The sequence below is a fragment of the Haemophilus haemolyticus genome (assembly GCF_003493685.1).
Lineage (GTDB): Bacteria > Pseudomonadota > Gammaproteobacteria > Enterobacterales > Pasteurellaceae > Haemophilus > Haemophilus haemolyticus_O.
The window spans coordinates 1-57671 of sequence record NZ_QQJW01000001.1 but is presented as its reverse complement, the minus strand read 5'-3'; the positions used below and the strand labels follow the sequence as shown (position 1 = coordinate 57671).

Here is a 57671-nt window from a genome sequence, read left to right as displayed (position 1 = left end):
CGTAAAGTTTTCCTGAAAACCTATAAAAACCATTGTTTTATAATTTTCAACTGGTTATTTTGGCAAATCTCGTTATAATGGCGCGGAATTTTTCTGTTCTTTAAAATCTGGTGGAAATATGAATCCAATGTTAAATATTGCAATTCGTGCGGCACGAAAAGCGGGCAATGTGATTGCTAAAAATTATGAACGCCGTGATGCTATTGAAAGCACCCAAAAAGGTATCAATGATTATGTGACAAACGTTGATAAAGCGTCTGAAGCAGAAATCATTGAAATTATTCGTAAATCTTATCCTGACCACACAATTATTACGGAAGAAACAGGCGCAATTGAAGGCAAAGATAGCGATGTGCAATGGGTGATTGATCCACTAGATGGTACCCGTAATTTTATGACGGGCCTTCCTCATTTTGCCGTGTCTATCGCAATTCGTGTAAAAAATCGCACTGAAGTTGGTGTTGTTTACGATCCAATCCGCAATGAATTATTTACCGCTGTGCGTGGTGAAGGCGCAAAATTAAACGAAGTACGTTTGCGTGTAGATAGTAAACGCGAAATTCAAGGTTCAATTTTAGCGACTGGTTTCCCATTCAAACAACCAAAATTAATGCCAACTCAATTTGCAATGATGAATGCCTTAATTGAAGATGCTGCGGATTTCCGTCGTACTGGTTCTGCCGCATTGGATTTATGCTATGTGGCGTCAAATCGTATTGATGGTTATTTTGAAATGGGCTTAAAAGCATGGGATTGCGCAGCTGGCGATTTAATCGTGCGTGAAGCGGGTGGTTTAGTCTGTGATTTTGATGCTGGTAATGGCTACTTACGCAGCGGCAATATTATCGCCGCACCATCACGCGTAATTAAAGAAATGTTAAATAAAATCCGCCCTTGTTTAGGTGCTGAATTTAATCATTAATTTTTATAAGTACAATAGCACCTATTAAGGTGCTATTTTTAATTTTATTAATGAAAAATACTTGATTAGCGACTTTATTTGCGCATCAACGAAAAAAACGACGACATTATGCTTCCAGAACTTGGCTTTTTCCTTCTTTTACTCGCAACAGCTAGCGCGTTTTTTCTTGCGTTAGTGCCTCAATTTGGATTATTCAAAAAAAATCCTACTTTAATTAATGCCGCTTGGCCGCTTAGTTATATTTTTACCCTTGCGACGACGTTCTCAATTGGTTTGCTTGCTTATTCTTTTGCGGTGGATGATTTCACCCTTGAATATGTAGCAGCACATTCTAATTCCCAATTACCTACATTTTTTAAAGTGGCTGCCACTTGGGGCGGACATGAAGGTTCAATGTTGTTTTGGTTATTTTCATTGAGTTTATGGCTTGCCGCTTTTGCTTTTTTTAATCGAAAAAATGACCGCACTTTTTCAGCTCAATCTTTATCTTTATTGGGATTGATTTGTTTTGGCTTTGCGGTGTTTATCTTATTTTATTCCAATCCTTTTGGACGTATTTTCCCTGCACCAGCAGAAGGTCGTGATCTCAATCCAATGTTGCAAGATGTGGGACTTATTTTCCATCCGCCGTTGTTATATGTTGGTTATGTGGGCTTTGCAGTGAATTTTGCCATGAGTTTGAGTGCGTTGATTTATAACCAATCAGCACGACAAATTGCACGTTCAATGCGTGGCTGGGTGTTGTTTTCTTGGTTATTTTTAACCATTGGCATTGTGCTTGGTGCGTGGTGGGCATATTACGAGCTCGGCTGGGGCGGTTGGTGGTTCTGGGATCCCGTAGAAAATGCCTCTTTAATGCCTTGGTTGCTTGGTTTGGCGTTATTACACAGTTTAATGGCGACGGAAAAACAAGGCGTATTTAGTTATTGGACAACGCTTTTTTCTCTGCTTGCTTTTGCCTTTAGCGTATTAGGTACGTTTATTGTTCGTTCTGGCGCACTCACTTCTGTGCACGCTTTTGCATTGGATAACACGCGCGGTTATGTGTTGTTATTAATTTTCTTTGTTTTGACGGTGTTAGCCTTTGGATTATTCGCTTTGCGTGCGGGCAGTTCATCAGAAAGTGCGGTGAAATTTCAGTTCGTTTCTAAATTGGGTGGCATTTTATTACTGAATATTTTGCTGACCATTGCAACTGTTTCTACCTTTTTAGGCACCTTTTACCCGATGTTATTCCAAGCGATGAATTGGGGATCAATTTCGGTGGGAAGTCCTTATTTTAATAGTATTTTCTTCCCAATTATTACGGTGATTTTAATCCTAATGGTGGTTTCCCTTACCATCCGTCGGACGCAATTTGAACGCAGGTTATTGATACGTTGTGTATGGTTGCTTATCCCGTCTTTAATTCTTGCTGGCTTGATGATTTGGCAACAGCTACGAAATAATTCTGCATTACATTTCCATGCTTTCGCCTTTGTGTTATTAACTCTTGCGATTTGGCTTTTGTTCGTCACGTTATGGCAAAATTGGCGGCAAATTCGTTTGTCTCAATTTGGTATGATTTTAGCGCACTGTGGCGTGGCGATTGTTACCATTGGCGCAGTCATGAGCGGTTATTTTGGCAGTGAAGTTGGTGTGCGTTTAGCGCCGCAACAAAGTCAAAAATTGGGGCAATATGAATTTCACTATCGTCAATTTTCTAATGAAATCGGTCCGAACTTTACGGCAGAAGTTGCCTTTTTTGACGTAACTGAAAACGGCAAGCCTTATGCAGAAATTATACCAGAGCGCCGTTATTACGATGTGCGAACAATGACAATGAGTGAAGTGGGGCTTGATGGCGGTTTCTGGGGGGATTTGTATATTGTGATGGGCGATTCTCTCGGCAAAGGAGAATTTACTTTCCGCTTACATTATAAACCACTGATTCGTTGGCTTTGGGCTGGCGGTATTTTAATGGCCTTTGGCGCACTTTGTAGCGTTTTCGGATTACGCAGAAAACAGGAAAAATAATGAACAAAAAACTTATCTTTTTTGCACCGCTCTTTGTGCTTTTAGGCGTGTGTATATTATTAATTGCTGGGTTAAATCAAGATCCGAAAAAAATTGCGTCAGCTTTAATTGATAAACCTGTGCCAGAGTTTTATCAGGCTAATTTACATGAGCCATCACAAATCGTAAGCCCGAAAGATTTTCCTAAACAGCCATTTTTATTAAATGTGTGGGGCAGTTGGTGTGGTTATTGCAAGGAAGAACATCCCCTGTTGATTGAGATTGCAAAAACGTTGCCTATTGTGGGCGTGGATTATCGCGATAATCCGCAAAATGGCATTGAAATGCTTAAGCGAATGGGCAATCCGTTCGTCTTGACCATTGATGATAGTCATGGTGAATTGGGATTAAAATTGGGCGTGGATGGCGCACCAGAAACTTATCTTGTGGATGAAAATGGTGTAATTCGTTATCGCCATTCTGGTTTACTGGATAAAGAAACTTGGCAAACGGTATTTTTGCCAAAAATTGAAGCATTGAAGAACAAATGAAAAGCCTATTAGATATTTTTACTCGGGTACAAAAAACAGTCTTTTTTGCGACCGCACTTTTATTCGCATTTTCCTTATTTGCCCAAGCGGAAATGGTGGATACTTATCAATTCCAAAATCAAGATGATCGTACTCGCGCCGTAGAGTTGGCAAAATCTTTGCGCTGCCCACAATGTCAAAACCAAAATTTGGTGGAATCTAATTCTCCTATCGCTTATGACTTGCGTCTTGAAGTGTACAAAATGGTAGATGAGGGCAAAAGTAATCAGCAAATTATCGATCAAATGACGGCTAGATTTGGTGATTTTGTGAATTATAAACCGCCATTCAAATGGAATACGGCGTTGTTATGGCTATTGCCAATGGCTCTTTTAATTTTAGCGGCCGCATTGCTTTATTTCTCAAATAGAAAAAAACAGTTTTCAGAAAAAGTGGTTGCACAACAACTAGAGAATGATGAAATAATTTTCCCCCCCTCAGCCTTTGGCAGCTCCCCCCGCAAGCAAGGGGAGCCAAGTAAACTTTCTAGGGGAAAAGTGAATAGCAAAATTTATTTTGTGCTTTTTACTTTACTCATCGCTATTCCAACCGCTTATTATTTTTCTCTTGATCGTTTTAGTCGTGTTCAACAAGGCGAGCAATCGATGATTGAGCAACATAATCAAAATGTTGAAATGAATGATGAACACAAAAATGAAAATGTGATTGAGAAAATCCAAAATAAACTGCGTACTGATCCGAATAATGCGGAAACTTGGCTTCAACTTGGGGAAGCCTATGTACAGAATAATGAATTTGATAGTGCGCTTGTGGCTTATTCTAATGCAGAAAAAATATCAGGCAGTAAACCTAATATTTTAGGCTTGGCAGCCACCGCACTTTATTATCAAGCAGGCCAGCAAGTGACTCCAAAAGTAGAACAACTTTTGAATGAAGCGTTGGCAAAAGATAAAAATGAAGTATCGAGCCTTTCTTTGTTAGCGACAATTGCTTTAGAAAATCGCCAATATCCACAAGCCAGTGCCTATTTACAGAAATTATTAGATTCAGGTAATGCGGCAGTGGATCGTCGTTCAGTTATTCAACGAATGAAGATGTTGGATTTTTTACAACGTGGTGAAAAAGGGCAAAATCCGTGAGCCAATATTCTGAAAACATTATTATTGGTGCAGGTGCGGCAGGATTATTTTGTGCGGCACAGTTGGCTAAGTTAGGGAAGTCGGTGACAGTTTTCGACAACGGCAAAAAAATCGGACGTAAGATTTTGATGTCGGGCGGTGGGTTTTGTAATTTCACCAATTTAGAGGTTACGCCCGCTCATTATCTTTCACAAAATCCTCATTTCGTCAAATCGGCACTAGCTCGTTATACCAATTGGGATTTTATTTCTTTAGTGGCGGAGCAGGGGATTGCTTATCACGAAAAGGAATTAGGGCAATTATTTTGCAATGAGGGCGCAGAACAAATCGTTGAAATGCTGAAATCTGAATGTGATAAATATGGTGCTAAGATTTTATTGCGTAGCGAAGTTTCTCAAGTTGAACAGATTCAAAATGATGAAAAAGTGCGGTTTGTTTTACAGGTAAATTCAACCCAATGGCAATGTAAAAATTTGATTGTCGCCACAGGCGGGCTTTCTATGCCAGGGCTTGGCGCAACGCCATTTGGCTATCAAATCGCGGAACAATTTGGCATTCCAGTTATTCCTCCGCGCGCGAGTTTGGTACCTTTTACGTATCGAGAAACAGATAAATTTTTAACCGCACTTTCAGGTATTAGTTTGCCAGTCACGATCACAGCACAGTGCGGAAAATCTTTTCACAACCAGCTTTTGTTTACTCATCGTGGTATTTCAGGCCCTGCGGTGTTGCAAATTTCCAATTATTGGCAGCCTACTGAGTCAGTAGAAATCGATTTATTACCGACCCACAATGTGGAAGAGGAAATTAATCAAGCAAAACAATCTTCGCCAAAACAAATGTTGAAAACCATCTTGGTTCGATTACTTCCGAAAAAATTGGTTGAACTTTGGATTGAACAAGGCCTTGTGCAAGATGAAGTTATCGCTAACATCAGCAAAGTGCGGGTAAAAAATTTGGTGGATTTTATTCATCACTGGGAATTTACCCCAAATGGCACAGAGGGCTACCGTACAGCAGAAGTGACAATGGGTGGGGTGGATACCAAAGTGATCTCTTCTAAAACGATGGAAAGCAACCAAGTAAGCGGTTTATATTTTATTGGTGAAGTATTGGATGTGACAGGCTGGCTCGGTGGTTATAACTTCCAGTGGGCTTGGAGCTCGGCTTATGCTTGTTCACAAGGAATTAGTGAAAAATAGAAGGGGTGTAGAAAATACGTTAGAATTCTTTTAATTAAATCATAAAATAAGGAAGTAAAATATCAAAAAAACTCCCATTACATGCAGCCACAGTAGGCTTTTATTTACGCTCACAAGCATTAAAAGAGGCTCGTTTAAAATTTGGATAAGGTGAGCTCTCTCGTGAATAATTAACTGAGATTGAAGATCAAGCAATTACAAAGTTAGTCCAAGCTCAGTTAGATGTAGGTATTCAAATCATCTATTTATTGAGCATTTTAAGAAATTGAATGCTATTGTTGGTGATCGTGGCATAGTTAAATACACTTCCCTAGTCCCAATCAATTAATGTATCCTATCCAGTGGGATACGGGCATTTATGCTACACGCGAAGAAATCGCTAAAGAGGTTTGGGGCGAAGATTAATTTGATTTTATTGGTAGATAATAAATGGCTCCTTACGGAGCCATTTATTAACGCTGAATTAAGTAACGCAATTTTGTTCCATCTTGCTCTACACTTAGCAGTGTATAGCCATGATTTTTAGTATCAATAGGAATGTTGTTGATAGATTGTGCGCAATCGCTTAATAGTTCTAAAATTTCACCTTTTTGTAATTGTGGCATGGTTTCTAACATTACAATAGCGGGGTAAGGGCAGGGTTCGCCTAACGTATCTAATGTATAATCGGGTGAAATGTCTTTTGGATCTTTATCTAATTTTTGAACAATAGTAAATGCCATGATTATGCTCCTTTTGGTTAATTACATCCACAGCCAGTTTGTGCGGTTATTTGAGATTTTGCTTTGGCTAAGAAACGACGTTCCCACCAGACAACGGCAATTAAACATAAAATTAATAAACCGTAATTCACAAGTAAGCCACCTACGGGACCGAAAGATTTTAGTAAATTAAGTTTTTCGTAATCAAGTGCTAAAACAGGAGCGATATCATCCCAAACATAGGCGAGATAAGTTGATCCGACTACGTTACCTAAGCCAACCCACATAAAGTGTACTTGACCTTCCATTGAGCGATACATCCAACCTGTTTCACAACCACCAGCGAGTACAATACCAAAGCCGAATAATAAACCGCCAATAATAGCATTGGGGCCAGCCCACATAATTTTAGGCGAGACGCCAAGTTGAATGTAGCTAAATACACCAATTGTGCCCACTAATATTCCAAAAATAATAGCTTTTGCCATATAAGCACGCCCAGTTACCCATAAGTCACGGAAAGCTGAGGTAAAACAAATTTGAGCTCGTTCAATTAATAACCCGAAAGCCAAACCACAAAGCATAGCAAAACCAAGCTTAATAGATTGAGTCATTACATAAAGTGAAGCAATAAGATAAGCAAAAAATACAATCATACCAATCCAGAAACGGCGTTGTGCTTGTTTAGGATCTGTTTCTTTTATTTTTGCTGCGCCTTTTTTCAGTTCTAATTTAACGCGAAATATTGGTAGTAATGTGACTTTTACACCAGCATAAGTACCTATTGCTGTTGCGATAGTGAAGAACCAAGCGTGTACCGAAAATTGTGGGATACCTGTAAAAAGTGAAGCTAAATTACATCCCATTGCTAAACGTGCACCAAATCCTGCTAATGCACCTCCAATTAAAGCCTGAACAATCCGGCGTTTATGTGGTTGGTTGCGCCATTTTACATTATTTGCCCAAAGTGCCGCAGAAATACAACCTGCAAACATGCCTAAGATCATGACACCATCAACACGTGAGAAGATATTACCTTGCATTCCTATGATTTTGTAGTAACTCCATTCAGATACATCAACGCCTAATGCTTGTAATGCATGTCCTCCCCACCGAGTAAATTCCCCTGTCACAGCCCAATAAGTGCCTGTTACCCCAAAGTAATAAGCGGAAAGCAAACCCGCTGCAGTCACTGCGACAATCGGATTCCAGTATTTAATTAAGTAATTTTGTTTAAATTGTAGCCAAATCTCTTTCATAAGATAACCTAAATTTATTGAAAAGAAAGATTTGCAAGAAAGGTATAAATAATGAATGCAGTGAAAAAAGAAGTGCCCATTTTCCTATACACAAAACTTGCGATATAAGACAAATGAAATTTGTCGGACAAAATAATAACATTATTTTAACAATAAAGGCAAAACCTTTATGACTTTGCCTTTATTGGTATCGTATTTTTCGATTAAAGAATATCTAATAATTCCACTTCAAATACGAGTGTTGAGAATGGCGGAATTGATGCGCCAGCCCCACGTTCACCGTAAGCAAGTTCGTGTGGAATAGTGAGTTTCCATTTAGAACCAACTGGCATCATTTGTAATGCTTCAACCCAACCACGAATTACGCCGTTTACAGGAAATTCAGCTGGTGTGCCACGAGCCACAGAGCTGTCGAATACGGTGCCATCTGGTAATGTACCTGTGTAGTGTACTCGCACTTTATCTGTTGCAGCTGGTTTTGCGCCATTGCCTTCAGTCATGATTTCGTATTGCAAACCGCTGTCGGTTACGTTTACGCCCGCTTTTTTCGCATTTTCTTCTAAGAATTTTTTGCCTTCTTCTTCAATTGCTTTAAATTGTGCTTGTTGTGCTTCAGCGGCTTGTTGTTGAAGTGCCTGAACTGAATGCATTAACTCATTGATGTCTAATGCAGGTTGATTATGGTTTAACGCGTCAAAAATGCCTTTTGCCACAGCTTCAACAGTGATCTCCATTTGGCTATCGGCTAATTGTTGGCCAATTTGCAAACCAATCCCGTAGCTACCTTTTTCAGAAATGCTTGCTAATTTTACTTGTTCAAAATTCATTTGATGTTTTCCTTTCGTTAAAAATTATTTTTTATATGCCAAGATTTCGCCCATGCGAACAGGTTCGTTGACGCTTAAATGATCAGCCAAACGCACTTGATTTGCTTGGAATAAATTAATTACTGTCGAACCAAGTTGGAACCAACCCATTTCTTGACCTTTCAATAATTTGACCGCACTTTCGCCTTCATAAGTCCAAGTTTTCACTTCCCAAGTTTTCACTTCATTGTGGCGTGGTGGATTAATCACGCCCGCCCAAGTTGTGCCAATACTTGCCGTGATGGTTGCGCCGACTAAAATTTGTATCATCGTGCCAAATTCAGTATCAAATACACAAATCACGCGTTCATTACGCGCAAATAAATTGGGTACATGTTGGGCTAAAAATGGATTCACAGAGAATAAATCACCCGGCACATAAATCATCTTACGTAGCGTGCCATCGCACGGCATATGCACTCGGTGGTAATCACGAGGAGAAAGATAAGTAGTGGCAAATTCACCATTTTTAAAGGTTTCCACTAATTCTTTATCTTCTGCCAGTAAGTCTTCTAGGCTGAAAAAATGCCCCTTAGCTTGTAATAAAAGATTATCGTCAATATGACCGCACTCGCTAATGCGACCGTCTGCGGGTAAACAAAGTGCGGTAGGATTTTGATTAATTGGACGCGCGTTTTCTTTTAACGGGCGAATAAAAAATTCATTAAAACTTGCGTAATCAGAAAATTGTTCTTTTTGCGCAATGCTCATATCAATGTTGTATTTTTTCGCAAAAGCTTTAATTACAACATGGGTTAGCACACCCCATTTTTGTTTAGCAAACCAGCCTGCAATTTGAGTTAAATAAATTTGCGGCATGACATATTGAAATGCCACTTTCAAGCGTTGCCAATAAGAATTTGAAGTCATTATTATCTTTCCTTGTTAAAAAAGAGGCGTGATTATAGCAATTTTTATCAATGTGCCAACTTTTTTGGTGGTTTTGGGGCGTTATTTTAATAGCCTAGGTAAAAAATTGGCACACGTTGAAAGCGTGTGCCACAGTAAAATATTAGTTAGAACAAGTATCTTATGCCAATATGAGCTTGCCAATTTTGTTTGAAGCGGTGAATTGTTGAGCTTTGTGCTTCAAAATAAACTTGGGTATTTTTAGCTTTATTCATATAAGACACGCCTAATCCATATTCTAGCCAATTACCTTTATTTAATATTTTCTCAACGGCCACTTTATTAAACGTATATTTCATTTCACCAAGAAATTCTCGTCTATACATGAGTTTAATATAAGGGTGAATCTCTTTTTCGTTGAAATAATCTAATCCGGCTCTAAAGCCAATTCGTCCTACTAAACTTCTTACTTTTTCCGTTTCAACCATTAGCTTGTTTGATACTGTGAAATCATATCCTTTTGTAGCATGATAGGATAATTGAGCCTCTGGTTGTAAATAGATTACACGTTCAGCTGTTTCACTTAAGTTAATCCGTTTCCCTGTTTCTGCGGAAAGTATATAAGTAAAAGTGCGTATTGTCGGGGATTTAACCGATTTTTTTGACGGGCTAACTAAGTCATAACCGCCACTATAACTTATTGCTTTCGTAAAGAAATCAAAATACCAGTCGTTTTCCTTGTTTAACCAAGAAGAATATAAGCCTAATTCTGTGCCATTAAGTTTAATTTTGCCTGGATATGTTTGTGATTTTGCAGCGGAACTGATATATCCAAATGAGAGACCATTATAATTTATCCAATTTCCTCTTGCGTTTATCCAATCATAGCCAATTTTTAAGCCTAGGTAGTTATTGGTATATCCGCTAACTTTAATACTTCCTTTACTAACGTATTGGCCATCAATATTTTTTGCCCAAATCTGACTTTGTTTGGTGATATTTTTATTGAAATGAATTTCGCCTAAGCGTTGATGTAAACTTTCAGTTAAAGTCAAATTAGATTGATAAATAATATCGCCTAAAATTACCGCACCTTGTGCACCAGTGCTTAAACGACCTGTAGGATTTAGGTAAAAGTCATCACGAACTACTTCGTTTTCATCTTTACCTTCAATTTTAACAAGTTTAGAATCATTTGGACGCGTCAATGTAAATTCATAGGCCCCTTGATCAGTGGTGCCATTAATTAACTTGAAATGCCCTTTAATATCGTCTTTATTTTTTGTGACATATTCTACGAGCTTTATATATTCATTTCCTTTCGTAGGCGCAGTTCCATCATCTTTATAGATTATTTTATGATCGCCCTCGCTAGATTTACGAACGATTAATTTATCAGCTATACCTTGACCTTTATTCTCACTAGTAAAATCAGCAATCTTTCCATGCATATTGAAAGTACCACCATCACCTTTCAAATTTTCCACGGAGATATTAATATTCCGCTTAGGATTGACGAAGTTGACCGTTGCACCATTGGAAATATTAAAATTATTAATTTTCGATGTGTTCGTCGCATCCCATCGTGCTCCATTAGTCATAGTAAAATTAAATTTAGTATTAGCTTTATCAGGATCTGGACCATCACGGTTTTCTAGAAACAGAGGTTGTCCATGAGGCGGATTATTAGGATTATCAGGATCTCCACTATATTTTTGTTTACCAATATGAGCTTCTCCGTGGAAGTAAGAATCTTTATTTTTTAAGTTTAACTCCATTTCACCACCATTTAGGGCGTGAATATCTCCGTCGATTTGTACCTTTCCATCTCCTTTAATTTCAACTTTACTGTTTTTACTATCTATATTTATCGCATCCCCGATAGATTTTTGTTTTCCGTTTTCATCAAGTACAGGTTGCACATCTATTTTCACATCACCATAGAAAGTAACACGATCATAAGATTCCTCAGGCTCCTCATCACTACTAGCAGCTCTTTCCGGTAACCCCCCTGTATAAACACCGTAATTTTCTGCATTCATCATGTTACCACGGTCTACCTTGATATTTACAGCCCCATAAAAATCCATTTCCGTTTGATTAATAACAGTTGTCCTAGTCCCCGTATTTTTTATATTTACATTTTTATAATGGGTGGTACCAATCCCACGCGCTTTTGTCGTACCAGATACTGTATAAATATTAAGGGTAGAATCCTTCTCTAATTTGATATGGGTATGGCTATATTGTTTTCCATTAAACAGAGTGTTATCGTTTTTTAAAAACTCAATACCATTTATTTCGTCCTTATTAGTCACCTTAGATGCATCTGTAAAGAGATAGTTCGTCCCTTTAAAAGTAATTGTCGTGTCAGACATTCCCCTACCACTTGTGCTCGATGTTTGGTTTCCAAAGATAGAATGCCTAGAATTTATAGTTTTAATCGATACATTTTCTAAGGTAATATCATTATGCCCCTTATAGCTTTCATCGGCTAATAGAAGACCTGCATTTTCAGCAGAACTTTGTAACTTATATCTATTTGCGCTCACATAGCCTATAGGTTTTTCTTTGACTATCGTCCAGTGTTCTGGTGCTTTCACTTCCGTTCCATCAAAATTTTTCCATTTTGATGCTGCTACATCAGTTTGGTTAGCAATAGTATCACTGATTGTTCCATTTCCCTTAACAGTGACTTCATTTTTCCCTTCATAAGCTGCAACAACCAAGGCATTAATTGGTTCATCCTTTGCACTATAATCTAATACTTTTCCTTTATTTTCTTGATTTTTTGTGGCTACTACCGCTGTGAACCTTTGTTTTTCAAGAACTTGTCCATCCACAGCAGCAGATTCACCAGTTGTCGCTTGAACGAGAAGTAAAATAACAAAGAGAAACGACGATTTTTTATATTTCATAGTTATTTTGTTCCTTTTGATTTTCTTACTTGAGATGTATTGATAGGCTATTCATTGATAACCGTTCTCAGTAGGATATTTTTTGGGGTATTATTTTATGCGCTAAAAAAAGTTTTGTTATGTTAGATCATTTTTATGTTTGCGGTGTATGTTTTTTATCCTATTTTAGTTTGATTGTTTTTTTTTTGAGCTGTTTGCGGTGTTTTTTTAATCGCGTTAATCGCGTTGCTTCTGGATGTTCCTGTAAATGAAATCGATGTGAACTAAGATGAAAATTATAAAATTGAGTCAAAAGTGCGGTTGCTACAGCGTAAATTTTAGAAAATCCACGATTTCTCTTTGACTATCTTCGAAACAACAGGTAATATTCACGCCCTATGCAAAAGGTAAAACTACCCCGCACTGTTGATCCCATAAAAGATGCTCAAAGACGGCTTGATTATGTTGGCTATTATGCTGCAAATCAGCTTGAGCGTTTGGCGGAATCAGTAGTAAATGTGCTCAGCAATGCACAGGTAACATTATCGTTTTATGTTGATCCACAAAAATTAGTGGTGATGAAAGGTAAAGTACAGGTTGATGTCGAGCTTGAATGTCAGCGTTGTAATTTGCCTTACAAACAAACATTGGAGTGTGAGTTTATTTATAGTCCAGTGGCTAATTGGGATCAGGCTGATGACTTGCCCGAAATTTATGAACCAATCGAATTTAATGCGTTTGGCGAAATAGATTTAATTGGTACAGTGGAAGACGAACTTATTTTAGCTCTACCGCTTATCCCAATGCATTCATCTGAACACTGTGAAGTGTCCGCGCAGGAACAGGTTTTTGGCGAATTGCCTGAAGAATTGGCAAAAAAACCGAACCCGTTCGCTGTATTAGCTAATTTAAAGCAAAAGTAAATTAAATTTAGGAGTATAGCCAATGGCTGTTCAACAAAACAAAAAATCTCGTTCACGTCGTGATATGCGTCGTTCACACGATGCTTTAACAACTGCTGCTGTATCAGTAGATAAAGCAAGCGGTGAAACTCACTTACGCCACCACGTAACTGCAGACGGTTACTATCGTGGTCGTAAAGTGATCAATAAGTAATTTTTACTTATAGGTGTTCACTTGAACCGTCTAACCTTGGCGTTAGATGTGATGGGCGGGGACGTTGGTCCCCGTATTACTATCCCCGCATCCCTTTTGGCGTTGGAACGAGATCCAATGCTTTTTCTTATTCTGTTTGGCGATAAGCAACAAATTTCCCCTTTACTTGAAAACTGCCCTCAATCACTTTTAGATCGTCTTCATATTCAACATTGTTCTCACAAAATTGATAATAACCAAGCTATTTCTTATGCATTGCGCCATAGCAAGGGAACTTCTATGCGTTTAGCACTAGAAAGCGTGCAACGTGGTGAAGCGCAAGGTTGTGTGAGTGCTGGCAATACAGGGGCGTTAATGGGATTATCAAAAATTTTGTTACAACCTTTACAAGGGATTGCTCGACCTGCATTAATTTCATTTATTCCTACGATAAATGGTGAAAAATCGGTGATGTTAGATTTAGGCGCAAATGTGGAATGTGATGCGCAAAATCTTTATCAATTTGCACAAATGGGCGCGATTTTTGCAGAAAATCATCTTCATCTTGTTTATCCGCGCATTGGGTTATTAAATATTGGTGTAGAAGCCATTAAGGGACATCAATCTATTCGCGAAGCCGCAAATTTGTTAGAAAAATCTACCGCACTTAATTATGTTGGTTTTATTGAGGGCGATGCTTTGTTGAATGGTCGCGTGGATGTTATTGTTAGTGAGGGATTTGCTGGCAATATCGCGTTAAAAACCCTTGAGGGGGCAGCAAAAAATTTGTTGTCTTTATTTAAAAATCAATCTAAGGTATCGCGTTTAAAACCGATTTTGGCGTGGATAATGCGATATTTTTTCAAACAAAGTTATCAACGCTTGAAACGCATTAACCCTGATGAATATAATGGCGCATCACTTATTGGCTTAAAAGCTGTGGTGGTAAAAAGTCACGGTAGCGCAAATGTGAATGCTTTTGCGCACGCCATTGCCGATGCTGCCTTACAAGCCCGCCTGCAACTTCCAGAAAAAATTTTGGCAGGGCTTGCTCGTTATTAATGACTTAATTTTTATTTATTATGAATAGCAGAATTTTATCTACTGGTAGTTATTTACCAAGCTACATCCGCACCAATGCGGAATTGGAAAAAATGGTTGATACATCAGATGAATGGATTGTCACTCGTTCCGGTATTCGTGAACGTCGTATCGCAGCGGCAGATGAAACTGTTGCAACAATGGGATTTGAAGCGGCAAAAAATGCGATCGAAGCTGCCCAGATTAATCCTCAAGATATTGAATTGATTATTGTTGCCACTACAAGTAACTCGCACGCTTATCCAAGTGCGGCTTGCCAAGTGCAAGGTTTATTAAATATCGATGATGCGATTTCTTTTGATTTAGCTGCAGCTTGTACTGGTTTTGTCTATGCCTTGAGCGTAGCCGATCAATTTATTCGTGCCGGCAAGGTGAAAAAAGCCTTAGTGATAGGCTCAGATCTTAATTCTCGAAAATTAGATGAAACTGATCGCAGCACTGTTGTGCTATTTGGTGATGGTGCGGGAGCGGTCATTCTTGAAGCGAGTGAACAAGAAGGGATTATTTCTACTCATTTACATGCTTCAGCAGATAAACATAATGCCCTTGTTTTAGCTCAACCTGAACGTGGTGTAGAAAAATCAGGTTATATCGAAATGCAAGGTAACGAAACGTTCAAACTGGCAGTTCGTGAACTTTCAAATGTGGTGGAAGAAACACTTTTAGCAAATAATTTAGATAAAAAAGATTTAGACTGGCTTGTGCCACACCAAGCAAATTTACGTATTATTACAGCGACAGCGAAAAAATTAGAAATGGATATGTCGCAAGTGGTGGTAACGCTAGATAAATACGCTAACAACAGTGCAGCTACTGTGCCTGTTGCTTTAGATGAGGCTGTTAGAGATGGCCGTATTCAACGTGGGCAGTTATTGTTATTAGAAGCCTTTGGCGGTGGTTGGACTTGGGGGTCAGCATTAGTGAGATTTTAGTTGATTTGATATAATTATTGATAATTTTAAAGTGCGGTAAAAATTGACCGCACTTTTTGTGTTAAGTGTCAGGGGTTCGCCTGACGGCGACTTACTTTTTCTTTGCTTTGCCAAAGAAAAAGTAAGCAAAAAGAAAAGCAACCCTGCTTTGCCTTGTTTCCTGAAAAAATAGAAATTTGTTTCACGGAAATTTGCTGAACTCGCTACGCTCAAACAGACGCAAATTTCCTACAAATTTCTATTTTTTCAGGCGGCAAAGAAGGGAACCCGATTTGTTCTTTCTTCGATGTAAAGTGCGGTGAAAATTCAAAATGTTTTTCACTCTAAAAATGAACTCAAAATCAACTGCATTTTTTAAATAATGCTCTGATTAAATTTTGGCCCCATATAAATCGCCTTTGTGACTTTCAATTTTTAGGCAATTTGCGTCTGTTTGAGCGTAGCGAGTTCAGCAAATTGCCGTGAAGAAAATTGAAACAAAGCAAAGATCAGCGATTTAATTGGGGTGTGTTTCTTTTGCCTACTTTGCTTTGCACAAGCAAAGAAAAGTAGGTCGCCGTCAGGCGAAATCCTGACTTCAATTAACGAAAAATATTTTTAATTAAAACATAGGATAACAACATAATGAAAAAATTCGCAATGGTCTTCCCAGGTCAAGGCTCTCAAACTGTCGGTATGCTTGCTGATCTTGCCACTGAATATCCAATCGTTACCGAAACATTTAAACAAGCATCTGATGAACTTGGTTATGATTTATGGCATCTTGTTCAACAAGGCCCTGCTGAAGAACTCAATAAAACATGGCAAACTCAGCCCGCACTTTTAGCGGCATCGGTAGCCATTTATCGCGTATGGCAAGAAAAGTTTCCTCAATTAAAACCAGAAGTAATGGCAGGTCATAGCTTAGGTGAGTATTCTGCCTTGGTTTGTGCTGGGGTGTTGGATTTCCAAGATGCGATTAAATTAGTGGAATTGCGCGGAAAATTAATGCAACAAGCTGTGCCTGAAGGCACTGGCGCAATGTATGCGATTATTGGTTTAGATAATGATGCGATTATCAATGCATGTAAACAAGCAGAGGAAGGCGAAGTCGTATCTGCTGTGAACTTTAACTCACCAGGCCAAGTAGTTATTGCAGGTGCGAAAGCTGCAGTTGAGCGTGCGGCTGCATTATGTAAAGAAGCGGGCGCTAAGCGTGCATTGCCATTAGCCGTGAGCGTACCTTCTCACTGTGCATTAATGAAACCTGCAGCCGAGCAATTAGCGGTAACACTTGAGAATATTCAAATTAATACACCAACAACATCGGTATTAAATAACGTTGATGTGAAAGCGGAAACTGAAGGTGCAGAAATTCGTACCGCACTTGTTCGTCAGTTATATAGCCCTGTTCGTTGGACTGAAACAGTTGAAAAAATGGCGCAAGATGGCGTTCAAGCGCTTGTTGAAGTGGGACCTGGTAAAGTATTAAATGGTTTAACCAAACGCATTGTGGGTGATTTACAAGCAATATCTGTAAATGATGTTGTCTCATTTAATGCCGTAGAAGAATTTTTAGCGTAAAAGGAAGAAAAAATGCAAGGTAAAATTGCTTTAGTGACAGGGGCTACCCGTGGTATTGGCCGTGCGATTGCAGAAGAACTTAGTTCAAAAGGTGCGTTTGTAATTGGTACTGCAACATCTGAAAAAGGTGCAGAGGCAATTTCTGCATATTTAGGAGATAAAGGTAAAGGTTTAGTTTTAAACGTCACAGATAAAGAATCTATCGAAACTTTACTTGAGCAAATTAAAAATGATTTTGGCGATATTGATATTCTCGTGAATAACGCAGGTATTACTCGCGATAACTTATTGATGCGTATGAAAGATGATGAGTGGTTTGATATTATGCAAACTAACTTAACTTCGGTGTATCATCTTTCTAAAGCCATGTTACGTTCAATGATGAAAAAACGTTTTGGTCGTATCATCAATATTGGTTCAGTGGTGGGTTCAATGGGTAATCCAGGACAAGCTAACTATTGTGCGGCAAAAGCGGGTGTGATTGGTTTTTCTAAATCTTTAGCGAAAGAAGTCGCTGCACGTGGTATTACAGTAAATGTGGTTGCACCTGGTTTTATTGCAACGGATATGACAGAAGTGCTTACTGATGAACAAAAAGCGGGTATTTTATCTAATGTTCCAGCTGGTCGTTTAGGCGAAGCCAAAGATATTGCTAAAGCCGTTGCTTTCTTAGCTTCTGATGATGCGGCTTACATTACAGGCACAACCTTGCATGTAAATGGTGGTTTATATATGAGTTAATGCTGAAAATCAGCATTTCTCTTTATTTAGACTTGAGTGGCGTTCTAAACACAAAATCATAGCCAAAGATTTTAGATAATGTTAGAATCCCATTCGCAGTGTAGCTTGGTTACGCCTTGAGCGTATGCAAAGGTACGTAACTATTTTTAATGTGTGTATTCAGATTGCCCATTTTGTGGTGCGACCAGCCTATAAAATAGTTGCAAGTTGATAAAAAATACATACACTAACCGCTCTTTTATGAGTTAAAACCAACAAAATAGGAAAAACAAATGAGTATTGAAGAACGCGTGAAAAAAATCATCGTTGAACAATTAGGTGTTAAAGAAGAAGATGTTAAATCTGAAGCTTCTTTCGTTGAAGATTTAGGTGCGGACTCTTTAGACACAGTTGAATTAGTAATGGCTTTAGAAGAAGAATTCGATATTGAAATTCCAGATGAAGAAGCTGAAAAGATCACAACTGTTCAATCTGCGATTGACTACGTGCAAAACAATCAATAATTTCAAGTTGGGCGACTTTTTAAGTCGCCTAATTTTTTTCAAAAATTTCTTTCTCAAATCACCGCACTTTTCTCTTATTCCTACGTTGTAAAATTGATCTGAATTACCTTTTCATTAAATTCTTGCTCTAAATTTTAAAAAATATTTAGTTTTATGCCTCAAAAAGGGTATTATTTTTACAGTTTTTTTATTTTTGAGGTACTTATGCTTTATTTAGAATTTTTATTCTTATTATTAATGCTTTATATGGGAAGCCGTTACGGCGGTATCGGTTTAGGCGTTGTGTCTGGTATCGGTCTTGCTATCGAAGTTTTTGTATTCCGTATGCCAGTAGGGAAAGCACCAATTGATGTAATGCTCATCATTCTTGCAGTAGTGACTTGTGCATCTGTGCTAGAAGCTGCAGGCGGCTTGAAATTTATGTTACAAATTGCCGAACGCATTCTCCGTAAAAATCCAAAACGTGTCACTTTACTCGGTCCATTGGTCGTGTATTTATTAACGTTTATGCTTGGTACTGGCCACTCTGTTTACACAATTATGCCAATCATCGGTGATGTTGCATTGAAAAACAAAATCCGTCCAGAGCGCCCAATGGCAGCGTCTTCCGTAGCGTCTCAATTAGCCATCACATCTAGCCCACTTTCTGCAGCTGTTGTCTTCTATCTAGGTAAAATTACTGCAATGCCTGGTTTTGAGCATATTAGTTTGTTAGATATTATTTGTGTGACGGTTCCTGCAACCTTAGCGGGTACGATAGCGCTTTCTTTATATAGTATGCGTCGTGGTAAAGAGTTAGAACAAGATCCTGAATATCAACGTCGTTTGCAAGATCCCGTATGGCGTGAACGTATTTTAAATACCACAAGTACAACATTGAATGAAGCCCTTCCACAAGGTGCTAAAAAATCAGTTTATTTGTTCTTATTAGCATTGGTGGTGATTGTTGCGATTGCGATGATTCCTGAAATTCGTACTATCGGTAGCGGAAAAGCGATTTCCATGTCGCTAATCATCCAAATGATGATGCTTTGCTTTGGTGGTGTGATTTTACTTGCAACGAAAACAAATCCTCAAATCGTGCCAAATGGTGTGGTATTTAAGTCAGGTATGGTGGCAGCTATTGCGATTTATGGTATTGCTTGGATGAGCGATACTTACTTCCAGTATGCAATGCCAGAATTTAAAGCGGCGATTACTGATATGGTTCAAACTTATCCTTGGACATTCGCCTTGGCATTATTTGCAGTTTCTGTCGTAATTAACAGCCAAGCTGCGACCGCAGTCATGTTATTACCTGTTGGTATTGGTTTAGGTATTCCAGCACCAATCTTGGTTGGTTTAATGCCAGCAACTTATGCCTATTTCTTTATTCCAAATTATCCATCAGACATTGCTACAGTAAACTTTGACGTAACGGGTACAACGAAAATTGGTAAATATTATTTTAACCACAGTTTCATGGTGCCAGGTTTAATTGGGGTTGTTGTTGCTTGCTTGGTCGGTGTTTCTGTGGCGGAATTAGTGATTCGCTAATTTACACACAAACTAAATCCTTTTAATATAAAAGCACCTTTGAATGGTGCTTTTATTTTATGACAACCTACATCGCCTACGGCAATATAAATCAACCTTTTTCTTTGGAATCATTACCCGATGAACTGATTCCAGAAAGTCTATATCAAATTGAAACGGATAGCTCGCGTGTTTTTCAGCGTCATCAGTGTCGTCGGCTTGCTCACTTATTACTTTTCCAACTTCTAAAAATATCAGGAAAATCTACTGCACTTTTATCTCAAATTCATCGTACTGAAAGTGGTAGACCCTATTTTCTTGATGAGCGAATAGATTTTAATATTAGCCATTCTGGTGATTGGGTGGCGGTAATATTAGATATTAGGAATGAAGAAAAAAGTGCGGTGGGAATTGATATTGAATTTCCTAAAATAAGAAATTTTACGGCGTTGATGGAACATATTGCACCAAAAGAAGAAATTGATTGGTTTCATCATCAGCAGGATTCTTTGAACGCTTTTTATCGTTGTTGGTGTTTGCGAGAGGCTGTATTGAAATCTCAAGGATTTGGGATCGTAAAATTATCCAATGTTCGTCATTTTCCTAAACAACAAAAAATTCTTTCAGATTATTGTCCGCAAGGCCAGTTGTGGTTTACTGATGAACTCCCTGTTTATTTAGCCGCTTTTGTCAATCATCAAGAAAAATTACCGCACTTTTATGAGTGGAGTGGGGAACGATTGCAACTTAAAATACTACAAGAATTCAGCTTTTATCGTGTGAACTAGAGGGACTATTATTATATTTAAAACCTCACCAAACGATAGGTTTTGGATTAGGTGGGGATATTCTTTAGGCGGAGAGGGTATGAAAAGATGGGGAGAGTAAAAAGTATAGCTGTCGTGATATTTCTTATTTTATTTTTTACAATAACATCTATTTATTCATGTAGTGATAAGGGGAAGTTAGTTACATATAGGTCACAAGCTGGAGAAAGATTACTAAATTTTTTATATAAAGAAAATTTATCTAGGGATATATTGAATGTAGATAATTTTAGGTTTTATGAAATTAATATAACTTTATCTGGAGAAAAAGATAAATATGAGAGTTTTATTATTAAGCATGGTTATCTAAAAATGGATAATTTAACTTTTTGTAAAGATGGTAATTCAATAAAAGTATTGTGTTTGAATAAAAATACCTTATTAAGGTATTCATATGATGATCATTATTGCAAAGAGAGAGTAGATGAATAAATAAATCCTAAACAAGTATTGTGGAATATAACAGAGTCCAGAATAATTAAAGATTTTAACTATAAGCAATTTGCACTGTTGATATAAAATGTTAGGAATAAATTTAACTACGGCTTACTTATTAAAAGGAAAAGGAGCTATTCTTACTGTAGGGGGAAATACAGTAGCAGGGACAATTAATTCTTATGTCACTGATCAACCTGTATTCGATGGCGCAATCTCTAGTGGTATTGGTTCTGCTATTGGTTACGGTATGGGGAAAGTCATTAAAGTACGGTTAGATAAGAAGATTAACCTGGATCGCACGTGGGCTAAATATAACTCTCAGCCTTTAAATGATAAAGTTCCTTATGTTGATGTATATAGAAGAAATATTGTACCTGATGTTTCTGGTAGTGTTATAGGTGAATCTATTAATAGAGCTTCACAATATTATTACGGGAAAATTCAGAAGGGGAATAAGTAATGAAGAAAAATTTTTATATTACATTATTTTCTTTTGGGTCTGCCTTGTTTTGTTTGTTTGTGTCATTTGTTATGGGGAGGGTGTTTTATAACTTTGATAATGGAATTGTACTTTATCAAATTAATTTATTGTCATTTTTTAAAAACTTTAACATAAAGGATTCAGGGTTCTTTTTTCTTATGTTTTCAATTATTTTCTTTATTACATATATTCGACATAAAGATTATTAGCAATAGGGTGATTGGGTGAGTGAATAAAAATTTTATCTGTAAAACCCTAGATAGCGCGCGTCTCCTGACGCGTGCTTATATCTAACTAAAAATAAACAAAATGAAGTTGTTAATGAAAATAGTAAAATCATCATTAAACGAAATTGATGTTTTTGGCACGCGTCAGGAGACGCGCGCCATCGTGGGGGGATAAGGAAAGTAAATAATGGTATTGAAAATATTAAAATTTTTTGTAGCTGTTGCATTCATTTTTTTCTTGTTTATGGTGATAGTCCAGTTAGATATGGGGAGGAATAATTTGCAATATGCAGTTCTTATGAAAGATGCTTTAATTATGTCTCTAAAATTTCAGGTGGTTGCTTTGCCGATATATCTTCTTTTTTTTAAACGAGATTAGAAGGAATAGAACTCTCTGCAGTTTTTTTGTTTGAGATTCACATAGCAATGCAAAAGTGCGGTCAATTTTCAAAGGGTTTTAAAACCTCTCAAAAATTGACCGCACTTTTGTATTTTAAACGATGCTTGTGTTACTCGAACCTTATAATTTTACATCTAATCTAGCGTAAGCACACCCGATTTTCTGCGGAAATATCACGAGAGAGCAAGACAGATAAGCTGCGATGAGAATTAACATTGCTTTTTCTGAAAATATGCGTATTGCTATTAAAGGCAATTTTAATTTAAAAATCTGTTAAAGCAGTAACTGCTATGATAGCAAACAGCAAAAGCTATCTAATGCTAACGGAAAAAATCTCTGCTCCTAAGGGGTATAACTTGAAAGTGAGGCGAAATTAATGGTTATCCCCTCTTGCATTTTCATAGACGCGCCCCATTTATTTAGCTAAACTCTTAACAATTTTTTGACAAATGGAGAATGAAATGTCACAGAACGGTTCAGATCGCGATCCTTGGAGTAAACCAGGGCAAAGCAACGACCAACAGCCGGGAAATTCATCCAATAATAATGGATGGAATAACAATCAAAATCGTGGGAATCAAGAACAATCTCCACCAGATATTGAGGAGATTTTTAATAATCTTCTCAAAAAATTAGGTGGTGGAAATAAAAAGAGCGGTCAAAACAATGGTAGTTCTCAAAACAGTACGCCATTTAATTTTGGAAAAGTGGTTCCACTTGCCGTTGCTATTGGTGCGATTATTTGGGGCGTAAGTGGTTTTTACACCATTAAAGAGGCTGAGCGTGGTGTGGTGCTTCGTTTTGGTGAATTACATTCTATTGTTCAACCAGGTTTGAACTGGAAACCAACATTTGTAGATAAAGTATTGCCGGTGAATGTAGAGCAAGTTAAAGAACTTCGCACACAGGGTTCCATGCTTACTAAAGATGAAAATATGGTTCGTGTGGAAATGACCGTGCAATATCGCGTACAAGATCCTGCTAAATATCGTTTTAGCGTGACGAATGCGGATGACAGTTTAGGTCAAGCGACTGACAGTGCATTGCGTTATGTGATTGGCCATATGTCAATGAATGATATTTTAACAACAGGCCGTGCGGTTGTTCGTGAAGATACGTGGAAAGCATTAAATGACATTATTAAATCCTATGATATGGGACTTGAGGTGATTGATGTGAACTTCCAATCTGCACGCCCACCTGAAGAAGTAAAAGATGCGTTTGATGATGCGATTAAAGCGCAGGAAGATGAACAACGTTTCATTCGTGAAGCGGAAGCCTATGCACGAGAGAAAGAGCCGATTGCGCGAGGTGATGCACAACGTATTATTGAAGAAGCGACAGCTTATAAAGATCGTATTGTGTTAGATGCACGAGGCGAAGTGGAACGTTTGCAGCGTTTGTTGCCTGAATTTAAAGCTGCGCCAGATTTACTGCGTGAGCGTTTATATATTCAAACCATGGAAAAAGTCATGGCAAATACGCCAAAAGTGATGCTTGATGGCAATAATGGTAACAATTTAACTGTGTTACCGTTAGAACAAATCATGGGTAAAAAAGTATCAGCTAAAGCGCCAGCCGTAACAGAAAGAGCGGTAGAATCTGCGCCTGTTTTATCACAGCCAGAGCGTATTAATCATTCTTCAAGCCAACTACCAAGCACTGTTGAGCCGATTCGCCAAGGGAGATTTAACTAATGCGTAAATTTTTATTACCAGCTATTTTTGTCATTGCGGCAGTGGTGTATTCCAGTGTCGTGGTCGTGACTGAAGGTACTCGCGGTATTATGTTGCGATTCAACAAAGTGCAACGTGATGCAGATAACAAAGTGGTTGTCTATGAGCCAGGCTTGCATTTTAAAGTGCCTTTGATTGATAGCATTAAAGTTTTAGATGCACGTATTCGTACTTTAGATGGATCGGCAACACGCTTTGTTACTGTTGAGAAAAAAGACTTGCTAGTAGATTCTTATGTGAAATGGAAGATTAGTGATTTTGGTCGATTCTACACATCTACTGGTGGTGGCGATTATACCCAAGCTTCAAGCTTGTTAAGCCGTAAAGTAAATGACCGTTTGCGTTCTGAAATTGGTACAAGAACCATTAAAGATATCGTTTCTGGTACACGCGGTGAATTAATGGAAGGTGCCAAAAAAGCTTTAAATTCAGGGCAAGATAGTACGGCAGAATTGGGTATTGAAGTGATTGATGTGCGTGTGAAACAAATTAATTTACCGGACGAAGTATCTTCTTCAATTTACCAACGTATGCGTGCAGAACGTGATGCAGTCGCGCGTGAACACCGTTCTCAAGGTAAAGAAAAAGCTGCATTTATCCAAGCAGATGTAGATCGTAAAGTGACGTTAATTCTTGCTAATGCAAATAAAACTGCACAAGAATTACGAGGTTCAGGTGATGCTTCAGCTGCAAAATTATATTCAGATGCTTTTGCTCAAGAACCACAATTCTTCAGTTTTGTACGTAGCTTAAAAGCCTATGAAGCGAGTTTTGCAAATTCTGACAATATGATGATTTTAAAACCAGATAGTGATTTCTTCCGCTTTATGCAAGCACCGAAGAAATAGATTTTAATTTGATAAAAACACCTTCCTCGTGAAGGTGTTTTTTTATAGCCAGCGTCTTACTTTTTGTTTGTAACGACGATATTCATCGCCAAATTTACTTTCCAAATAGGCTTCTTCTCGGGCTATTTGAAAGCGATTCATCACTAATATAAAGACAATCACGCCTAACCAAGCCAAACTATTACCCAACCAAAGAGACCAAGCAATTAACATTAACAGCAAACTTAAATACATTGGATTACGGCTAAATCGAAATATGCCTGTAGAAACTAATTGTGTTGTATGTTTAAAGTCATGAGGATTGATGGTCGTTTTGCGTATAAAAAATTGTAATACACTGCCTCCAGCAATCAAAAATGAAAGAGTAATGACAAAGGCAATGACTACAAAATGGACAGAATAACTCGCTACTTTTGGCAAAAAATACATTGCTGTGCCAATTAATAAACAGAGTAGTGGTGGTGGAATAAATAACATCGCTAAATCTCATTAATAAAAATGCCGCCTAGTGATAGACGGCATGTAAAGTGCGGTCAAAATTTATTGTAATTTTGCTTTAATCGCTTCTGCTACAAGTTCAGCTTCAGGCCCTAAAATGACTTGTAATCCATCATTACCTAATTTTACATTACCTTTTGAACCAAGCGCTTTAAGTTGATCTTCATTAATATTGTGATGGTCAACTAAAGTTAAACGTAAACGAGTGATACAAGCATCCACGGTTTTGAAGTTTTCTGAACCACCTAAAGCAGCAATAAATTTCACCGCTCTTTCTTCGCGAGATTGATTGCTTTCAGTTGGGGCTGCAGCTGTTTCTGCTTTATCTTCACGCCCTAGCGTTTTGAGATTAAAGGCATTAATTGCAAAACGGAACACAAAATAATAGATAGCAAAGAATACAATACCTTGTACAAGCAACATATACCAGCTAACAGCAAGTGGATTGCGGCTAGAAAGTACCATATCCACTAAACCAGCACTAAAGCCGAATCCTGCGATCCAGTGCATGGTGGCTGCAATGAATACAGAGATACCTGTTAATAATGCATGCAATACATAAAGTACAGGTGCAACAAACATGAATGAGAATTCAAGCGGTTCAGTGATCCCTGTAAAGAAAGAGGCTAATGCACCCGCAAGCATAATTGAGGCCACTTGTACTTTTTGATTTGGTTTTGCACAGTGATAAATCGCAAGAGCAGCACCCGGTAAACCAAACATCATGACAGGGAAGAAACCAGCTTGATACATACCAGTAACACCCACAGTTGCAGTACCTTCAGCAATGGATTTAGCGCCGCCCAAGAAGTTTGGAATATCATTGATACCCGCTACGTCAAACCAGAATACAGAGTTTAAGGCATGGTGTAAGCCAACAGGAATTAATAAGCGGTTAAAGAAACCGTAGATCCCCGCACCTACTGCACCTAAATCTTTGATTGATTCACCAAATGAAACGAGCGCGTTGAAAATATGAGGCCAAATATAGAGTAAGGCAAATGATACGGCGATCATCACGAAAGAAACCAAAATTGGGACGAGGCGTTTTCCGCTAAAGAACGAAAGCGCTTTTGGTAATTCAACTTGATAGAATCGGTTGTAAAGTTCAGCTGAAATCACCCCAATTAAAATCCCGATAAATTGGTTATTGATTTTTTTGAATGCTGCAGGCACTTCACTAATATCAATGTGTTGTAATTGTGCTACACCAGCAGGGGAAAGTAGGGTGGTTACTACGTAGAAACCAACAAGGCCTGAAAGTGCGGCGGAACCGTGTTTGTCTTTTGCAAGACCAAACGCGACGCCCACAGCGAAGAGTAAGCCCATGTTATCAATAATTGCCGCGCCAGATTTAATTAATAATGCCGCTAATTGACTGTTTGCCCCCCAACCATCTGGGTCGATCCAATAGCCAATACCCATTAATAATGCTGCAGCAGGTAAGGCTGCTACAGGCACCATTAAGGCTTGACCGATTTTTTGTGCATAACTAAGTACGCTCATACAATCTCCTTAATTTTTAGATTTTGCTGAAATTACAAGACTTGGAGAAAGGGCTTGTGGATGTGTCAAAAATAGCTTTTTGAAATGCCCACAAGCCCTATATTAATTGTCACAAGTCTTATACGTTATTCTATGCCAAATTATTCAACGGTCAATTTTTTACCATCGTAGCTAATGGCTTTGACGCTGGTTAACGCTTTACCACCGTCTGTTTCACCGCCGATGAGCAATACTTTATTGTTGTAAGACACAGAGAAACCATAGCCAATATTCATTGGTAATTCACCAACGATACTCCATTTACCATTATTTAAAGTATAAACTTCGTTATGCCATGTTTTGGTTAAACCTTTATGTGCATGAAGTTTGCCTTCCTTGAATTGTTTAATTGAACCAGGGAAGTTAGCTCCACCCGTAACTAAATAATGGCCATGGCTATAGCCTGCGAGTGCACCAGCTAAACCATCTTGTGATTTACCTTTTGGTGCAGGTAAGTCAGGTAAGTTTTTCCATTGCACACCTTTAGCAGTGAATTTACCTTGATGTGTTTCTGCGGTGCGAAGGCCTGGTTTAACTTCACCATTGACAACAACTAAGTCATTACCTTGGATGGTGAATGCTGCACCTGCACGTCCCGAGAATGGAATACGACCTTCATTGCGCCATTTATTGGTTGATGGTTCATAGCTCAATAATTCTGTTGTGAAGAAATAATCTTCTGGACGTTGATCGAAATAAGCTGCTGCGATTTCATCTTTTTTCGCTTTATCTTCACCCGCTGCCACAGTGTCTTGGAAGAAACCATTAAATATAGAGAGATTAGAACCACCTAAAATATAAACTTTATCACCGTGAGATGCGCTACTTGAACCCACTAAACCACGCGGAGAGCGAGTAGGAAGTTTCACCCAAGTATTATCAGCTGGATTGTAGCTGTAAGCATCATTAACAAGTTGGAGCTCGCCTTTTTCATTTTTTTGCAAACCACCGAATACATAAAGTTTTCCATCTACGGCTGCTGCAACAGGTTGATTACGTTCACCACCAGGGAATGCGGCAATTTCTTTCCATTGTGCAGCAGGATCTTTTAAATCTAGAGAATAGAATTTATTGCCACCTGAGCCTAAGCCTACATATACGGTATCGCCGATGAGTGCGCCCGTTCCGCTTTTAATTCCTACTGGTAAATCTGGATAGGCTTGTGCGCTAGCTGAAAATGCAACAGTTGCAAAAAGTGCGGTGCATAATGCTGTTTTTGTCAATTTCATAATAAACCTCATTTATTAAGTTATGTTTATGGGTTGCTATTCATAAAACCGCATTGAATAGGATTTATTTCATAAAAAAAGTGCGGTTATAAAAGCCTTGCTTTTTTTAACCGCACTTTAGTGTTAAGACATCAATAGATTTGGTACAAAAGTAATGATTTGTGGGAAAATCGTAATTAATACTAATGTTAAGAATATCGGTATTAAGAACGGCAATATACCTTTAGCTACAGTAGATACAGACATATTACCCACACGCGCCACCACAAAGAGAGCCATTCCCATTGGTGGGGTTAAGATACCGATCATCATATTCAAAGTAGTCATTACACCAAAGAATACTAAGTCGATATTAAATTGCATTGCGATTGGAATTAACATTGGTAACACTAAGAATTGCAATGCTAATGCATCAATGAACATACCCAAGAAGAGCAAGAGCGCATTGATCATCACCAATACCATAAGTGGAGAATCAGCTACGGCAACGAACACATCTGCAATGCGCATTGCAACTTGTTCACGCGCGATCATATCTCCGAAGAAGGTCACAGTCATAATCATTAATGCAACCACACCCGTAATCGCCATTGCTTCAACACAGCTATTGAAGAGCATTTTCATGGTTAATTCTTTATAAACGAATTTACCAATGATTACGGAATAAGTTGCAGCAACAACGGCAGATTCTGTTGGGCTAAATAAACCAGAGAAGATACCACCGATGATGAGCAGTGGGGTTAAAATTGCCCAAAACGCTTTTTTGAATGATGTGCAAAGTTCTTCACGAGTTGCTTTTGGTGTTCTTGGATAACCACGTTTTTTGGATACGTAGTAGTTCATGATCATTAAGGCAATTGTTACTAATACGCCTGGTACAAAACCTGCAACGAAGAGTTTTGCAATGGATTCGTTAGCGATTACTCCGTAAATAATCATGGCGATACTTGGTGGAACTAATGGACCGATGATACAAGAAGCTGCAGTGATACCACCACAAATATCATCATCATAACCTGCATCACGCATAGCCTTGATTTCTAATTGACCTAAGCCACCCGCATCAGCAAGTGCAGAACCAGACATACCTGAGAACAATAAACTTGCGCCAATATTTACATGCCCCATACCACCAGTGTAGTGACCGAGTAAGGCTTTCGCAAAATTAAAGATACGTTCTGTGATACCGCCAGTATTCATTAAAATACCCGTTAGGATATAAAACGGCACAGCAAGTAATGAGAAACTATCTAAACTCATGGTTAGTTTTTCGGCTGCTGCGTTTACCACGTTCCATCTGGTCATTGAGAAATAGAGTAATGTGGTGATAAATAATGACCAACCTACTGGAACACCAAGGAACATAATAACTAGCCAGAATATTAGGGCAACGTATACAGAGTTAGAACCAAATTTCACATATTCTGTAATGCGTAATACTTTGTACCACTCTGGGAAAGTAAACAAAATGCCTAGTAAAATGACCGCACTTAGAATAAAGAAGGTTGCAGGTAAATAGCTTTTATCTTCTTTAAAATTGTCTGCTTGTGCTTGGAAGAAGCGCACTAACATTAGGATAGAAATGATCGGTAAAGAAGCGTAAATCCATTTTTCTGAAATTCCACCTAATGCATCAATCGGGAAACTAGAGCCAAGGAAAGTTTTGATACCAAAATGAATAAAGAAAACAATACCAAGGAAAATCACTAGCTGTACAAAAGAGTTTGCGACTTTTTTAACTGAAGGTGGCATTAAATTGGTTAAGAAATCAATGTAAACGTGTTCTTGTTTGCGAATTGCCACGCTAATACCGAGCATTCCTACATAAACAAACAATAGTTTAGCGAGTTCTTCACTCCAAATTAACGGCGAGTGGAAAGCTTGACGGAATAGAATTTGGGCTACAAGAATACCGAAGATGACAAGGAACAGTGCGCCACCAATCCATTCTTCAAGTTTGTTAAAAAATTTCATACTTCACTCCGAGAGATTGTGGAGAACGAAAATGAGTGCGCCAACCAAATTGCTGGCGCACGTGATAGAGATTATTTAAGAGCTTGGATTTCTTTTAATGCTTTTTCACCTTTCTCACCAGTTTGTTTTATAAACTCAGCATAGAATGGTTTCATCGCATCTTTGAATGGCGTTAAATCAGGGTGAGTCACTTTAACACCTTGTTTTTCAAAGAATGTCACTAAATCTTTTTCGCCATCTACGAATAATTTAGTGTGGTATTTTGCTGCATTTTCTGCGGCATCTTTTACAACTTTTTGAAGATCTTCAGGTAATTCTTTATAAGTTTCGTTACTCACTAAATAAAGTTGGTCATTCAAAATGTGATTAGTCATCGCCAAGAATTTTTGCACTTCATAGAATTTTTGCGCTTGTACTGTTGCTAATGGGTTTTCTTGACCATCTACAGAGTTAGTTTGAAGTGCAAGATATACTTCAGAGAATGCCATAGGTGTTGGAGATGCGCCTACATATTTTGCGTACGCCAAGTTAGTTGCAGCATTTGGTACACGAAGTTTTAAACCTTTCATATCTGCAATGCTGTTGATTGCTCTATTTGAAGTTGTTTGACGTGTACCATTATAAGCTTGAGAAAGTAGAGTAACACCAAGATCTTTATCCATTTTCTTAATTAAATCTTTACCAAATGCGGTGTCAAATAAGGCTTTTTGTGCAACGTTGTAGTCGGTGATGACATAGGGTAACGCGAACACTGCTGCTTCAGGATAGAATAATTGGAAACGAGCTGATTCAGCAAAAGTAAAGTCAAGAGAACCGTCTTTTAATTGTTTTAACATTGCACGGTCATCACCAAGTTGTGAACTTGGATAAAGTGAAACTTCAATTTTACCATGTGATTTTTCTTTTACTTCTTTTGCAAACATTTCTGCTGCTTTGTACTCATTAGATGAAGTACCCGCATTCATACCAAATTTTAAGTCATAATCTGCGGCAAAAACGGCTGAAGAAACGCCTAATGTGATAGCAGTTGCAAGGAAAAGTTTAGTAAATTTCATAATGTTCGCTCCTGTGTGAACCTATGTTGATATAAGCCATTATTGGCTCAGCTTAAAAGTGAATACTTGATGTTTTAGACATCAAAAAACGACTCGGACGTTATTCTAAAGTAAAAAAATACTTTTTGAACTAATCTTTGAAGTTTTATTTCAAAATTGAGAGGTTGATCACATTTGCAAAAAAATACTTCAAAAAAACTTTTAAAATGGAGTTATGTTTTTATATAATGCCAAGCACTGACGAAAATGGGGGCTCAGTTATATTTTTGAGGATGATTGAGCCTAAATAATGCTAACGCCTAGATGGCTTGTAATAAAGCATTTGAGCATTATCGGCCTCAATATATTTAGGAGTGATATTATGTCGAAATTATCTCATCAAGATGTGCTTTCTCAAATTCAATATGGTCTCATTGCTTCTTGCCAACCTGTTGATGATGGCCCAATGGATAAACCAGAAATTGTTTCTGCTATGGCCCAAGCTTCTGTGGCTGGTGGCGCATCAGGTTTACGTATTGAAGGTGTAGATAACCTTAAAGCGACACGTCCTTTTGTAAACATTCCAATTATCGGTATTGTAAAACGCGACTTACCTGATAGTCCGATTCGTATTACGCCATTTCTGCAAGATATTGAAGATCTTGCCAATGCTGGGGCTGATATTATTGCGGTAGATGGTACTAGCCGTCCTCGCCCAGTTGATATTGAAAGTGCGGTGAAAAAAATTCATGAAATGGGCTGCTTGGCAATGGCAGATTGCTCTAATTTAGAAGAAGGCTTGTATTGTCAAAAACTCGGTTTTGATATCGTGGGAAGCACAATGTCTGGTTATACAGGTGGTCCAGTTCCCGAAGAACCTGATTATCAATTAGTGAAAGATTTAAAAGCTGCAGGTTGTTTTGTGATGGCAGAAGGTCGCTATAACACGCCTGAATTGGCAAAAGTGGCCATTGAAATTGGCGCAGATTGTGTCACTGTTGGTTCAGCCTTAACTCGCCTTGAGCATATCGTGAGTTGGTTCGCTAATTCTGTGAAATCTGCAAGATAGTCGTAAGACATGTGAGAAAATACTTCATACTATAAGGATAAGTTATGCGTTGTTTAGCTCTAGACATTGGCGGTACAAAAATCGCAGCGGCTATCGTAAAAAATGGCGAAGTTGAACAACGCCAACAAATTCATACGCCGCGTGAAAATGTGGTAGAAGGAATGCATCAAGCATTGGAACAACTTCTTACTCATTATGTGGGGCAATTTGATTATGTGGCGGTGGCTTCAACAGGCATTATAAATGACGGTGTTTTAACCGCACTTAATCCTAAAAATTTAGGTGGTTTGAATCAATTTCCACTAAAAGAAAGTATTGCTAAACACACGGATAAACCAATTGGTTTATTAAATGATGCACAAGCCGCGACTTATGCGGAATATCAACTTCAAGATCCAGAGAAAGTATCAAACTTTGTTTTTATTACAGTTTCTACTGGCGTGGGTGGTGGTGTCATCTTAAACCAACAATTACAAACTGGTCCAAAGGGAATCGCAGGACATATCGGACATACATTAGCGGATCCAAATGGCCCAATGTGTGGTTGTGGTCGTCGAGGTTGTGTAGAAGCCGTTGCAGCAGGGCGTGCAATTGAAGCAGTGTCTTCCCAATGGGATGAGCCTTGTGAGCCAAAAGAAGTTTTTGAATGTTTTAGAAAAAATGATGAAAAAGCTACCGCACTTATAGAACGTTCAGCCCAAGCCATTGCTAATTTAGTGGCGGATTTAGTGATTGGATTGGATGTGCAAAAAGTCGTTATAGGCGGTAGTGTCGGGTTGGCTGAAGGTTATTTACCATTAGTCAAACGTTTCTTACAGGCTATGCCTGCTGTATATAGTTGTGATATTGAATCTGCTAAATTTGGTCAAGATGCAGGATTAGTGGGCGCAGCTTATTGGGTGAAAGATGTTCTGCTTGATAAACCACAAGGAACAATTTATGGCTAAATCCGGAAATGTGTTAAACACCATCAGTTCGCTTTACCACAGCCTAACCAAATCAGAGAAAAAGATTGCCGATACGATTTTGCGTTCCCCTGATTTGGTGTCTCAATGCCCCCTTTCAGAAATCGCTAAGCATTTGGAAGTTGGAGAAGCCACACTTGTCCGTTTTTGTCGAACCATTGGTTTTAAAGGCTTCAGCGATTTTAAATTAGAACTGTCCATTGAGCTTGCCACAAAAGATAACAATGATGAAACTGTGCTCGAAACAGAAATTATGCCGAGCGATGATTCTTTAACGATTGCACAAAAGTTGCAAGCGGCAGTTTCTAATGTAATGGAAGAAACGGTTAATTTATTAGATTTAAAACAGCTTGAACAAGTTGTTAAAGCCATTAAAAAAGCACGTCGTATCTTTTTATTCGGCGTGGGATCATCTGGTGTGACAGCTGAAGATGCGAAAAATAAATTGATGCGCATCGGTTTCCAAGTGGATGCAACAGGCAATAATCATTTTATGTATATGCAGGCAGCATTACTTACGTCTTCTGATGTGGCAATTGGTTTAAGTCATTCCGGCTATTCCGCCGAAACAGCACACACTCTCAAAATTGCTAAACAAAATGGCGCCACGACAGTGGCATTAACTCACAGTTTGCGTTCACCCGTTACAGAATATGCTGATTATGTTTTGGTAAATGGTAATAAACAAGGGAAATTACAAGGTGATTCCATTGGTACCAAAATTGCACAGCTTTTTGTATTAGATTTAATTTATGCTTTGTTAGTGCAGGGCGAAGAAGAACTTGCAGCTCAAACCAAGCAAAAAACTCTCAATGTGATTCTTGAACAACGTATAAAATAGGAGAAAACTTATGCGTGATTTAAAAGGTATTTTCAGTGCATTATTAGTGTCATTTAATGAAGATGGCACAATTAATGAAAAAGGTTTACGTCAAATTATTCGCCACAATATCGACAAGATGAAAGTTGATGGTTTATATGTGGGTGGTTCAACAGGCGAAAACTTTATGCTTTCAACTGAAGAGAAAAAAGAAATTTTCCGTATTGCAAAAGATGAAGCGAAAGATCAAATCACGCTAATTGCTCAAGTGGGCAGCGTAAACTTAAAAGAAGCCGTTGAATTAGGTAAATATGCAACAGAATTAGGCTACGATAGCTTATCTGCAGTTACTCCGTTCTACTATAAATTTAGTTTCCCTGAAATCAAACATTATTACGACACCATTATTGCAGAAACGGGCAATAATATGATCGTGTACTCTATCCCGTTCTTAACTGGCGTGAATATGGGAATTGAACAATTTGGTGAACTTTACAAAAACCCGAAAGTATTAGGGGTAAAATTCACAGCAGGTGACTTCTATTTATTAGAACGTTTGAAAAAAGCTTATCCAAACCACTTAATTTGGGCTGGTTTCGATGAAATGATGTTACCTGCGGCTGCGCTTGGTGTGGATGGTGCAATCGGTTCAACTTTCAACGTAAACGGTGTTCGTGCTCGTCAAATTTTTGAATTAACCAAAGCGGGTAAATTAGCCGAAGCGTTAGAAATTCAACATGTAACCAACGATTTAATCGAAGGCATTTTAGCGAATGGTTTATATTTAACCATCAAAGAATTGCTTAAATTAGAAGGTGTGGATGCGGGTTATTGCCGTGAGCCAATGACAGCAAAAGCAACAGATGCTCAGCTTGCTAAAGCAAAAGAGTTGAAAGCGAAATTTTTATAATTAATGGAATATCGTGAGAACCTAGGGGATTGATTTCCCTAGGTTACTCATAATTTATCCCTCTTGGGGTAGCAATTCTCGTTTCCTGCTTCTCAGTTTTTCTATTTCGTAGTGGGGAACCATTATGTTTAACCGTTGGTTTGTTTATTCACGGTATTGAAAATAAAGGAAGTATAGTATGCGTCTTATCCCTCTACACAATGAACAACAGGTGAGTCGTTGGGCTGCCCGCCATATTGTTGATCGTATCAATCATTTTAATCCTACGGCTGAACGCCCTTTTGTTCTAGGTTTACCAACTGGTGGCACGCCATTAAAAACTTACCAAGAATTAATCGCACTTTGTAAAGCGGGAGAGGTGAGTTTTAAGCATGTAGTAACATTCAATATGGACGAATATGTAGGTTTACCAGAGGAACATCCTGAAAGTTATCATAGTTTTATGTATAACAATTTCTTCAAACATATCGATATTCAGCCAGAAAATATCAATATTCTTAATGGCAACACGGATGATCATGATGCGGAATGTCGCCGTTATGAAGAAAAAATTAAATCTTACGGAAAAATTAATTTATTTATGGGCGGAGTAGGCAATGATGGCCATATTGCCTTTAATGAACCAGCGTCATCATTAAGTTCCCGTACTCGTATTAAAACGTTAACTCAAGACACGCTGATCGCAAATTCACGCTTCTTTGATAATGATGTGAATAAAGTGCCAAAGTATGCTTTAACTATTGGTGTCGGCACATTATTAGATGCCGAAGAAGTGATGATCCTTGCAACAGGCCATCATAAGGCGCTTGCAGTTCAAGCAGCAGTCGAAGGTGGGGTAAACCATATGTGGACAGTGAGTGCACTTCAATTACATCGCCATTTTGTGCTAGTTTGTGATGAGCCTGCACAACAAGAATTGAAAGTAAAAACTGTTAAATATTTTACTGAATTAGAACAACGCGCCATTCATAGCGTGTTATAAGATCCTACCGATTAAAAGAGCGGTAATTTTTCTGATTATTTTATTTAAGGACAAAAAATGAGATATGCATTAACGAATTGTGTGATTTACACAAAATATGATGTTTTACGTGATTTTGCTGTAATTATTAATGGTGAAATTATTGAAGCGGTAGTTCCACAAGCTGAATTAGAAACTGGTATCAAAACCATTGATTTGCAAGGTAATAATTTAACGGCTGGTTTTATTGATCTTCAATTAAATGGCTGCGGTGGGGTGATGTTTAACGACCAAACTAGCGTTGAAACCTTGGAAATTATGCAGGAAACTAACTTGAAATCAGGTTGTACCAGTTTCCTTCCAACTTTTATCACGGCACCAGATGAAAACATAAAAAGTGCGGTGAAAATTATGCGTGAATATTTAAACAAGCATAAAAACCAAGCGCTTGGTTTACATATTGAAGGGCCGTTTATCAGTGTTGAGAAAAAAGGGGTACACCGTCCTGAATATATTCGTGAAATTACGCCTGAAATGAAGGATTTCCTCTGTGAAAATGGTGATGTTATTACAAAAATTACCATTGCCGCAGAAAACCCAACCATTAACTATACGCCTGATTTTGTGAAAGCGGGCATTATTGTCTCTGTAGGCCATTCCAATGCGACTTATGAAGTCGCTAAAGCCGCATTCCACAAAGGTGCAACTTTTGCGACTCACTTGCATAATGCAATGTCGCCAATTAGTTCTGGACGTGCTATGGGCGTAGTAGGGGCGGTACTAGATTCTGATGTTTACACTGGTATTATCGTGGATGGTGTGCATATCAATTACGGCAATGTTCGCATTGATAAAAAAATCAAAGGTGACAAACTTTGTATTGTAACTGATTCTCTCGCTGCAGCAGGCGCCCCACCTGAATTGGAAACATTTACCTTTGTAGGTAAAACCATTTATATCCGAGATGGCCGCTGTTTTGATGCAAACGGTACGATCGCTGGTGCATCAATTACCATGATCGAGTCTATTAAAAATGCAGTGGAGTTTGTAGAAATTCCACTTGCTGAAGCAATTCGAATGAGTAACCTTTATCCTGCACGAGCAATTGGTGTGGATGAGCGTTTAGGTTCTGTAGAAAAAGGAAAAATCGCGAATTTAGCTATATTTACACCAGATTACAAAGTAATCGGCACAGTAGTAAACGGAGAGTGGAAAGAGAATTAATAGTACACACCTTAAATAGCTAATTGATTTAAAAATCTGTGATATATGTCACAGATTTTTGATTGATATTTTGCTACTCTAAAAAATCTCTTAATTATCATTTATTTGACAAAAGGAAAAATATTATGACAATCATCAAGCAAGCAAGCAAGCAAGCAAGCAAGCAAGCAAGCAAGCAAGCAAGCAAAATAGTCTAACCCGCCTTTCTTTAATCACTCTACTTATTTCCACATCTTTTTATTCTGTTCAATCTTTTGCGGCAGATGATACAACTTGGCAGTTACAAACAGGTAAAGGTTTAAATGCTAAAGACGATACCAAAAAAAATGCAGATAATATTGCAATTGGGAAAAATAGCAAATCAAAGGGTATTTTTGCTGTAGCAATTGGTTATAATGCAGAATCTAATTCTTCAGAGGGAGGCAACATAGCCATTGGTTACGGCAGTAAAGCATTAAATGGCTATTCAAGTGTTGCTGTTGGCTTTCAAGCACAAGCTAAGTCTAAAGACTCTATTGCAGTAGGTAATAGTGCGCAGGCTCAAGACGGTGATAATGCCGTAGCATTTGGTCAAGATGCCAAAGTTTCTAAATTGCCTGTAAATCAAACAACGCCAATCAATGGCACGTCTAAGCAAGTTGTTACCGACGGTAGCGGTAATGTGACAAATGTTATTACAACTTCTCAAAATGAAGAAACTGTCATTAAAAGTTATGGTGAAACTTTCGGTAGCCAAGCATTTGGTTATAAAGCTTCATCGCACGGACTACTCGCCAATTCATTCGGTGCATATAGCACTACAGGGGCAACAGGTGCTAGCGCATACGGTGCGCAAAGTAGTGCATTAGGTAAATTCAGTACAGCCATTGGCTTTAATTCAAAGGCAATACAAAAAGATTCTTCTGCATTAGGGTATTTTGCTGAAGCGAAGGCACAAGACTCTTTGGCATTAGGCGCAAATAGCACAGCAGAAAAAGAAAAATCGGTTGCTTTAGGTAATTATTCTATTGCCGACCGTGCCAACACGGTTTCTGTGGGAAGCAAACAAGCGAACTATCGTCGCCAAATCGTCAATGTCGCCGATGGCACAGAAGATTATGATGCAGTAAATGTCCGTCAATTAAATGCAGTAGAAGCTAAAATTGGTCAAGTGAATAATCAATTTGCTCAAGTTGATACCCGTTTAAATCGAACAGATTTACGTATTAACCGCGTTGGTGCAAGTGCTGCGGCGTTGGCTTCATTAAAACCTGCACAATTAGGCGAAGATGATAAATTTGCGTTGTCTTTAGGCGTGGGAAGCTATAAAAATGCACAAGCGATGGCAATGGGTGCAGTGTTTAAGCCTGCTGAAAATGTGTTGCTTAATGTAGCGGGGAGTTTTTCTGGTTCGGAAAAAACTTTTGGCGCAGGTGTTTCTTGGAAATTTGGTAACAAATCAAAACCTGCAGTTTCAACACAAAGTGCGGTCAATTCTGCGGAAGTTTTGCAATTGAGACAAGAAGTAGTGATGATGCGTTCTCAACAAGTAGAAACCAACAAAAAACTGCATAAACAAGCTGAAATGGAAAGCGAATTGAAGCAGTTACGTCGTGAATTACTTGAATTGAAAAAAGCATTGAAGAAATAAGAGAAAAAGGCGGAACAATTATTCCGCCTTATTTATTTGATCTGCCATTTTAATAGTTATCATTTTTATCTATAATATAAAAACCAAGTTAATTACTAGGAGATAAAAATGGCAAAAGATGAAGTTGGGCATAATTTTCTTGCACGTTTGGGTAAAACGCGTTTGCGTCCAGGTGGTAAAAAAGCGACAGATTGGTTAATTGCCAATGGCGATTTTAGCCAAGATAAAAAAGTGTTAGAGGTTGCTTGTAATATGGGAACGACAGCCATTGGATTGGCGAAGCAATTTGGTTGCCATATTGAAGGTGTTGATTTAGATGAAAATGCGTTAGAAAAAGCACAAGCAAATATTGAAGCAAATGGCTTGCAAGAAAAAATTCATGTGCAGCGTGCGAATGCGATGAAGTTGCCTTTCGAGGATGAAAGTTTTGATATTGTCATTAATGAAGCGATGCTCACGATGTTACCCGTGGAAGCGAAGAAAAAAGCCATTGCAGAATATTTTCGAGTGTTAAAACCAAATGGTTTATTGCTTACTCACGATGTTATGCTGGTGGGGAATGATCATCAAACTATTCTAGAAAATATGCGAAAAGCGATTAATGTGACTGTCACGCCATTAACGAAAGATGGCTGGAAGGGAATATTCCAAGAAAGTGGCTTTAGAAATGTTGATACTTTCTCTGGTGAGATGACATTACTTTCACCAAAAGGAATGATTTATGATGAGGGCATTCTCGGGACGTTAAAAATCATCCGTAATGCGATGAAAGCGGAAAATCGTGAGCAATTTAAAAGAATGTTTAAAACCTTTAATGATCCTGAACATAAATTACATTTTATTGCTGTATGTAGCCAAAAATAATATAAAAAACGAACCGCTCTTTTATGTGCGGTTCGCTTTTTTTACGATAATTTTTTCACTAGGGTTGTTTAGATTTATTTTGAATAATCCCTTGTACCAAAAATCGCAGTGCCAATTCGTACCATAGTAGAACCGCATTTTATTGCGCTCGGCATATCGTCAGTCATTCCCATAGAAAGAGTATCAATTTGTTGATTGGGTAAGGCTTGTTTAAGTTGCTCAAATAGAGACAACATCTTTCTAAATGCATTTTCTTGTTCTGAGATGTTATCGGTTGGCGCGGGTATTGCCATTAAGCCACGTAAGCATAAGTGCGGTAAATTTTCGATGTGTTTTGCCAGTGTTAGCATTTCCTCAGGTTGAATACCTGATTTACTTTCTTCATCGCTGATATTAACCTGAATTAAGACATTCAACGGTGCTTTGTTAATTGGTCGTTGTTTATTTAAACGATCTGCAGTTTTTGCTCGATTAAGTGTTTGCATCCAATCAAAATGTTCTGCAACGAGACGTGTTTTATTCGATTGTAATGGACCGATAAAATGCCATTCAAGGTTAATACCTTGAGATCCAAAATATTGGATCTTTTCTACCCCCTCTTGCACGTAATTTTCCCCAAAAGCCGTTTGTCCAGCTTGATAAGCCGAAATAATGGCGGAAATAGGTTTGGTCTTAGATACGGCAAGTAATTTAACAGTATTTTGATCGCGTCTTGCTTCTTCGCAAGCTGTTTTAATTTTTTGATGAATTAGGTTGATATTATGCTGGATATCCATAGGTTCTCCTTTATAAAAGTGCGGTTAGTTTACACGAAATTTATTTACTGAGAAAATTTCTGAAAAATTTGTTACTTTCTGTTTGACAAGCTCGGAAAATTTCGGTATTTCTTTATGCATTCATTTTTCGAGATAAAACACAATGAAAAATAACCGCACTTTATCCGTAATCATTAGCACGATTACCACGATTATGATGACCATTACTATGATTAATGGCGCGGGTTAGTGCACCAAAAAACAGGATACAGAAAACCCGCGATTCAACTGAATAGCGGGTTTTTTTATAAATTAAAAAACACAATATCTCTAGGAGAACCAATCATGCGCGTACTAAAATTTGGCGGCACTTCGCTTGCAAATCCGGAACGTTTTTCCCAAGCAGCGAAATTGATCGAGCAAGCTCATTTAGAAGAGCAGGCAGCAGGTGTTTTATCAGCACCAGCCAAAATAACTAATCATCTCGTCGCCCTTTCTGAAAAAGCTGCATTAAATCAACCAACCGATACGCATTTCAACGAAGCAATCGAAATTTTCTATAACATCATCAATGGCTTACATGCCGAAAATAATCAATTCGACTTAAATGGCACCAAAGCACTTATTGATACTGAATTTGCTCAAATCAAAGGATTATTAGAAGAAATTCGTCAGGCAGGAAAAGTAGAAGATGCAGTTAAAGCGACAATTGATTGCCGCGGTGAAAAACTTTCTATCGCGATGATGAAAGCTTGGTTTGAAACGCGTGGCTATAGCGTACATATTGTGGATCCGGTCAAACAATTATTGGCAAAAGGCGGTTATCTTGAATCTTCTGTTGAAATTGAAGAATCAACAAAACGTGTTGATGCAGCAAGTATCGCAAAAGATAAAGTGGTGCTTATGGCAGGTTTTACTGCGGGTAACGAAAAAGGTGAGTTGGTGCTGCTCGGCCGTAATGGCTCAGATTATTCTGCAGCCTGTTTAGCCGCTTGTTTAGGCGCAAGCGTATGTGAAATTTGGACTGATGTGGATGGCGTTTATACTTGCGATCCGCGTTTAGTGCCTGATGCACGTTTATTACCAACTCTTTCTTATCGTGAAGCAATGGAACTTTCTTATTTCGGTGCGAAAGTGATTCATCCTCGTACGATAGGCCCATTGTTGCCACAAAATATTCCTTGTGTTATTAAAAATACAGGGAATCCTTCTGCGCCAGGTTCGATTATTGATGGCAATGTGAAATCAGAAGGTTTACAAGTCAAAGGTATTACTAATTTAGATAACTTGGCGATGTTTAATGTATCAGGCCCTGGTATGCAAGGCATGGTAGGGATGGCATCTCGTGTATTTTCAGCTATGTCAGGCGCAGGTATTTCAGTCATTTTAATTACTCAGTCTTCATCTGAATACAGTATTAGCTTCTGCGTGCCAGTGAAATCTGCAGAAGTAGCGAAAACTGTACTAGAAACTGAATTTTCTAATGAATTAAATGAACATCAATTAGAACCAATTGAAGTGATTAAAGATTTATCCATTATTTCTGTTGTGGGTGATGGAATGAAGCAAGCGAAAGGCATTGCTGCTCGTTTCTTCTCTGCGTTAGCACAGGCAAATATTAGCATTGTAGCGATTGCACAGGGTTCTAGTGAACGTTCAATTTCTGCAGTTGTGCCGCAAAATAAAGCGATTGAAGCGGTGAAAGCTACTCATCAGGCTCTTTTCAATAATAAAAAAGTAGTGGATATGTTTTTAGTGGGCGTTGGTGGAGTAGGCGGAGAATTAATTGAGCAGGTAAAGCGTCAAAAGGAGTATCTAGCAAAGAAGAATGTTGAAATTCGAGTTTGCGCTATTGCGAATTCCAACCGAATGTTGCTCGATGAAAATGGATTATGTTTAGACGATTGGAAAAACGATTTAGAAAATGCGACTCAGCCATCAGATTTTGATGTATTGCTTTCTTTCATTAAATTACATCATGTGGTGAATCCAGTATTTGTAGATTGTACCTCAGCCGAATCTGTAGCAGGGCTTTATGCCCGTGCGTTAAAAGAAGGTTTCCATGTGGTCACGCCAAATAAAAAAGCGAATACACGAGAATTAGCTTATTACAATGAGTTACGCCAAAACGCTCAAGCAAGCCAACATAAATTCTTATATGAAACGAATGTGGGCGCTGGTTTGCCAGTAATTGAAAATCTTCAAAACTTACTTGCTGCGGGTGATGAACTTGAATATTTTGAAGGCATTTTATCTGGCTCGCTTTCCTTTATTTTTGGTAAATTGGAGGAAGGACTTTCTCTTTCAGAAGTCACCGCACTTGCGCGTGAAAAAGGCTTTACTGAGCCAGATCCCCGTGATGACCTTTCTGGACAAGATGTAGCACGTAAATTATTAATTCTTGCTCGTGAAGCTGGAATTGAGCTTGAACTTTCAGATGTTGAAGTTGAAGGTGTATTGCCGAAAGGCTTCTCTGAAGGAAAATCTGCAGATGAATTTATGGCAATGTTGCCACAGCTTGATGAAGAGTTTAAAGCTCGTGTTTCCACCGCTAAAGCTGAAGGCAAAGTATTGCGTTATGTTGGCAAAATTTGCGAAGGTAAATGTAAAGTATCTATTGTTGCAGTCGATCAGAATAATCCACTTTATAAAGTGAAAGACGGTGAAAATGCTTTGGCATTTTATACTCGTTATTACCAACCTATCCCGCTTTTATTACGTGGTTATGGCGCAGGCAATGCGGTTACTGCGGCAGGTATTTTTGCAGATATCTTAAGAACATTACAACATTAATAAGGATTCCCAATGTTAAGAATTTACGCCCCTGCATCTAGCGCGAATATTAGCGTAGGTTTCGATACTTTAGGTGCCGCGATCTCTCCTATTGATGGTTCATTGTTAGGTGATGTGGTTCAAATAGAATCTATTTCAAGTGGTTTTGAGTTAGAAAGTGCGGGCTATTTTGTTCGTAAATTACCGAAAGAACCACAAAAAAATATTGTTTACCAAGCTTATGTGCTATTTCGCGAGCAATTAAAATTACGCGGAGGAAATGTGAAGCCTTTGCGTTTAACGCTCGAAAAAAATATGCCTATTGGCTCTGGTTTAGGCTCTAGTGCTTGTTCTATTGTTGCTGCATTAGTAGCATTAAATCAGTTTCATGATGGCCCTTTTTCGAAAATGGAATTGCTTGAAATGATGGGCGAATTGGAAGGCCGTATTTCTGGTTCAATCCATTATGATAATGTTGCACCTTGCTATCTTGGCGGTGTGCAATTTATGGTGCAATCGCTCGGCAATATTTGTCAAAAATTGCCATTTTTTGATAATTGGTATTGGGTGTTAGCCTATCCGGGAATTGAAGTTTCTACTGCTGAAGCGCGTGCAATTTTACCGAAAAGCTATACTCGACAAGACGTGATTGCCCATGGTCGTCATTTAGGTGGCTTTGTGCATGCTTGCCATACCCATCAGGAAAACCTTGCAGCGATTATGATGAAAGATGTCATTGCTGAGCCTTATCGTGAATCTTTGCTACCTAATTTTGCTGAAGTAAAACAAGCTACACGAGATTTAGGTGCACTTGCCACTGGTATTTCAGGCTCAGGGCCTACTATTTTCTCTATTGCCCCTGATTTACAAACTGCAATTAAACTTTCAAGTTATTTAGAAAGCCATTATTTACAAAATAATGAAGGTTTTGTGCATGTATGTAAGGTCGATAACGAAGGCGCAAGAGAAATTAAATAAGTTAATTTAAATAGATAAAATTAAAAACGGATTAAATATGAATTTATACAATATTAAACATCCCGAAGAACAAGTCACTTTTTCTCAGGCTGTTCGTCAAGGTCTTGGACGGGATCAAGGTTTATTCTTTCCAGAAGTTATTCCTCAACTTAATAACATTGATGAATTACTTGAATTACCTCTTGTTGAGCGTAGTCAAAAAATTTTGGGTGCATTAATTGGTGAAGAATTACCGAAAGCAACGTTAGACGAGATGGTGAAAAATGCGTTTACTTTCACCGCACCGTTAGAAAAAGTGGAAGATAATATTTATGCACTTGAATTATTTCATGGTCCTACATTGGCATTTAAAGACTTTGGGGGGCGTTTTATGGCACAGGCACTTGCGGCGGTACGTGGTGATGGAAAAATCACTATTTTAACGGCAACATCTGGCGATACTGGAGCAGCTGTAGCACATGCGTTTTATGGATTAGAAAATATTAATGTAGTTATCCTTTATCCAAAAGGCAAAATCAGTCCATTGCAAGAAAAATTGTTCTGCACCCTTGGGGGGAATATTCGTACTGTTGCAATTAACGCTGATTTCGATGCATGTCAGGCTTTAGTTAAGCAAGCCTTTGATGATGCTGAATTGCGCCAAGCTATCGGACTCAACTCCGCAAATTCTATTAATATTAGCCGATTATTAGCTCAAGTTTGTTATTATTTTGAGGCTGTAGCACAATTGCCAAAAGAAAAACGTGATAATGTTGTGGTTTCTGTGCCAAGTGGTAATTTTGGTAACTTAACTGCGGGATTAATTGCAAAAACCTTAGGCTTGCCGATAAAACGCTTTATCGCCTCAACAAACGCAAATGATACTGTACCACGTTATTTGAAGTCGGGAAATTGGGAGCCTAAAACGACAGTTGCAACCCTTTCTAATGCAATGGATGTAAGTCGCCCAAATAACTGGCCAAGAGTGGAAGAACTGTTTAAACGAAATGGTTGGGATTTAACTAATTTAGGTTCGGGGATGCTAAGTGATAGCGAAACAGAAGATACCTTAAAAGCGATGCAGGCGAAAGGTTATTTATGTGAACCTCACGGTGCAATAGCTTACCAAGTGTTGAAAGATCAACTTAAAGCGGATGAAACAGGAATTTTCCTGTGTACAGCGCACCCTGCGAAATTTAAAGAATCCGTAGAGCGTATTCTTGGTATTCAGCTTTCATTACCTGAAGCTCTGGATAAACATAATCAGCTGCCATTGCTTTCTGATGAAATGGATAATGATTTTGCACAACTACGGGCTTACTTATTGAAGTAATAAAGTGCAGTAAATTTTTATTGTGTTTTGGATAGCATCTGATTTTCAGGTGCTATTTTATTTTTAGAAAATAGGGTATAGAGATAAAAAATAAGGATGTATTAACTAATTAATTTTACATTAATAGAAAGAATAGCTATTTATCAATAAGGCAGTGATTTGAAAAGTAGTATTAAATTTAGGCAATAAAAAAATATCTTTTCGGTGCTTACTTTATTTTAAAGTGGTGGGTCGTGAAGGATTCGAACCTTCGACCAACGGATTAAAAGTCCGCTGCTCTACCGACTGAGCTAACGACCCAATTAGATGATTTTAAAGTAAATTTTAAAATCTTTTGATTGGTGTTTAAATGGTGCCCGAAGCCAGACTTGAACTGGCACGCCTCGAAAGGCGAGGGATTTTAAATCCCTTGTGTCTACCGATTCCACCACTCGGGCAAATTGGAGCGGGAAACGAGGCTCGAACTCGCGACCCCGACCTTGGCAAGGTCGTGCTCTACCAACTGAGCTATTCCCGCATTTATCACCAATCAGCATTGCTGCGTGACAACGGGGCGTATTTTACGGTTTTATAGTCTTGTGTCAAATGAAAAAAATAAAAAAAACTTTGTTTGATTAAAAATAAGACAAAATGATAAAAGTACGGTAGAAAATACCGCACTTTATCGAGAATTAGAGTTTGAGGTCATCTAGTAGGCTACCTTTTGCTGCCTGTAAATATTGGATCATAGACCATACTGTTAAAATGGCTGCGATGTAAAGTAAGATTATAGCGGCAATTTCCATATAGTTATTGTAACGCCATAATAATCCGCCTAGGGCTAACATTTGTGCGGTTGTTTTCCATTTTCCCCACCAAGAGACAGCGACTTTACTACGCTCTCCGAGTTCTGCCATCCATTCACGTAATGCAGAAATTATAATTTCGCGAGAAATCATAATAATGGCAGGAATCGTAATCCAAAGAGAGTGTTGGTATTCAACGATGAGAACCAAGGCTGCGACAACCATTACTTTATCCGCAACAGGATCCAAAAAAGCGCCAAATCTTGTAGTTTGTTTCCATTTACGAGCCAAATAACCATCAAGCCAATCAGTAACACCGGCAATAAAGAATATGAATGTAGTAATAAAAGGGGAGGATTCGATAGGTAAATAAAATGCAATCACGAAAAACGGAATCAGGATTACGCGAAACATCGTTAGGAAAATAGGAATATTAAATTTCATAGAAATGAACCGCTCTTGGTGTTAGAGATACGCCTATTCTAAAGTATCTAAGACTATAAAAAAAGCCACATTGTGTGGCTTTCTTGTAAATAATTACGGATTAAAGTTTATCAGCGTTTTGTTTTAAGTATTTTGCAACGCCTTCAGGATTGTCTTTCATCCCTTCTTTACCTTTTTCCCATTGAGCAGGGCATACATCACCGTGCTCTTCGTGGAATTGTAATGCATCAACCATACGTAACATTTCATCGATGTTACGACCTAATGGAAGATCGTTTACTACTTGGTGACGAACGATGCCATTTTTGTCGATTAAGAATGAAGCGCGTAATGCAACGCCTGCTTCAGGATGTTCAATACCGTATGCTTGAGCAATTTCGTGTTTTACGTCTGCCGCTAATGCATATTTAACTTGACCGATACCACCATTTTCAGTTGGGGTGTTACGCCATGCATTGTGAGTGAATTGAGAGTCGATAGAAACACCAACGACTTCTACGCCACGTTTTTTGAATTCTTCATAACGGTGGTCAAATGCGATTAACTCAGAAGGGCAAACAAAGGTAAAGTCTAATGGGTAGAAAAAGATTACTGCAGCTTTTCCAGCAATGTGTTTTTTAAAGTTGAAGTTATCAACGATTTCGCCATTGCCTAATACAGCAGATGAAGTAAAATCTGGTGCTTGACGGGTTACTAATACCATAGTCATAATTCCTATATAAAGTTAAGTTGAAGTTTTGCCACACAAAATAGCAGCGCGGTTCTATTTGAAACGCCGACATTTTATACTCGATTTTATCTATTAAAGCAATTAATCTTATCTAAAATAAGGTGGAAATATGCAACAACACAATCTCTCAACAACATTTGTCCATGCAGGGCGTAAAAAACGCTTTTCACAAGGATCGGTAAACCCTGTTTTACAGCGAGCTTCTTCATTAGTATTTGACAGTATTGAAGATAAAAAACATGCCACTCAACATAGAGCAAAAGGCGAATTATTTTATGGCAGAAGAGGGACGCTAACACATTTTGCGTTACAAGATTTAATGTGCGAAATGGAGGGGGGCACAGGCTGTTATCTTTACCCTTGTGGTGCAGCAGCAGTAACTAACTCGATTCTTTCTTTTGTAAAAAGTGGCGATCATGTATTAATGAGTGGCGCAGCTTACGAGCCAACCCAAGATTTCTGTAATATTGTGCTGAAAAAAATGCAGATCGATACAACTTATTACGATCCTCTTATTGGGGCTGATATTGCAACGCTTATTCAACCGAATACAAAAGTACTTTTCTTGGAAGCACCGAGTTCTATCACAATGGAAATTCCCGATATTCCGACTATTGTGAAGGCTGCAAGAAAGGTGAGCCCAAATATTGTGATTATGATTGATAATACTTGGTCGGCAGGTGTTCTATTTAAAGCGTTAGAGCGTGACATTGATATTTCTATTCAAGCGGGTACGAAATATTTAGTAGGGCATTCTGATATTATGATTGGTACTGCCGTTGCGAATGCCCGAACTTGGGATCAACTTAGAGAACATTCCTATTTAATGGGGCAGATGGTGGATGCGGATTCTGCTTATACGACCGCTCGTGGTATTCGTACATTGGGTGTACGATTAAAACACCATCAGGAAAGTAGTATTAAAGTAGCAAAATGGTTGAGTGAGCAACCAGAAGTAAAAACTGTGTACCATCCAGCTTTACCAAGTTGCCCAGGTCATGAATTCTTTTTACGAGACTTTAGTGGTAGCAGCGGTTTATTTTCTTTTGAATTAACTAAGCGATTGACATCGGAAGAAGTCTCAAATTTCATGGATCATTTTCAACTTTTCACTATGGCTTATTCATGGGGAGGATTTGAGTCTTTAATTCTTTGTAATCAACCAGAAGAAATTGCACATATTCGTCCAAATATTAAACGTAACTTTACAGGTTCGTTAATTCGTGTGCATATTGGCTTTGAAGATGTAGATGAATTGATTGCAGATTTAAAAGCTGGATTTGAGCGAATTGCCTAAAAGTGCGGATAAAAAAATGCCTGTTTTACACAGGCATTTTTTATAGGATTATTTTTGTTCTGACACTAAGCCAATTTTGGAACCGTCAGCAAAATGAATTGAAGTCCCAATAATATCGACTTGAATACTTTTTCCTTGTTGTAAGTGAGGACGAATTTGAGAAAGCACGGCTTCTTCATCGGTTGATAAGGTAACGACTTCATTTGCTTTCGGTGCAATTGTTTTTCCAAATTGTAATGCAGGAAGATTTGCTACATAGAACGGCTGATTATTTTCTTTGTAAATAGTGAGCCATTGCGCTTCTGAAATTGCTTTATCGCTTAGATTTGTAATTTCATAAGTGATAGAAAAGGATTTTAAATCATCAGTAACAGAAACATTAGTAACTTTTATGTTTGCAACTTTTTGAAATTCTGCATTAGCTTGAGCAACTAATTCATCTATTTTTATTTGAGCCTGTTGTTCTGATTGGGTTGTTGCTGGTTGTGCAGCTTCTGTTGCAGGTTGAGCTTTTTCTACAGCAGGTTGAGTTGTTTCTACTGCGGGTTTTTCAGCTTGTTTTTGCTCTTTATCGTTACAAGCGGTTAATACAATTGAAGCTGCGATGATACTTGCAAAGAGAAAAGATTTATTAAATTTCATTGTAAATTCCTTCATTATATTTTGTTAGTTAAGTTGTACTCGTTTTTTAAAGGCTCAATTATAGCCCATGTGAGCTTTTATGACAGTCTTTTATTTTGAAAGTTCATAGAAGTTGTTTTATTATACTTTTCATTTTCCTTGATAAGTTAAGTAGAGAAGTACAATGAAACATATTCATATCTTAGGTATTTGTGGCACATTTATGGGTGGCGTGGCGATGATTGCTAAACAAATGGGCTATCACGTGACGGGTTCTGATACCAATGTTTACCCTCCAATGAGCACTTTTTTAGAAGAGCAAGGCATCGAGATTATTCCAAATTATGATGTTGCACAATTACAACCTGCGCCTAACATGGTAATCATTGGTAATGCAATGAAACGTGGTAATCCTTGCGTAGAATATGTGTTGGAAAATAATTTGAAATACACATCTGGTCCTCAATGGTTGCATGATCATTTATTGCGAGATCGTTGGGTATTGGCAGTTTCTGGTACGCATGGAAAGACAACTACAACAGGTATGTTAACGTGGATCTTAGAGCAAAATGGCTTAAAACCAGGATTTTTAATCGGCGGAATTGCCGGTAATTTTGGCATTTCAGCTCGTTTAGGAGAAAGCCCTTATTTTGTTATTGAAGCTGATGAATATGATACAGCTTTCTTTGATAAACGTTCGAAATTTGTCCATTATAATCCTCGCACACTTATCGTAAATAACATTAGTTTTGACCATGCAGATATTTTTGATGATCTCAAAGCGATCCAACGCCAATTTCATCATATGATTCGAACTATTCCAGCAAGTGGCTTGGTATTAAGTTCGGCGAGTGAACAAAGTGCAAAAGAAACTTTGGCATTGGGATGTTGGTCACAACAACAATTTTTAGGCAAAGATAATGAGTGGTTTGCTGAACGTATTACAAATGATGCCTCACATTTTGCGGTCTTCCATCATGGTGAAAAAGTGGCAGAAGTAAAATGGAATGTAGTCGGACTACATAATATGCATAACGCTTTAATGGCGATCGCTGCTGCTCATCATGCAGGTGTGGCTATTGAAGATGCGTGTAAAGCATTGGGATCTTTTGTAAATGCTAAACGTCGTTTAGAAGTAAAAGGCGAAGTTAATGGTATCACCGTTTATGATGATTTTGCTCATCATCCAGAAGCTATTCTTGCTACGCTAACCGCTTTACGAGATAAAGTAGGTGGTGGTGTGCGAATTTTAGCAGTGCTTGAGCCTCGTTCTAACACAATGAAAATGGGTGTTCATAAAGATGAAATTGCGCCTGCACTTGGCCGAGCTGATGAAGTGTTTATGCTTCAACCAGAACAACTTCCTTGGGAAGTGGCAGATATTGCAAACCAATGTGTACAACCTGCCTATTGGAATGCAAATTTAGATCGATTAGTGGATATGATTGTCGCTGAGGCCCAACCTACAGATCACATTTTGGTGATGTCTAATGGCAGTTTTGGTGGCATTCATCAAAAAATTCTTGATAAGCTTAAACAGAAATAATCAAAGTGCGGTTAATTTAGAAAATGTTTTTAAGTTGACCGCACTTTTTATTGAGTTGACGTAACATTTATTTTTAATTTGTAATTTATAAAAGGAATCTTTGTAGAATGGCTGATCCACATATTAAATCCCCGATGGATTTTTTAGATAATCTGACTGTCATTATTTATCGTTCTGGCTTTGTGATAGCGGCGTTGGCTATTCTTGCCATGAGTTGGTATCCAGATTTATCGCTCACATTTATATTAATTGCGGCAACTTGCTGTGCCTCTTCGTTACATATTTATCTGAAATCTTTCCGATTGCTTTTTCAATTTGCTACTTGGATAGGATTACTGTTTTATATTAATCATTATCCCGCTTTGGCCCTTGGCGGTGCGTTACTTACTTTAGGTGGTTTGTGTTTTAAAGAATATTTTTGTTTCCGCGTACCTTTGCTAAATTTACAGCCGATATTTGTGGCTTGCTTGTGGTTTTCATGGGTGTTAAATAATCTTATCGCATTACGCATTTTTTCTATTATTTCTGGCGTATTACTTTTAGTTTTAGCGATACAAAAATGGCGAATGCCTTTGCATTTTGATATTGGAGACAAAACAAAATATCAAATTTAGAAAAGAAAATGACCGCACTTTTATATGCGGTCATTGTTTTTAGAAAGGTTTATTTAGCTAAACATTCCATGTAACTATCTGCGGTAGATTGCAAGAATGTTGCATAAGAATTTTTACCTAAATTGACTTTATCGCCAATTGGATCGAGTTGTCCTACATTGACTTTAGTATTTTGTGCTAACGACTCAATCACTTTCGGCGTAAATTGTGGTTCTGCGAATAAGCAATTTACTTTATGTTCTGCGATTTCTTCTTTAATGTGCGCTAAAGTTTTTGCACCTGGCGCAACTAATGGATTGATGGTGAAGTAACCCGTTTGTTTTAAACCATAAGAATCATTGAAATAACCATAAGCATCGTGGAAAACGTAGAAACCTTTATCTTTAACGTTCGTAAGTTGTGCTGTAATTTTTTCACTTTGTTCTGCCAAAGTGCGGTTAAAATCTGAAAGATTTTGAGCAATCAAATCTTTTTTATCTGGGAATTGTGCAGTTAATTTATCCGCTACTTTTTGTGCCACAACTTTGCTGATAGCGGGAGAATACCAAACGTGCCAGTTTGTTGTTAAACCTTCGTCATGATCATGGTGATCGTGATCATGGTCGTGATGTTCATGAGCGTGGTCATGATGTTCATGCTCGTGCTTATGATCATGGCCGTGTTCATGTTCGTGATCGTGTTTATGTTCGTGTTTGTGATCATGCTCATGTTTATGATCGTGATTGACATCTTCATGGAAATGCTCGTGGTGAGCTTTACTTAATAAAGGTTCAACATCCGCAAGATCGGCAATGGTAATCACTTTTTTACGTTCAATTTGGCTAATCGGCTTGTCTAAAAATGAATCAACATCTTCACCAATCCACACAACTAAATCTGCAGATTTTACTTTTTGAATATCAGATAATTTCAAATTGTAGTCATGCGGAGAGGCGCCTGCAGGAACAAGGACTTGTGTACCAGTTACGCCATCTGCAATAGATGAAACAATAAAACCTAAAGGTTTTACTGATGCCAATACATCGGCATTTGCCATCATTGGCGCACTTAAAAGTGCGGCAGAAACGGCGCTAATTTTTAAAAGTTTTTTCATATTTCTGTTTCCTTACTTGTTGGTAATAATTCTCAAAGGGAAAAAAGAGTACGCCTTTTTATATAAATTGCAACGATTTTATAGAGCACGCGAGGGAAAATTTTTCATTTTCAAAGTAAATAGGTTTCATTCGATAAAAAATGCACATTTATGGTCAATGTGCATTTTCAAGAGGATATTAAGATTTTTTCTTTAGTAATTTATCTATTACACGAGAAACCGCAAAAAAACCAAAGGTTGCCGTAATCATTGTGGCTGCGCCAAACCCATTTGCGCAATTCATTGTGGCTGAAATAGAACAGTCTTCTGTCATTTGTGGGAATATTAAAGGTTGTGTTGAAAATATCGCGTCGATACTAAATTTACGCTTTGGATTTTGGCTAAAATTGTAATCCTTACGTAAAACTGACCGCACTTTGGCGAGCAGCGGATCTTGAATGGTTTTACTGAGATCGGCAATTTGAATTTGGGTTGGATCAGTTTGACCGCCAGCACCACCAATAGTAATCACGTTAATTTTGTTACGTTTACAATAAGCAATCAGAGACGCTTTAGTTTTCACATTGTCAATAGCATCAATGACATAGTCATAGCTTCGATTGAGGTAATCCGATTGATTCTCTGGCGAGATAAAATCATCAATAATATTAATGGTACATTCTGGGTTAATTAATTTTACTCGCTCTGACATGACTTCAGTTTTTAATTTGCCGATTGTGCCGCTCATCGCGGGAAGTTGGCGGTTGATGTTCGTGACGCAAATATCATCCATATCAATTAATGTGAGTTCGCCAATGCCAGATCGTGCTAAGGCTTCAACAACCCAAGAGCCGACACCGCCAATGCCAATCACGCAAATATGCGCTTGGCGTAAGCGTGCTAAGCCATCAGGCGTATAAAGTCGTCCAATGCCACCAAAGCGTTGTTCGTAATTATCTATTCTAGCCATTACCGTAATACCCATACTCGGCCATAGTGTTTTGATAATCCTGCAATATGGCCTGCTTGATCACCAATGCCACGATATAAGTCAAAGTGGTGGCCTTTCACCGCACCGCCCACATCAAGTGCAACCATTAAATGCAATTTGTGTGTGCCAAGCCAGTTTCCGTTATTATCAATGTCAGGCACTTCGACTAAAAGAACAGTACCAGATGGTACAACGCTACGATCTGATGCTACTGATGCCATTGGTACAAGTGGTACGCCTGCAGAACCTTTTACTTTGCCACTTGGATCATTTTTGAAGAATACATAAGAAGAATTACGTTCTAACAAACTTTGTACACGAGAGGGATTGCGATTGCCCCATTCACGAATTGCTTGAATAGACATTTTCTCTTTTGGTACTTCACCATCTTCTACTAATAAACGCCCAACGGCGGTGTAGGGAAAGCCATTTTGTCCGGCATAAGCGAAGTAATTAAGGTTGTCATCACCAAAATCTACATAACCACTGCCTTGTACCCCAAGTAAAAAGTTCTCTAACATGGAGTCGCTATACGCTAATTCTAATCCTTGACCCGCTAATGCTCCAGCGTAGATTTGTGCACGGCTAAAACGTTTATTTGCCGGCATACGATAAATTGGATTTTGGAATTGACCTTGCGGTGAACGGCGTGCATGAAGGACTGGAGAGTAGTAGCCTGTCATTAAAACATTTTGATATCCATCGAACCCACGCATAATTTGCGGGTTAATTCCAAATTTAGAAAGCTCACTGACATTGGCGCCAGAAAGTACCCAGTTCACAATTTTTTCATAGTTGCCATAGAAACGAGCAGATAGTTTGCTTGAATAACTTTGTACATTTGAAAGTTGAGTTAAAAAATCACCTTGATTAATGACCGCACTTTGGTTTTCGACTTGAGAAACTGGCATCAACACAGCTTGTTGATAATTACGACCCGAATATTTTGCACCAAATTGTTGAGGATCGCTGCCGTTTGACGTGGTTGGAATTTGAGTTTTTGTTGTATTAGAAGAACCACAGGCAACTAAAAGTGCGGTTGTCACTGCAATAGAAAATGTTTTTAATGAGAAAAATTTTCGAACTGACATTTTTAATCCTAAATAAGCTTAAATAAGGCTGCATACGCTATCAAAAATCCTTCAAAACGACCAGTGTTATTTAGTCAAGCTGATTAATAAAAACGCACATTGAACATTTTATTAACAAATGAAATATAAACTTTTGTTTAATTCTTGCAAAAAAATATTAATAGCGTATAGTGCACCACATCAGACGCGGGGTGGAGCAGCTTGGTAGCTCGTCGGGCTCATAACCCGAAGGCCGTCGGTTCAAATCCGGCCCCCGCAACCAACAAATTCTAAAGCCCTGATTTGAGAAAATCAGGGCTTTTCTTTTTACAGTTTAACTCGCTATGATGATCTCAATTAGATCATCTTTTTCTATGCTATAATCCCTCAAAATTTTCAAAATCGGTACCTAAATGAAACAATTATTTGCAACGACTTCTCGTGGCTTTGAAGAATTATTAAAAGTTGAACTCACTGAACTTGGCGCGCAAGAGGCAAAAGTGGTTCAAGGGGGCGTTCATTATCAAGCAGATGATGAAACTTTATACCGCACTTTGCTTTGGCCACGCCTTGCTTCACGCATTTTATTTCCTTTGATTGAAACTAAAATTTACAGTGATTTGGATCTTTATGCGGCTGTTTCTGGCTTTAATTGGTTAGCGCAATTTGATGAACGAGTTACCTTCTTTGTAGATTTTAATGGAACCAACCAAGAAATTCGTCATACTCAATTTGGTGCGATGCGCGTTAAAGATGGAATTGTCGATTACTTTGAGCGTCAAGGTAAAACTCGCCCTGATGTAGATAAAATTCAGCCGGACGTACGTATCCATGCTTATTTGAATCGTGAAAATTTAGTGATTTCTTTAGATTTAAGTGGGGAAACATTGCATTTACGAGGCTATCGTGAAGATGCAGGTCAAGCGCCTTTACGTGAAACTCTAGCGGCGGCAATTGTTATGCGTTCAGGTTGGCAAGCGGGTTCTCCATTAGTAGATCCAATGTGTGGTTCAGGCACGCTTTTAATTGAAGCTGCACAAATGGAAGCCAAAATTGCGCCGCAACTTTATCGTTTACATTGGGGATTTGATTTTTGGAAAGCGCATAATCAATCGGCTTGGGAAAAAGTAAAAAATGAAGCGATTGAATTAGCAGAAGAAAAACAAAGTGAAATTCAACCGCACTTTTATGGATTTGACCTCGATCACCGCGTATTAAAAAAGGCGCAGAAGAATGCACAAAATGCAGGTGTTTCACATTTAATTAAATGGCAACAAGGTGATGTCGCAGCGTTGAAAAATCCTCGTTTAAATGAAGTTGGTACGGTTATCTGTAATCCACCTTATGGGGAACGTTTAGGAACAACACCAGCTTTAATCGCGCTCTATTCTGTATTTGGGCAGAGACTTAAAAAAGAATTTTGCGGTTGGAATGTTTCTGTTTTTAGTAGCGAATCCACATTGCTTGATTGTTTGAGAATGCGTGCCAGCCGACAGTTTAAAGCAAAAAATGGCCCACTAGATTGTGTGCAGAAGAATTATCAAGTTTCAGAACGAAAATCTGACGAAATTACAGCTGAAAATGAACTAGAATTTAACCGCACTTCGGAGGTGGCAACCGATTTTGCTAATCGATTACAAAAAAATATTAAGAAAATTAGCAAATGGGCAAAGCAACAAGGATTAGACGCTTATCGTTTATATGATGCTGATTTGCCTGAATATAATTTAGCCGTCGATCGTTATGCAGATTACATTGTTGTGCAAGAATATGCAGCACCGAAAAATATTGATGAAAATAAAGCGCGTCAACGTTTATTAGATGCTGTTACTGCAACTTTGCACGTTACTGGTGTCGAAACAAATAAGTTGATCCTCAAAGTTCGTCAGAAACAAAAAGGTAGCAACCAATATGAGAAATTAGCCAATAAAGGTGAATACTTTTATGTGAATGAATATGGCGCGCAACTTTGGGTAAATTTGACAGATTATTTAGACACTGGCTTATTCTTAGATCACCGTTTAACAAGAAAAATGATTGGTGAATTGGCAAAAGGTAAAGATTTCTTGAACTTGTTTGCTTATACCGGTTCTGCAACTGTTCATGTGGCACTTGGTGGCGCTAAATCGACAACGACCGTTGATATGTCAAATACTTATCTTAATTGGGCGGAGCAAAATCTTATTTTGAATGATATTAAAGGTAAACAGCATAAATTAATTCAAGCAGATTGCCTTCAATGGTTAGAAAAATGTGATCGTCAATTTGATTTGATATTTGTGGATCCACCGACGTTTTCTAATTCTAAACGTATGGAAGAGAGTTGGGATGTTCAACGAGATCATGTGAAATTGATGAGCAATTTAAAACGAGTTTTGTCGAATAATGGCACAATTGTTTTCTCGAATAATAAACGTGGATTCAAAATGAATTTAGTTGCGTTGGAAGAATTAGGTTTAAGTGCGGTAGAAATTTCGCATAAAACGTTACCACTAGATTTTGAACGTAATAAACAAATTCATAATTGTTGGATGATTCAACATATATAATGATTCGCCAAGTTGTAAAATAGTCGAAAAAATAGTGAATTTTAAACAAACTGAATAAAAAACTATCGCTCAAACATTTTTTTTCAAAAAGTGCTAGACAAGGTTTTATTAAATCATTAATATACGCCTCCGCAACGACGCAGTAACGCGTTCGTAGCTCAGTTGGATAGAGCGTTGGCCTCCGGAGCCAAAGGTCGCAAGTTCGAATCTTGTCGAGCGCGCCAGGTCAGTGCAATAACAACTTTTAATGGTGGCTATAGCTCAGTTGGTAGAGCCCTGGATTGTGATTCCAGTTGTCGTGGGTTCGAATCCCATTAGCCACCCCATCTTATCTCTATAAGATCTGACGGCGAGTAGCGCAGCTTGGTAGCGCAACTGGTTTGGGACCAGTGGGTCGTAGGTTCAAATCCTATCTCGCCGACCACTTTATTTTGCTCTTTAACAATATATCAGACAATCTGTGTGGGCACTTGTTGATTGACTTGTTTTAAAAATATTTTTTAATTTTGAAGTCTTAATAGGTGCTTAACTGAAAATTCATCATTACTTTTTTAAGTAGTGTTTTATTTATAGCTAAGCAGTTTATTGAGCGATTGAACTTGAATTGAAGAGTTTGATCATGGC

50 protein-coding genes, 7 tRNA genes, 1 pseudogene and 1 other annotated feature are annotated in these 57671 nt (G+C 38.2%); of the genes and pseudogenes, 38 read left to right on the top strand and 20 right to left on the bottom strand.

Translation table 11 applies throughout. The features are described from left to right. Nucleotides 1–118 precede the first annotated feature (118 nt). From suhB to DV434_RS00280, 5 genes are all read left to right on the top strand, one after another. On the top strand, nucleotides 119–922 hold the full coding sequence (gene suhB / locus DV434_RS00300; protein ID WP_118784964.1) for an inositol-1-monophosphatase: 804 nt from the start codon (nucleotides 119–121) through the stop codon (nucleotides 920–922). Nucleotides 923–1030: 108 nt separating this feature from the next. Continuing rightward, on the top strand, nucleotides 1031–2938 hold the full coding sequence (gene nrfE / locus DV434_RS00295) for a heme lyase NrfEFG subunit NrfE (protein WP_118784965.1): 1908 nt from the start codon (nucleotides 1031–1033) through the stop codon (nucleotides 2936–2938). Beyond that, the gene (locus tag DV434_RS00290; RefSeq protein ID WP_118775275.1) at nucleotides 2938–3468 is read left to right on the top strand and encodes a DsbE family thiol:disulfide interchange protein; all 531 of its coding nucleotides are present in this window, start codon (nucleotides 2938–2940) and stop codon (nucleotides 3466–3468) included. Before nrfE ends, DV434_RS00290 begins: the two co-directional genes overlap by 1 nt. Continuing rightward, nucleotides 3465–4607 (top strand): heme lyase NrfEFG subunit NrfF, encoded by a 1143-nt coding sequence (gene nrfF / locus DV434_RS00285; RefSeq protein WP_118784966.1) that lies wholly within the window; start codon nucleotides 3465–3467, stop codon nucleotides 4605–4607. Before DV434_RS00290 ends, nrfF begins: the two co-directional genes overlap by 4 nt. Next, nucleotides 4604–5809 (top strand): BaiN/RdsA family NAD(P)/FAD-dependent oxidoreductase, encoded by a 1206-nt coding sequence (locus tag DV434_RS00280; RefSeq protein WP_118784967.1) that lies wholly within the window; start codon nucleotides 4604–4606, stop codon nucleotides 5807–5809. Before nrfF ends, DV434_RS00280 begins: the two co-directional genes overlap by 4 nt. A gap of 452 nt (nucleotides 5810–6261) precedes the next feature. On the opposite strand, the gene yedF is transcribed toward DV434_RS00280, so the two are convergent. The 5 genes from yedF to DV434_RS00250 all read right to left on the bottom strand — a co-directional run bounded on the left by yedF (nucleotide 6262) and on the right by DV434_RS00250 (nucleotide 12402). Further along, entirely contained in the window at nucleotides 6262–6531 is a 270-nt protein-coding gene (gene yedF, locus DV434_RS00270; RefSeq protein WP_005627337.1) for a sulfurtransferase-like selenium metabolism protein YedF, read from the bottom strand. A gap of 17 nt (nucleotides 6532–6548) precedes the next feature. After that, nucleotides 6549–7769: a selenium metabolism membrane protein YedE/FdhT gene (yedE, locus tag DV434_RS00265; protein WP_032825576.1), complete on the bottom strand. Its 1221-nt coding sequence runs from the start codon at nucleotides 7767–7769 to the stop codon at nucleotides 6549–6551. Between the two features lie 203 nt (nucleotides 7770–7972). Then, nucleotides 7973–8596, bottom strand: coding sequence for a BamJ family beta-barrel-assembly machinery protein (locus DV434_RS00260; protein ID WP_118784968.1), 624 nt, complete (start codon nucleotides 8594–8596; stop codon nucleotides 7973–7975). Between the two features lie 24 nt (nucleotides 8597–8620). Then, nucleotides 8621–9505 carry an archaetidylserine decarboxylase gene (asd, locus tag DV434_RS00255; RefSeq protein ID WP_192881457.1) on the bottom strand — a complete coding sequence of 295 codons (885 nt, stop codon included), beginning with the start codon at nucleotides 9503–9505 and terminating at the stop codon, nucleotides 8621–8623. A 146-nt stretch (nucleotides 9506–9651) separates the two neighbouring features. Further along, nucleotides 9652–12402 carry an autotransporter outer membrane beta-barrel domain-containing protein gene (locus tag DV434_RS00250; RefSeq protein WP_118811379.1) on the bottom strand — a complete coding sequence of 917 codons (2751 nt, stop codon included), beginning with the start codon at nucleotides 12400–12402 and terminating at the stop codon, nucleotides 9652–9654. Between the two features lie 377 nt (nucleotides 12403–12779). On the opposite strand from DV434_RS00250, the gene yceD reads away from it, so the two are divergent. The 13 genes from yceD to hflC all read left to right on the top strand — a co-directional run bounded on the left by yceD (nucleotide 12780) and on the right by hflC (nucleotide 24788). Beyond that, nucleotides 12780–13304, top strand: a complete 525-nt coding sequence (gene yceD / locus DV434_RS00245; protein ID WP_118811378.1) for a 23S rRNA accumulation protein YceD — start codon at nucleotides 12780–12782, stop codon at nucleotides 13302–13304. A 22-nt stretch (nucleotides 13305–13326) separates the two neighbouring features. After that, nucleotides 13327–13497: a 50S ribosomal protein L32 gene (rpmF, locus tag DV434_RS00240; RefSeq protein WP_005544470.1), complete on the top strand. Its 171-nt coding sequence runs from the start codon at nucleotides 13327–13329 to the stop codon at nucleotides 13495–13497. Between the two features lie 21 nt (nucleotides 13498–13518). Then, nucleotides 13519–14538 carry a phosphate acyltransferase PlsX gene (gene plsX / locus DV434_RS00235; protein ID WP_118805282.1) on the top strand — a complete coding sequence of 340 codons (1020 nt, stop codon included), beginning with the start codon at nucleotides 13519–13521 and terminating at the stop codon, nucleotides 14536–14538. Between the two features lie 20 nt (nucleotides 14539–14558). Beyond that, entirely contained in the window at nucleotides 14559–15509 is a 951-nt protein-coding gene (locus DV434_RS00230; RefSeq protein ID WP_118781900.1) for a beta-ketoacyl-ACP synthase III, read from the top strand. A gap of 624 nt (nucleotides 15510–16133) precedes the next feature. Then, on the top strand, nucleotides 16134–17072 hold the full coding sequence (gene fabD, locus DV434_RS00225) for an ACP S-malonyltransferase (RefSeq protein ID WP_118811377.1): 939 nt from the start codon (nucleotides 16134–16136) through the stop codon (nucleotides 17070–17072). A gap of 12 nt (nucleotides 17073–17084) precedes the next feature. After that, nucleotides 17085–17813 (top strand): 3-oxoacyl-ACP reductase FabG, encoded by a 729-nt coding sequence (gene fabG / locus DV434_RS00220; protein ID WP_005627320.1) that lies wholly within the window; start codon nucleotides 17085–17087, stop codon nucleotides 17811–17813. 272 nt (nucleotides 17814–18085) lie between these two features. Further along, complete coding sequence (gene acpP / locus DV434_RS00215) at nucleotides 18086–18316, top strand: acyl carrier protein (RefSeq protein ID WP_005627318.1); 231 nt, start codon at nucleotides 18086–18088, stop codon at nucleotides 18314–18316. Nucleotides 18317–18520: 204 nt separating this feature from the next. Then, nucleotides 18521–19852 (top strand): anaerobic C4-dicarboxylate transporter, encoded by a 1332-nt coding sequence (locus tag DV434_RS00210; RefSeq protein ID WP_005631480.1) that lies wholly within the window; start codon nucleotides 18521–18523, stop codon nucleotides 19850–19852. 59 nt (nucleotides 19853–19911) lie between these two features. Further along, nucleotides 19912–20619 carry a 4'-phosphopantetheinyl transferase family protein gene (locus tag DV434_RS00205; RefSeq protein ID WP_118811376.1) on the top strand — a complete coding sequence of 236 codons (708 nt, stop codon included), beginning with the start codon at nucleotides 19912–19914 and terminating at the stop codon, nucleotides 20617–20619. Between the two features lie 87 nt (nucleotides 20620–20706). Beyond that, nucleotides 20707–21090: a hypothetical protein gene (locus tag DV434_RS00200; RefSeq protein ID WP_118811375.1), complete on the top strand. Its 384-nt coding sequence runs from the start codon at nucleotides 20707–20709 to the stop codon at nucleotides 21088–21090. A gap of 88 nt (nucleotides 21091–21178) precedes the next feature. Beyond that, the gene (locus DV434_RS00195) at nucleotides 21179–21556 is read left to right on the top strand and encodes a hypothetical protein (protein WP_118811374.1); all 378 of its coding nucleotides are present in this window, start codon (nucleotides 21179–21181) and stop codon (nucleotides 21554–21556) included. 1109 nt (nucleotides 21557–22665) lie between these two features. After that, a complete protein-coding gene (hflK, locus tag DV434_RS00180) occupies nucleotides 22666–23901 on the top strand; it encodes an FtsH protease activity modulator HflK (RefSeq protein WP_192882511.1) in 1236 nt (411 codons plus the stop codon). Then, nucleotides 23901–24788 carry a protease modulator HflC gene (hflC, locus tag DV434_RS00175; protein WP_118784983.1) on the top strand — a complete coding sequence of 296 codons (888 nt, stop codon included), beginning with the start codon at nucleotides 23901–23903 and terminating at the stop codon, nucleotides 24786–24788. Before hflK ends, hflC begins: the two co-directional genes overlap by 1 nt. 42 nt (nucleotides 24789–24830) lie before the next feature. Here hflC and DV434_RS00170 read toward each other — a convergent pair whose 3' ends face one another. The 5 genes from DV434_RS00170 to DV434_RS00150 all read right to left on the bottom strand — a co-directional run bounded on the left by DV434_RS00170 (nucleotide 24831) and on the right by DV434_RS00150 (nucleotide 31092). Next, a complete protein-coding gene (locus DV434_RS00170) occupies nucleotides 24831–25265 on the bottom strand; it encodes a methyltransferase family protein (RefSeq protein ID WP_118784984.1) in 435 nt (144 codons plus the stop codon). Between the two features lie 63 nt (nucleotides 25266–25328). Next, the gene (gene nagE / locus DV434_RS00165) at nucleotides 25329–26792 is read right to left on the bottom strand and encodes an N-acetylglucosamine-specific PTS transporter subunit IIBC (RefSeq protein ID WP_118784985.1); all 1464 of its coding nucleotides are present in this window, start codon (nucleotides 26790–26792) and stop codon (nucleotides 25329–25331) included. Nucleotides 26793–26932: 140 nt separating this feature from the next. Beyond that, nucleotides 26933–28060, bottom strand: a complete 1128-nt coding sequence (locus DV434_RS00160) for an N-acetylneuraminate epimerase (RefSeq protein WP_192881458.1) — start codon at nucleotides 28058–28060, stop codon at nucleotides 26933–26935. Nucleotides 28061–28183: 123 nt separating this feature from the next. Continuing rightward, nucleotides 28184–30034, bottom strand: a complete 1851-nt coding sequence (locus DV434_RS00155) for a TRAP transporter large permease subunit (protein WP_114908788.1) — start codon at nucleotides 30032–30034, stop codon at nucleotides 28184–28186. A 71-nt stretch (nucleotides 30035–30105) separates the two neighbouring features. Beyond that, nucleotides 30106–31092, bottom strand: a complete 987-nt coding sequence (locus DV434_RS00150; RefSeq protein WP_114908789.1) for a sialic acid TRAP transporter substrate-binding protein SiaP — start codon at nucleotides 31090–31092, stop codon at nucleotides 30106–30108. Nucleotides 31093–31450: 358 nt separating this feature from the next. Here DV434_RS00150 and DV434_RS00145 point away from each other — a divergent pair, with 358 nt between their 5' ends. The 9 genes and pseudogenes from DV434_RS00145 (at nucleotide 31451) to DV434_RS00110 (ending at nucleotide 39511) form a co-directional block, all read left to right on the top strand. Further along, entirely contained in the window at nucleotides 31451–32137 is a 687-nt protein-coding gene (locus tag DV434_RS00145) for a putative N-acetylmannosamine-6-phosphate 2-epimerase (RefSeq protein WP_005646238.1), read from the top strand. 44 nt (nucleotides 32138–32181) lie between these two features. Then, nucleotides 32182–33084, top strand: a complete 903-nt coding sequence (locus tag DV434_RS00140; RefSeq protein WP_114908790.1) for an N-acetylmannosamine kinase — start codon at nucleotides 32182–32184, stop codon at nucleotides 33082–33084. Continuing rightward, nucleotides 33077–33943: a MurR/RpiR family transcriptional regulator gene (locus DV434_RS00135; RefSeq protein ID WP_005625613.1), complete on the top strand. Its 867-nt coding sequence runs from the start codon at nucleotides 33077–33079 to the stop codon at nucleotides 33941–33943. Before DV434_RS00140 ends, DV434_RS00135 begins: the two co-directional genes overlap by 8 nt. Nucleotides 33944–33953: 10 nt before the next feature. Further along, entirely contained in the window at nucleotides 33954–34832 is an 879-nt protein-coding gene (nanA, locus tag DV434_RS00130; RefSeq protein WP_118784987.1) for an N-acetylneuraminate lyase, read from the top strand. 178 nt (nucleotides 34833–35010) lie between these two features. After that, nucleotides 35011–35814 carry a glucosamine-6-phosphate deaminase gene (nagB, locus tag DV434_RS00125; protein WP_118784988.1) on the top strand — a complete coding sequence of 268 codons (804 nt, stop codon included), beginning with the start codon at nucleotides 35011–35013 and terminating at the stop codon, nucleotides 35812–35814. A gap of 57 nt (nucleotides 35815–35871) precedes the next feature. Beyond that, on the top strand, nucleotides 35872–37017 hold the full coding sequence (gene nagA / locus DV434_RS00120; RefSeq protein ID WP_118784989.1) for an N-acetylglucosamine-6-phosphate deacetylase: 1146 nt from the start codon (nucleotides 35872–35874) through the stop codon (nucleotides 37015–37017). A gap of 211 nt (nucleotides 37018–37228) precedes the next feature. Further along, nucleotides 37229–37585: pseudogene (locus DV434_RS11090) on the top strand (YadA-like family protein); the annotation flags it as partial. A 24-nt stretch (nucleotides 37586–37609) separates the two neighbouring features. Further along, the gene (locus tag DV434_RS00115; RefSeq protein WP_005631509.1) at nucleotides 37610–38647 is read left to right on the top strand and encodes a YadA-like family protein; all 1038 of its coding nucleotides are present in this window, start codon (nucleotides 37610–37612) and stop codon (nucleotides 38645–38647) included. Between the two features lie 108 nt (nucleotides 38648–38755). Further along, nucleotides 38756–39511 carry a class I SAM-dependent methyltransferase gene (locus tag DV434_RS00110; RefSeq protein ID WP_005631510.1) on the top strand — a complete coding sequence of 252 codons (756 nt, stop codon included), beginning with the start codon at nucleotides 38756–38758 and terminating at the stop codon, nucleotides 39509–39511. Between the two features lie 74 nt (nucleotides 39512–39585). On the opposite strand, the gene DV434_RS00105 is transcribed toward DV434_RS00110, so the two are convergent. Next, complete coding sequence (locus DV434_RS00105) at nucleotides 39586–40287, bottom strand: YggS family pyridoxal phosphate-dependent enzyme (RefSeq protein WP_005631511.1); 702 nt, start codon at nucleotides 40285–40287, stop codon at nucleotides 39586–39588. A gap of 170 nt (nucleotides 40288–40457) precedes the next feature. Beyond that, nucleotides 40458–40576 (top strand) — a sequence feature (Thr leader region). 35 nt (nucleotides 40577–40611) lie between these two features. Between DV434_RS00105 and thrA the strand changes: the two genes are divergently transcribed. From thrA to thrC, 3 genes are read left to right on the top strand one after another with little or no spacing between them, the layout of a single operon-like run. Next, nucleotides 40612–43059 (top strand): bifunctional aspartate kinase/homoserine dehydrogenase I, encoded by a 2448-nt coding sequence (thrA, locus tag DV434_RS00100; protein ID WP_118784990.1) that lies wholly within the window; start codon nucleotides 40612–40614, stop codon nucleotides 43057–43059. 12 nt (nucleotides 43060–43071) lie between these two features. Next, nucleotides 43072–44016 (top strand): homoserine kinase, encoded by a 945-nt coding sequence (gene thrB, locus DV434_RS00095; RefSeq protein ID WP_118784991.1) that lies wholly within the window; start codon nucleotides 43072–43074, stop codon nucleotides 44014–44016. 37 nt (nucleotides 44017–44053) lie between these two features. Then, nucleotides 44054–45328 (top strand): threonine synthase, encoded by a 1275-nt coding sequence (gene thrC, locus DV434_RS00090; protein WP_118784992.1) that lies wholly within the window; start codon nucleotides 44054–44056, stop codon nucleotides 45326–45328. A gap of 224 nt (nucleotides 45329–45552) precedes the next feature. Here thrC and DV434_RS00085 read toward each other — a convergent pair. From DV434_RS00085 to DV434_RS00065, 5 genes are all read right to left on the bottom strand, one after another. Beyond that, nucleotides 45553–45628, bottom strand: a tRNA-Lys gene (locus DV434_RS00085). Between the two features lie 50 nt (nucleotides 45629–45678). Next, nucleotides 45679–45765, bottom strand: a tRNA-Leu gene (locus DV434_RS00080). Between the two features lie 4 nt (nucleotides 45766–45769). Then, nucleotides 45770–45845, bottom strand: a tRNA-Gly gene (locus DV434_RS00075). 154 nt (nucleotides 45846–45999) lie between these two features. Further along, on the bottom strand, nucleotides 46000–46557 hold the full coding sequence (gene pgsA / locus DV434_RS00070) for a CDP-diacylglycerol--glycerol-3-phosphate 3-phosphatidyltransferase (RefSeq protein WP_005625600.1): 558 nt from the start codon (nucleotides 46555–46557) through the stop codon (nucleotides 46000–46002). Nucleotides 46558–46657: 100 nt separating this feature from the next. Next, on the bottom strand, nucleotides 46658–47260 hold the full coding sequence (locus DV434_RS00065) for a peroxiredoxin C (protein ID WP_118784993.1): 603 nt from the start codon (nucleotides 47258–47260) through the stop codon (nucleotides 46658–46660). A gap of 136 nt (nucleotides 47261–47396) precedes the next feature. On the opposite strand from DV434_RS00065, the gene metC reads away from it, so the two are divergent. Beyond that, nucleotides 47397–48584, top strand: coding sequence for a cystathionine beta-lyase (metC, locus tag DV434_RS00060; protein WP_118784994.1), 1188 nt, complete (start codon nucleotides 47397–47399; stop codon nucleotides 48582–48584). A gap of 48 nt (nucleotides 48585–48632) precedes the next feature. Here metC and DV434_RS00055 read toward each other — a convergent pair whose 3' ends face one another. Next, nucleotides 48633–49226 carry a hypothetical protein gene (locus DV434_RS00055; RefSeq protein WP_118784995.1) on the bottom strand — a complete coding sequence of 198 codons (594 nt, stop codon included), beginning with the start codon at nucleotides 49224–49226 and terminating at the stop codon, nucleotides 48633–48635. Between the two features lie 163 nt (nucleotides 49227–49389). Here DV434_RS00055 and mpl point away from each other — a divergent pair, with 163 nt between their 5' ends. Further along, entirely contained in the window at nucleotides 49390–50751 is a 1362-nt protein-coding gene (gene mpl / locus DV434_RS00050; RefSeq protein ID WP_118784996.1) for a UDP-N-acetylmuramate:L-alanyl-gamma-D-glutamyl-meso-diaminopimelate ligase, read from the top strand. 107 nt (nucleotides 50752–50858) lie between these two features. Further along, the gene (locus tag DV434_RS00045) at nucleotides 50859–51365 is read left to right on the top strand and encodes a DUF2301 domain-containing membrane protein (RefSeq protein WP_111697052.1); all 507 of its coding nucleotides are present in this window, start codon (nucleotides 50859–50861) and stop codon (nucleotides 51363–51365) included. A 49-nt stretch (nucleotides 51366–51414) separates the two neighbouring features. Here the strand turns inward: DV434_RS00045 and znuA are convergent, their stop codons facing one another. From znuA to mltA, 3 genes are all read right to left on the bottom strand, one after another. Then, nucleotides 51415–52458: a zinc ABC transporter substrate-binding protein ZnuA gene (gene znuA, locus DV434_RS00040; protein WP_118784997.1), complete on the bottom strand. Its 1044-nt coding sequence runs from the start codon at nucleotides 52456–52458 to the stop codon at nucleotides 51415–51417. 178 nt (nucleotides 52459–52636) lie between these two features. Beyond that, the gene (gene tcdA, locus DV434_RS00035) at nucleotides 52637–53407 is read right to left on the bottom strand and encodes a tRNA cyclic N6-threonylcarbamoyladenosine(37) synthase TcdA (RefSeq protein WP_192881459.1); all 771 of its coding nucleotides are present in this window, start codon (nucleotides 53405–53407) and stop codon (nucleotides 52637–52639) included. Continuing rightward, nucleotides 53407–54519 carry a murein transglycosylase A gene (mltA, locus tag DV434_RS00030; protein ID WP_118784999.1) on the bottom strand — a complete coding sequence of 371 codons (1113 nt, stop codon included), beginning with the start codon at nucleotides 54517–54519 and terminating at the stop codon, nucleotides 53407–53409. Before mltA ends, tcdA begins: the two co-directional genes overlap by 1 nt. A 185-nt stretch (nucleotides 54520–54704) precedes the next feature. On the opposite strand from mltA, the gene DV434_RS00025 reads away from it, so the two are divergent. From DV434_RS00025 to DV434_RS00005, 5 genes are all read left to right on the top strand, one after another. Beyond that, nucleotides 54705–54781: transfer RNA gene (locus DV434_RS00025), tRNA-Met, on the top strand. A 130-nt stretch (nucleotides 54782–54911) separates the two neighbouring features. Continuing rightward, nucleotides 54912–57047 (top strand): bifunctional 23S rRNA (guanine(2069)-N(7))-methyltransferase RlmK/23S rRNA (guanine(2445)-N(2))-methyltransferase RlmL, encoded by a 2136-nt coding sequence (gene rlmKL / locus DV434_RS00020; protein ID WP_118785000.1) that lies wholly within the window; start codon nucleotides 54912–54914, stop codon nucleotides 57045–57047. A 147-nt stretch (nucleotides 57048–57194) separates the two neighbouring features. Continuing rightward, nucleotides 57195–57271: transfer RNA gene (locus tag DV434_RS00015), tRNA-Arg, on the top strand. 26 nt (nucleotides 57272–57297) lie between these two features. Beyond that, a tRNA-His gene (locus DV434_RS00010) sits at nucleotides 57298–57373 on the top strand. Nucleotides 57374–57394: 21 nt separating this feature from the next. Beyond that, nucleotides 57395–57471: transfer RNA gene (locus DV434_RS00005), tRNA-Pro, on the top strand. Nucleotides 57472–57671 lie beyond the last annotated feature (200 nt).

Excerpts from the sequence above, each read along its gene's own strand:
- znuA (WP_118784997.1), bottom strand. The coding sequence starts at position 52,458 with ATGAAAAAACTTTTAAAAATTAGCGCCGTTTCTGCCGCACTTTTAAGT.
- DV434_RS00200 (WP_118811375.1), top strand. The coding sequence starts at position 20,707 with ATGGGGAGAGTAAAAAGTATAGCTGTCGTGATATTTCTTATTTTATTT.
- fabG (WP_005627320.1), top strand. The coding sequence starts at position 17,085 with ATGCAAGGTAAAATTGCTTTAGTGACAGGGGCTACCCGTGGTATTGGC.
- nagB (WP_118784988.1), top strand. The coding sequence starts at position 35,011 with ATGCGTCTTATCCCTCTACACAATGAACAACAGGTGAGTCGTTGGGCT.
- DV434_RS00110 (WP_005631510.1), top strand. The coding sequence starts at position 38,756 with ATGGCAAAAGATGAAGTTGGGCATAATTTTCTTGCACGTTTGGGTAAA.
- DV434_RS00205 (WP_118811376.1), top strand. The coding sequence starts at position 19,912 with ATGACAACCTACATCGCCTACGGCAATATAAATCAACCTTTTTCTTTG.
- pgsA (WP_005625600.1), bottom strand. The coding sequence starts at position 46,557 with ATGAAATTTAATATTCCTATTTTCCTAACGATGTTTCGCGTAATCCTG.
- DV434_RS00195 (WP_118811374.1), top strand. The coding sequence starts at position 21,179 with ATGTTAGGAATAAATTTAACTACGGCTTACTTATTAAAAGGAAAAGGA.
- nrfE (WP_118784965.1), top strand. The coding sequence starts at position 1,031 with ATGCTTCCAGAACTTGGCTTTTTCCTTCTTTTACTCGCAACAGCTAGC.
- DV434_RS00065 (WP_118784993.1), bottom strand. The coding sequence starts at position 47,260 with ATGGTATTAGTAACCCGTCAAGCACCAGATTTTACTTCATCTGCTGTA.
- thrC (WP_118784992.1), top strand. The coding sequence starts at position 44,054 with ATGAATTTATACAATATTAAACATCCCGAAGAACAAGTCACTTTTTCT.
- DV434_RS00290 (WP_118775275.1), top strand. The coding sequence starts at position 2,938 with ATGAACAAAAAACTTATCTTTTTTGCACCGCTCTTTGTGCTTTTAGGC.
- DV434_RS00170 (WP_118784984.1), bottom strand. The coding sequence starts at position 25,265 with ATGTTATTTATTCCACCACCACTACTCTGTTTATTAATTGGCACAGCA.
- rpmF (WP_005544470.1), top strand. The coding sequence starts at position 13,327 with ATGGCTGTTCAACAAAACAAAAAATCTCGTTCACGTCGTGATATGCGT.
- metC (WP_118784994.1), top strand. The coding sequence starts at position 47,397 with ATGCAACAACACAATCTCTCAACAACATTTGTCCATGCAGGGCGTAAA.
- acpP (WP_005627318.1), top strand. The coding sequence starts at position 18,086 with ATGAGTATTGAAGAACGCGTGAAAAAAATCATCGTTGAACAATTAGGT.
- yedE (WP_032825576.1), bottom strand. The coding sequence starts at position 7,769 with ATGAAAGAGATTTGGCTACAATTTAAACAAAATTACTTAATTAAATAC.
- hflK (WP_192882511.1), top strand. The coding sequence starts at position 22,666 with ATGTCACAGAACGGTTCAGATCGCGATCCTTGGAGTAAACCAGGGCAA.
- DV434_RS00055 (WP_118784995.1), bottom strand. The coding sequence starts at position 49,226 with ATGAAATTTAATAAATCTTTTCTCTTTGCAAGTATCATCGCAGCTTCA.
- nagE (WP_118784985.1), bottom strand. The coding sequence starts at position 26,792 with ATGAGCGTACTTAGTTATGCACAAAAAATCGGTCAAGCCTTAATGGTG.
- DV434_RS00135 (WP_005625613.1), top strand. The coding sequence starts at position 33,077 with ATGGCTAAATCCGGAAATGTGTTAAACACCATCAGTTCGCTTTACCAC.
- DV434_RS00230 (WP_118781900.1), top strand. The coding sequence starts at position 14,559 with ATGAATAGCAGAATTTTATCTACTGGTAGTTATTTACCAAGCTACATC.
- DV434_RS00155 (WP_114908788.1), bottom strand. The coding sequence starts at position 30,034 with ATGAAATTTTTTAACAAACTTGAAGAATGGATTGGTGGCGCACTGTTC.
- DV434_RS00105 (WP_005631511.1), bottom strand. The coding sequence starts at position 40,287 with ATGGATATCCAGCATAATATCAACCTAATTCATCAAAAAATTAAAACA.
- asd (WP_192881457.1), bottom strand. The coding sequence starts at position 9,505 with ATGACTTCAAATTCTTATTGGCAACGCTTGAAAGTGGCATTTCAATAT.
- mltA (WP_118784999.1), bottom strand. The coding sequence starts at position 54,519 with ATGTCAGTTCGAAAATTTTTCTCATTAAAAACATTTTCTATTGCAGTG.
- DV434_RS00210 (WP_005631480.1), top strand. The coding sequence starts at position 18,521 with ATGCTTTATTTAGAATTTTTATTCTTATTATTAATGCTTTATATGGGA.
- DV434_RS00250 (WP_118811379.1), bottom strand. The coding sequence starts at position 12,402 with ATGAAATATAAAAAATCGTCGTTTCTCTTTGTTATTTTACTTCTCGTT.
- DV434_RS00160 (WP_192881458.1), bottom strand. The coding sequence starts at position 28,060 with ATGAAATTGACAAAAACAGCATTATGCACCGCACTTTTTGCAACTGTT.
- fabD (WP_118811377.1), top strand. The coding sequence starts at position 16,134 with ATGAAAAAATTCGCAATGGTCTTCCCAGGTCAAGGCTCTCAAACTGTC.
- DV434_RS00260 (WP_118784968.1), bottom strand. The coding sequence starts at position 8,596 with ATGAATTTTGAACAAGTAAAATTAGCAAGCATTTCTGAAAAAGGTAGC.
- yceD (WP_118811378.1), top strand. The coding sequence starts at position 12,780 with ATGCAAAAGGTAAAACTACCCCGCACTGTTGATCCCATAAAAGATGCT.
- rlmKL (WP_118785000.1), top strand. The coding sequence starts at position 54,912 with ATGAAACAATTATTTGCAACGACTTCTCGTGGCTTTGAAGAATTATTA.
- thrA (WP_118784990.1), top strand. The coding sequence starts at position 40,612 with ATGCGCGTACTAAAATTTGGCGGCACTTCGCTTGCAAATCCGGAACGT.
- yedF (WP_005627337.1), bottom strand. The coding sequence starts at position 6,531 with ATGGCATTTACTATTGTTCAAAAATTAGATAAAGATCCAAAAGACATT.
- nagA (WP_118784989.1), top strand. The coding sequence starts at position 35,872 with ATGAGATATGCATTAACGAATTGTGTGATTTACACAAAATATGATGTT.
- DV434_RS00045 (WP_111697052.1), top strand. The coding sequence starts at position 50,859 with ATGGCTGATCCACATATTAAATCCCCGATGGATTTTTTAGATAATCTG.
- DV434_RS00140 (WP_114908790.1), top strand. The coding sequence starts at position 32,182 with ATGCGTTGTTTAGCTCTAGACATTGGCGGTACAAAAATCGCAGCGGCT.
- suhB (WP_118784964.1), top strand. The coding sequence starts at position 119 with ATGAATCCAATGTTAAATATTGCAATTCGTGCGGCACGAAAAGCGGGC.
- nrfF (WP_118784966.1), top strand. The coding sequence starts at position 3,465 with ATGAAAAGCCTATTAGATATTTTTACTCGGGTACAAAAAACAGTCTTT.
- nanA (WP_118784987.1), top strand. The coding sequence starts at position 33,954 with ATGCGTGATTTAAAAGGTATTTTCAGTGCATTATTAGTGTCATTTAAT.
- thrB (WP_118784991.1), top strand. The coding sequence starts at position 43,072 with ATGTTAAGAATTTACGCCCCTGCATCTAGCGCGAATATTAGCGTAGGT.
- hflC (WP_118784983.1), top strand. The coding sequence starts at position 23,901 with ATGCGTAAATTTTTATTACCAGCTATTTTTGTCATTGCGGCAGTGGTG.
- DV434_RS00145 (WP_005646238.1), top strand. The coding sequence starts at position 31,451 with ATGTCGAAATTATCTCATCAAGATGTGCTTTCTCAAATTCAATATGGT.
- mpl (WP_118784996.1), top strand. The coding sequence starts at position 49,390 with ATGAAACATATTCATATCTTAGGTATTTGTGGCACATTTATGGGTGGC.
- tcdA (WP_192881459.1), bottom strand. The coding sequence starts at position 53,407 with ATGGCTAGAATAGATAATTACGAACAACGCTTTGGTGGCATTGGACGA.